The sequence below is a fragment of the Amycolatopsis sp. NPDC004747 genome (assembly GCF_053601335.1).
Genome location: NZ_JBSGBQ010000018.1, coordinates 1 through 55,082, shown reverse-complemented (window position 1 = coordinate 55,082; position 55,082 = coordinate 1). Strand labels below are relative to the sequence as shown.

61 protein-coding genes (1 of these 61 running past the window's edge) are annotated in these 55,082 nt (G+C 71.8%); 28 read left to right on the top strand and 33 right to left on the bottom strand.

The genetic code is table 11. From position 1 onward, the window contains the following. The 14 genes from ACWEGE_RS27670 to ffh form a co-directional block, all read right to left on the bottom strand. Positions 1–216, bottom strand: partial view of a YifB family Mg chelatase-like AAA ATPase gene (locus ACWEGE_RS27670; protein ID WP_449663365.1) — the beginning only. 1,296 nt of this gene lie to the left of the window's left edge; 216 of the gene's 1,512 nt are visible here — the first part of the coding sequence; its start codon is at positions 214–216; its stop codon lies off the left edge, out of view. Beyond that, on the bottom strand, positions 216–593 hold the full coding sequence (locus ACWEGE_RS27665; protein ID WP_449663364.1) for a YraN family protein: 378 nt from the start codon (positions 591–593) through the stop codon (positions 216–218). The genes ACWEGE_RS27670 and ACWEGE_RS27665 overlap by 1 nt, the downstream gene beginning before the upstream one ends. A gap of 247 nt (positions 594–840) precedes the next feature. Beyond that, complete coding sequence (locus ACWEGE_RS27660; protein WP_003096226.1) at positions 841–1,164, bottom strand: DUF2469 domain-containing protein; 324 nt, start codon at positions 1,162–1,164, stop codon at positions 841–843. Beyond that, positions 1,161–2,003 (bottom strand): ribonuclease HII, encoded by an 843-nt coding sequence (locus ACWEGE_RS27655; RefSeq protein ID WP_449663503.1) that lies wholly within the window; start codon positions 2,001–2,003, stop codon positions 1,161–1,163. The genes ACWEGE_RS27660 and ACWEGE_RS27655 overlap by 4 nt, the downstream gene beginning before the upstream one ends. Before the next feature lie 90 nt (positions 2,004–2,093). Continuing rightward, entirely contained in the window at positions 2,094–3,032 is a 939-nt protein-coding gene (gene lepB, locus ACWEGE_RS27650; RefSeq protein ID WP_449663363.1) for a signal peptidase I, read from the bottom strand. 31 nt (positions 3,033–3,063) lie between these two features. Then, positions 3,064–3,432, bottom strand: coding sequence for a 50S ribosomal protein L19 (gene rplS, locus ACWEGE_RS27645; protein WP_003103119.1), 369 nt, complete (start codon positions 3,430–3,432; stop codon positions 3,064–3,066). 132 nt (positions 3,433–3,564) lie between these two features. Then, positions 3,565–4,344, bottom strand: a complete 780-nt coding sequence (gene trmD / locus ACWEGE_RS27640) for a tRNA (guanosine(37)-N1)-methyltransferase TrmD (protein WP_449663362.1) — start codon at positions 4,342–4,344, stop codon at positions 3,565–3,567. Continuing rightward, positions 4,344–4,856 carry a ribosome maturation factor RimM gene (gene rimM, locus ACWEGE_RS27635; RefSeq protein ID WP_449663361.1) on the bottom strand — a complete coding sequence of 171 codons (513 nt, stop codon included), beginning with the start codon at positions 4,854–4,856 and terminating at the stop codon, positions 4,344–4,346. The genes trmD and rimM overlap by 1 nt, the downstream gene beginning before the upstream one ends. A gap of 23 nt (positions 4,857–4,879) precedes the next feature. Beyond that, the gene (locus tag ACWEGE_RS27630) at positions 4,880–5,119 is read right to left on the bottom strand and encodes an RNA-binding protein (RefSeq protein ID WP_003103110.1); all 240 of its coding nucleotides are present in this window, start codon (positions 5,117–5,119) and stop codon (positions 4,880–4,882) included. Beyond that, on the bottom strand, positions 5,116–5,559 hold the full coding sequence (rpsP, locus tag ACWEGE_RS27625; RefSeq protein WP_086838910.1) for a 30S ribosomal protein S16: 444 nt from the start codon (positions 5,557–5,559) through the stop codon (positions 5,116–5,118). The genes ACWEGE_RS27630 and rpsP overlap by 4 nt, the downstream gene beginning before the upstream one ends. A gap of 159 nt (positions 5,560–5,718) precedes the next feature. Further along, complete coding sequence (locus tag ACWEGE_RS27620) at positions 5,719–6,522, bottom strand: CPBP family intramembrane glutamic endopeptidase (protein ID WP_449663360.1); 804 nt, start codon at positions 6,520–6,522, stop codon at positions 5,719–5,721. A gap of 101 nt (positions 6,523–6,623) precedes the next feature. After that, positions 6,624–7,349 carry a CPBP family intramembrane glutamic endopeptidase gene (locus tag ACWEGE_RS27615; protein WP_449663359.1) on the bottom strand — a complete coding sequence of 242 codons (726 nt, stop codon included), beginning with the start codon at positions 7,347–7,349 and terminating at the stop codon, positions 6,624–6,626. Positions 7,350–7,395: 46 nt separating this feature from the next. Continuing rightward, a complete protein-coding gene (locus tag ACWEGE_RS27610; protein WP_449663358.1) occupies positions 7,396–8,472 on the bottom strand; it encodes an amidohydrolase family protein in 1,077 nt (358 codons plus the stop codon). After that, positions 8,469–10,004: a signal recognition particle protein gene (gene ffh / locus ACWEGE_RS27605; protein ID WP_449663357.1), complete on the bottom strand. Its 1,536-nt coding sequence runs from the start codon at positions 10,002–10,004 to the stop codon at positions 8,469–8,471. The genes ACWEGE_RS27610 and ffh overlap by 4 nt, the downstream gene beginning before the upstream one ends. A gap of 195 nt (positions 10,005–10,199) precedes the next feature. Here ffh and ACWEGE_RS27600 point away from each other — a divergent pair, with 195 nt between their 5' ends. Both ACWEGE_RS27600 and ACWEGE_RS27595 read left to right on the top strand, forming a co-directional pair. Beyond that, positions 10,200–11,978: an ABC transporter ATP-binding protein gene (locus ACWEGE_RS27600; protein ID WP_449663356.1), complete on the top strand. Its 1,779-nt coding sequence runs from the start codon at positions 10,200–10,202 to the stop codon at positions 11,976–11,978. Between the two features lie 9 nt (positions 11,979–11,987). Continuing rightward, positions 11,988–12,467, top strand: a complete 480-nt coding sequence (locus tag ACWEGE_RS27595; protein ID WP_449663355.1) for a MarR family winged helix-turn-helix transcriptional regulator — start codon at positions 11,988–11,990, stop codon at positions 12,465–12,467. Positions 12,468–12,747: 280 nt separating this feature from the next. Here ACWEGE_RS27595 and ku read toward each other — a convergent pair whose 3' ends face one another. Together ku and ACWEGE_RS27585 are read right to left on the bottom strand one after the other, a co-directional pair. Continuing rightward, a complete protein-coding gene (gene ku / locus ACWEGE_RS27590) occupies positions 12,748–13,620 on the bottom strand; it encodes a non-homologous end joining protein Ku (RefSeq protein WP_449663354.1) in 873 nt (290 codons plus the stop codon). Positions 13,621–13,673: 53 nt separating this feature from the next. After that, positions 13,674–14,036: a hypothetical protein gene (locus ACWEGE_RS27585; RefSeq protein WP_013223841.1), complete on the bottom strand. Its 363-nt coding sequence runs from the start codon at positions 14,034–14,036 to the stop codon at positions 13,674–13,676. Positions 14,037–14,157: 121 nt separating this feature from the next. Here ACWEGE_RS27585 and ACWEGE_RS27580 point away from each other — a divergent pair, with 121 nt between their 5' ends. The 6 genes from ACWEGE_RS27580 to ACWEGE_RS27555 all read left to right on the top strand — a co-directional run bounded on the left by ACWEGE_RS27580 (position 14,158) and on the right by ACWEGE_RS27555 (position 20,355). Further along, the gene (locus ACWEGE_RS27580; RefSeq protein WP_449663353.1) at positions 14,158–14,745 is read left to right on the top strand and encodes a TetR/AcrR family transcriptional regulator; all 588 of its coding nucleotides are present in this window, start codon (positions 14,158–14,160) and stop codon (positions 14,743–14,745) included. Between the two features lie 23 nt (positions 14,746–14,768). Then, positions 14,769–15,521, top strand: a complete 753-nt coding sequence (locus ACWEGE_RS27575) for a glucose 1-dehydrogenase (RefSeq protein WP_449663352.1) — start codon at positions 14,769–14,771, stop codon at positions 15,519–15,521. A gap of 876 nt (positions 15,522–16,397) precedes the next feature. Next, complete coding sequence (locus ACWEGE_RS27570) at positions 16,398–17,702, top strand: diguanylate cyclase (protein ID WP_449663351.1); 1,305 nt, start codon at positions 16,398–16,400, stop codon at positions 17,700–17,702. A 67-nt stretch (positions 17,703–17,769) separates the two neighbouring features. Continuing rightward, positions 17,770–18,372 (top strand): TetR family transcriptional regulator, encoded by a 603-nt coding sequence (locus ACWEGE_RS27565; RefSeq protein WP_449663350.1) that lies wholly within the window; start codon positions 17,770–17,772, stop codon positions 18,370–18,372. Further along, entirely contained in the window at positions 18,369–19,031 is a 663-nt protein-coding gene (locus tag ACWEGE_RS27560; RefSeq protein ID WP_449663349.1) for a VC0807 family protein, read from the top strand. The genes ACWEGE_RS27565 and ACWEGE_RS27560 overlap by 4 nt, the downstream gene beginning before the upstream one ends. Continuing rightward, positions 19,024–20,355 (top strand): FAD-dependent oxidoreductase, encoded by a 1,332-nt coding sequence (locus ACWEGE_RS27555; protein WP_449663348.1) that lies wholly within the window; start codon positions 19,024–19,026, stop codon positions 20,353–20,355. Before ACWEGE_RS27560 ends, ACWEGE_RS27555 begins: the two co-directional genes overlap by 8 nt. Before the next feature lie 102 nt (positions 20,356–20,457). Here ACWEGE_RS27555 and ACWEGE_RS27550 read toward each other — a convergent pair whose 3' ends face one another. From ACWEGE_RS27550 to ACWEGE_RS27540, 3 genes are read right to left on the bottom strand one after another with little or no spacing between them, the layout of a single operon-like run. Next, positions 20,458–22,773 carry a [protein-PII] uridylyltransferase gene (locus ACWEGE_RS27550; protein WP_449663347.1) on the bottom strand — a complete coding sequence of 772 codons (2,316 nt, stop codon included), beginning with the start codon at positions 22,771–22,773 and terminating at the stop codon, positions 20,458–20,460. 10 nt (positions 22,774–22,783) lie between these two features. Continuing rightward, a complete protein-coding gene (locus ACWEGE_RS27545; RefSeq protein WP_013223833.1) occupies positions 22,784–23,122 on the bottom strand; it encodes a P-II family nitrogen regulator in 339 nt (112 codons plus the stop codon). Next, a complete protein-coding gene (locus ACWEGE_RS27540; protein ID WP_449663346.1) occupies positions 23,119–24,504 on the bottom strand; it encodes an ammonium transporter in 1,386 nt (461 codons plus the stop codon). Before ACWEGE_RS27540 ends, ACWEGE_RS27545 begins: the two co-directional genes overlap by 4 nt. Positions 24,505–24,678: 174 nt before the next feature. Between ACWEGE_RS27540 and ACWEGE_RS27535 the strand changes: the two genes are divergently transcribed. Together ACWEGE_RS27535 and ACWEGE_RS27530 are read left to right on the top strand one after the other, a co-directional pair. After that, entirely contained in the window at positions 24,679–25,527 is an 849-nt protein-coding gene (locus ACWEGE_RS27535; protein ID WP_449663345.1) for a putative RNA methyltransferase, read from the top strand. An 18-nt stretch (positions 25,528–25,545) separates the two neighbouring features. After that, a complete protein-coding gene (locus tag ACWEGE_RS27530; RefSeq protein ID WP_449663344.1) occupies positions 25,546–26,172 on the top strand; it encodes a (2Fe-2S)-binding protein in 627 nt (208 codons plus the stop codon). On the opposite strand, the gene ACWEGE_RS27525 is transcribed toward ACWEGE_RS27530, so the two are convergent. Both ACWEGE_RS27525 and ACWEGE_RS27520 read right to left on the bottom strand, forming a co-directional pair. Further along, complete coding sequence (locus ACWEGE_RS27525) at positions 26,169–27,023, bottom strand: sigma-70 family RNA polymerase sigma factor (RefSeq protein ID WP_449663343.1); 855 nt, start codon at positions 27,021–27,023, stop codon at positions 26,169–26,171. The genes ACWEGE_RS27530 and ACWEGE_RS27525 overlap by 4 nt on opposite strands. Positions 27,024–27,102: 79 nt before the next feature. Continuing rightward, complete coding sequence (locus ACWEGE_RS27520; protein ID WP_449663502.1) at positions 27,103–28,011, bottom strand: LysR family transcriptional regulator; 909 nt, start codon at positions 28,009–28,011, stop codon at positions 27,103–27,105. Positions 28,012–28,082: 71 nt separating this feature from the next. Here ACWEGE_RS27520 and ACWEGE_RS27515 point away from each other — a divergent pair, with 71 nt between their 5' ends. Further along, complete coding sequence (locus tag ACWEGE_RS27515) at positions 28,083–28,904, top strand: SDR family NAD(P)-dependent oxidoreductase (protein ID WP_449663342.1); 822 nt, start codon at positions 28,083–28,085, stop codon at positions 28,902–28,904. 4 nt (positions 28,905–28,908) lie between these two features. Here the strand turns inward: ACWEGE_RS27515 and ACWEGE_RS27510 are convergent, their stop codons facing one another. Beyond that, complete coding sequence (locus ACWEGE_RS27510; protein WP_449663341.1) at positions 28,909–29,346, bottom strand: VOC family protein; 438 nt, start codon at positions 29,344–29,346, stop codon at positions 28,909–28,911. Positions 29,347–29,421: 75 nt separating this feature from the next. On the opposite strand from ACWEGE_RS27510, the gene ACWEGE_RS27505 reads away from it, so the two are divergent. From ACWEGE_RS27505 to ACWEGE_RS27490, 4 genes are all read left to right on the top strand, one after another. Continuing rightward, a complete protein-coding gene (locus ACWEGE_RS27505; RefSeq protein ID WP_449663340.1) occupies positions 29,422–30,708 on the top strand; it encodes an O-acetylhomoserine aminocarboxypropyltransferase/cysteine synthase family protein in 1,287 nt (428 codons plus the stop codon). After that, complete coding sequence (locus ACWEGE_RS27500; RefSeq protein ID WP_449663339.1) at positions 30,705–31,181, top strand: CoA-binding protein; 477 nt, start codon at positions 30,705–30,707, stop codon at positions 31,179–31,181. Before ACWEGE_RS27505 ends, ACWEGE_RS27500 begins: the two co-directional genes overlap by 4 nt. 40 nt (positions 31,182–31,221) lie before the next feature. Further along, positions 31,222–31,971: an MBL fold metallo-hydrolase gene (locus tag ACWEGE_RS27495; protein WP_449663338.1), complete on the top strand. Its 750-nt coding sequence runs from the start codon at positions 31,222–31,224 to the stop codon at positions 31,969–31,971. Between the two features lie 142 nt (positions 31,972–32,113). Continuing rightward, positions 32,114–32,287 carry a hypothetical protein gene (locus ACWEGE_RS27490; RefSeq protein WP_449663337.1) on the top strand — a complete coding sequence of 58 codons (174 nt, stop codon included), beginning with the start codon at positions 32,114–32,116 and terminating at the stop codon, positions 32,285–32,287. Here the strand turns inward: ACWEGE_RS27490 and alc are convergent. Both alc and allB read right to left on the bottom strand, forming a co-directional pair. Continuing rightward, entirely contained in the window at positions 32,284–33,297 is a 1,014-nt protein-coding gene (gene alc, locus ACWEGE_RS27485) for an allantoicase (RefSeq protein WP_449663336.1), read from the bottom strand. The genes ACWEGE_RS27490 and alc overlap by 4 nt on opposite strands. Before the next feature lies 1 nt (position 33,298). Next, positions 33,299–34,627, bottom strand: a complete 1,329-nt coding sequence (allB, locus tag ACWEGE_RS27480) for an allantoinase AllB (protein ID WP_449663335.1) — start codon at positions 34,625–34,627, stop codon at positions 33,299–33,301. 128 nt (positions 34,628–34,755) lie between these two features. Between allB and ACWEGE_RS27475 the strand changes: the two genes are divergently transcribed. From ACWEGE_RS27475 to ACWEGE_RS27450, 6 genes are all read left to right on the top strand, one after another. Continuing rightward, positions 34,756–35,232, top strand: a complete 477-nt coding sequence (locus ACWEGE_RS27475) for a helix-turn-helix domain-containing protein (RefSeq protein ID WP_449663333.1) — start codon at positions 34,756–34,758, stop codon at positions 35,230–35,232. Between the two features lie 55 nt (positions 35,233–35,287). Next, the gene (gene uraD / locus ACWEGE_RS27470) at positions 35,288–35,737 is read left to right on the top strand and encodes a 2-oxo-4-hydroxy-4-carboxy-5-ureidoimidazoline decarboxylase (protein ID WP_449663332.1); all 450 of its coding nucleotides are present in this window, start codon (positions 35,288–35,290) and stop codon (positions 35,735–35,737) included. Then, entirely contained in the window at positions 35,734–36,051 is a 318-nt protein-coding gene (gene uraH / locus ACWEGE_RS27465; RefSeq protein ID WP_449663331.1) for a hydroxyisourate hydrolase, read from the top strand. The genes uraD and uraH overlap by 4 nt, the downstream gene beginning before the upstream one ends. 2 nt (positions 36,052–36,053) lie before the next feature. Then, positions 36,054–36,935 carry a factor-independent urate hydroxylase gene (gene pucL, locus ACWEGE_RS27460; RefSeq protein ID WP_449663330.1) on the top strand — a complete coding sequence of 294 codons (882 nt, stop codon included), beginning with the start codon at positions 36,054–36,056 and terminating at the stop codon, positions 36,933–36,935. A 27-nt stretch (positions 36,936–36,962) separates the two neighbouring features. Further along, positions 36,963–37,553, top strand: coding sequence for a TetR/AcrR family transcriptional regulator (locus tag ACWEGE_RS27455; protein ID WP_449663329.1), 591 nt, complete (start codon positions 36,963–36,965; stop codon positions 37,551–37,553). Between the two features lie 109 nt (positions 37,554–37,662). After that, positions 37,663–39,237, top strand: coding sequence for a glycoside hydrolase family 27 protein (locus ACWEGE_RS27450; protein WP_449663328.1), 1,575 nt, complete (start codon positions 37,663–37,665; stop codon positions 39,235–39,237). On the opposite strand, the gene pucD is transcribed toward ACWEGE_RS27450, so the two are convergent. Genes pucD through ACWEGE_RS27430 form a run of 4 tightly spaced genes read right to left on the bottom strand, consistent with a single transcriptional unit; the run spans position 39,230 to position 44,155 of the window. After that, entirely contained in the window at positions 39,230–41,491 is a 2,262-nt protein-coding gene (pucD, locus tag ACWEGE_RS27445; RefSeq protein ID WP_449663327.1) for a xanthine dehydrogenase subunit D, read from the bottom strand. The genes ACWEGE_RS27450 and pucD overlap by 8 nt on opposite strands. After that, a complete protein-coding gene (locus ACWEGE_RS27440) occupies positions 41,488–42,828 on the bottom strand; it encodes an 8-oxoguanine deaminase (RefSeq protein WP_449663326.1) in 1,341 nt (446 codons plus the stop codon). The genes pucD and ACWEGE_RS27440 overlap by 4 nt, the downstream gene beginning before the upstream one ends. After that, complete coding sequence (locus tag ACWEGE_RS27435) at positions 42,825–43,292, bottom strand: (2Fe-2S)-binding protein (protein WP_449663325.1); 468 nt, start codon at positions 43,290–43,292, stop codon at positions 42,825–42,827. Before ACWEGE_RS27435 ends, ACWEGE_RS27440 begins: the two co-directional genes overlap by 4 nt. Next, complete coding sequence (locus tag ACWEGE_RS27430; RefSeq protein WP_449663324.1) at positions 43,283–44,155, bottom strand: FAD binding domain-containing protein; 873 nt, start codon at positions 44,153–44,155, stop codon at positions 43,283–43,285. Before ACWEGE_RS27430 ends, ACWEGE_RS27435 begins: the two co-directional genes overlap by 10 nt. A 124-nt stretch (positions 44,156–44,279) precedes the next feature. Between ACWEGE_RS27430 and ACWEGE_RS27425 the strand changes: the two genes are divergently transcribed. Together ACWEGE_RS27425 and ACWEGE_RS27420 are read left to right on the top strand one after the other, a co-directional pair. Further along, positions 44,280–45,599 carry a PucR family transcriptional regulator gene (locus tag ACWEGE_RS27425; protein ID WP_449663323.1) on the top strand — a complete coding sequence of 440 codons (1,320 nt, stop codon included), beginning with the start codon at positions 44,280–44,282 and terminating at the stop codon, positions 45,597–45,599. A 95-nt stretch (positions 45,600–45,694) separates the two neighbouring features. Beyond that, positions 45,695–46,183 carry a MarR family winged helix-turn-helix transcriptional regulator gene (locus ACWEGE_RS27420; RefSeq protein ID WP_449663322.1) on the top strand — a complete coding sequence of 163 codons (489 nt, stop codon included), beginning with the start codon at positions 45,695–45,697 and terminating at the stop codon, positions 46,181–46,183. Here ACWEGE_RS27420 and dctA read toward each other — a convergent pair. Next, positions 46,180–47,460 carry a C4-dicarboxylate transporter DctA gene (gene dctA, locus ACWEGE_RS27415; protein WP_449663321.1) on the bottom strand — a complete coding sequence of 427 codons (1,281 nt, stop codon included), beginning with the start codon at positions 47,458–47,460 and terminating at the stop codon, positions 46,180–46,182. The two genes, ACWEGE_RS27420 and dctA, sit on opposite strands and share 4 nt — an antisense overlap. 92 nt (positions 47,461–47,552) lie before the next feature. Between dctA and ACWEGE_RS27410 the strand changes: the two genes are divergently transcribed. After that, positions 47,553–48,701 (top strand): DUF2786 domain-containing protein, encoded by a 1,149-nt coding sequence (locus ACWEGE_RS27410; RefSeq protein ID WP_449663320.1) that lies wholly within the window; start codon positions 47,553–47,555, stop codon positions 48,699–48,701. Here the strand turns inward: ACWEGE_RS27410 and ACWEGE_RS27405 are convergent, their stop codons facing one another. Next, entirely contained in the window at positions 48,702–48,938 is a 237-nt protein-coding gene (locus ACWEGE_RS27405) for a hypothetical protein (RefSeq protein ID WP_449663319.1), read from the bottom strand. 347 nt (positions 48,939–49,285) lie between these two features. On the opposite strand from ACWEGE_RS27405, the gene ACWEGE_RS27400 reads away from it, so the two are divergent. Further along, entirely contained in the window at positions 49,286–49,627 is a 342-nt protein-coding gene (locus ACWEGE_RS27400; protein WP_449663318.1) for a hypothetical protein, read from the top strand. Between the two features lie 61 nt (positions 49,628–49,688). Here ACWEGE_RS27400 and ACWEGE_RS27395 read toward each other — a convergent pair whose 3' ends face one another. Both ACWEGE_RS27395 and aceB read right to left on the bottom strand, forming a co-directional pair. After that, a complete protein-coding gene (locus tag ACWEGE_RS27395; protein ID WP_449663317.1) occupies positions 49,689–50,876 on the bottom strand; it encodes a DUF6986 family protein in 1,188 nt (395 codons plus the stop codon). Further along, positions 50,876–52,453, bottom strand: a complete 1,578-nt coding sequence (aceB, locus tag ACWEGE_RS27390) for a malate synthase A (RefSeq protein ID WP_449663316.1) — start codon at positions 52,451–52,453, stop codon at positions 50,876–50,878. The genes ACWEGE_RS27395 and aceB overlap by 1 nt, the downstream gene beginning before the upstream one ends. Before the next feature lie 112 nt (positions 52,454–52,565). Here aceB and ACWEGE_RS27385 point away from each other — a divergent pair, with 112 nt between their 5' ends. Further along, a complete protein-coding gene (locus tag ACWEGE_RS27385; RefSeq protein WP_449663315.1) occupies positions 52,566–53,342 on the top strand; it encodes an IclR family transcriptional regulator in 777 nt (258 codons plus the stop codon). Between the two features lie 73 nt (positions 53,343–53,415). After that, a complete protein-coding gene (locus ACWEGE_RS27380; RefSeq protein ID WP_449663314.1) occupies positions 53,416–53,757 on the top strand; it encodes a hypothetical protein in 342 nt (113 codons plus the stop codon). A gap of 1 nt (position 53,758) precedes the next feature. Here ACWEGE_RS27380 and ACWEGE_RS27375 read toward each other — a convergent pair whose 3' ends face one another. Continuing rightward, on the bottom strand, positions 53,759–54,259 hold the full coding sequence (locus ACWEGE_RS27375; RefSeq protein WP_449663313.1) for a GNAT family N-acetyltransferase: 501 nt from the start codon (positions 54,257–54,259) through the stop codon (positions 53,759–53,761). 135 nt (positions 54,260–54,394) lie between these two features. Here ACWEGE_RS27375 and ACWEGE_RS27370 point away from each other — a divergent pair, with 135 nt between their 5' ends. Continuing rightward, positions 54,395–54,886 (top strand): hypothetical protein, encoded by a 492-nt coding sequence (locus ACWEGE_RS27370; RefSeq protein ID WP_449663312.1) that lies wholly within the window; start codon positions 54,395–54,397, stop codon positions 54,884–54,886. Positions 54,887–55,082: the final 196 nt, after the last annotated feature.

The window sequence follows — 55,082 nt, the reverse complement described above, 5'->3', positions numbered from 1 at the left end:
CGCCGGGGACAGGCCGAGGGTGACCTTGCCTTCGGGCCAGGGCTGCCCGGAATTGCGGACGGCGGACCGGACGCGGTCTTTCGCCTCGCGCAGCCCGGCGTCGGGCAGGCCGACGAGGGTGATCCGGCTCAGGCCGCCACCGAGGTCGGCCTCGATCTCGATCACCCGGCCGTTGATGCCGAGGAGACCGGCCGACCAAGCCTTCGCGATGGGCATCAGAACGCCGCCTCGATGTGCTGGAGCCGCGGACGGGTGCCCGGCTCGGCGAGGATCGTGACGACGTCGTAGCGGACCGGGCACCAGCCCAGGCGGAACTCGCGGAGCCAGCGCTGGGCGGCCCGGCGGATCCGGCCTGCTTTCTCCTCGGTGACCGTCTCCGTCGGAAGGCCGAATTCGGTGCCGGAGCGGGTTTTCACCTCGCAGACGATGACGCGCGTGCGGTCGGTGAAGACGAGGTCCAGCTCGCCTTCGCGGCAGCGCCAGTTGCGGGCCAGCAGGACGAGGCCGCGATCCCGGAGGTAGCCGAGGGCGATGTCTTCGCCCCAGGCGCCCAGGTCGCGGCGGTGTCTTGCGAGCTCGTCGGTGCCCGTCATCGGTTGTTCGCCCCCTCGTCGGTGCGCAGCCGTCACCGGGGCGGTCCCGGTGATCACGGTGCGTGTGCTTTCGCACGATGCCAGCGGGCGGACGGGGTTCACCAGCCCCGGATCGCGGAGCTGTGGACAACCGGGGTGTTGTGGACAACCGGCCCCGCAGCAAGGCGGACGAACTCGGAGATACCTGCGAAAAGACCGCGCCGGCTCACCCAGCGGGGTGAGCCGGCGCGGTCGGCGACGAGCGGAACTAGCCCGAGAACGGGCCGTCTTCCGGAAGGCGGAGGTCCGGCTTGTCCAGTTCCTCCACGTTGACGTCCTTGAACGTGATGACCCGGACGTGCTTGACGAACCGGGCCGGGCGGTACATGTCCCAGACCCACGCGTCGGACATGCGGACCTCGAAGTACACCTCGCCGCCGCCGTCGCGGACCTGGACGTCCACCGCGTTGGCCAGGTAGAACCGACGCTCGGTCTCCACCACGTACGAGAACTGGCCGACTATGTCGCGGTACTCGCGGTACAGCGAGAGCTCCATCTCGGTCTCGTACTTCTCGAGATCCTCTGCGCTCATGAAATCCGCGCCCCTCCTCGGGATCGTGCTGCCGCTCCGCCGGCGGAGCGTTCATTGTGACCCACACCCGCCGCCGGGGCATGCAGCGGCAGGCTGAGTTGCGGCTCCAGTGCCTCGTCGAGGACCGCGGCGAGACCGGCCGCGCCGGGCGTCTCCATGGCCTTCTCCAGCGCCGCGTACGTCAGCAGGACCGGCCGCGCCGGGCGCAGGCCGTGCTTGACGGCCACGGTGGCCACGTTGGTGTACGACCAGCGGTGGACGTCGCTGGGGCCGTGCTCGCGCAGCGCCGCCAGGTGGTCGGACGTGCTGTACCCCTTGTGCACGTCGAACCCGTAGTGCGGGAAGTCGTCGTGGTAGCCCGCCATGATGCGGTCTCGCGTCACCTTCGCCAGCACCGACGCGGCCGCGATGCAGGCCACCGAACGGTCGCCCTTGATGACCGCCGCGTTCGGGGCGGTCAGTCCCGGGACGCGAAACCCGTCGGTGAGGACGTAACCCGGCTGCACGCGGAGAGCCGCCGCCGCGCGGCGCATGCCCTCCAGGTTCATCACCCGGATGCCGTAGAGGTCGACCTCTTCGGTCGGGATGACGATCACCGAGTAGTCGACGGCCCGGGCGAGCACCAGGTCGTAGACCCGGTCCCGCGCCTTGGCCGTCATCATCTTCGAATCCGTCAGCTCGGTCAGCTTCGCCGCGTCGCCCTGCTTGAGCACGCAGGCCGCGACCACCAGTGGCCCCGCGCACGCGCCGGCACCGGCTTCGTCCACGCCGGCGACCGGGCCGAGACCACGGCGGTCGAGCGCGCCCTGCAGACCCCAGAAGAGGTCGCCGCGCACCACGGCTCGCGGTGGCCGGATCGGCTCGGCCGCCGTCAGGGGAACGGGAAGTGTCAAGGCTGGATCACCCGTCTGCCGACACGGATCGGGTGGCTAGGGCTTCCGCCCGGCCGCCCGGCGCAGTCCGGACTTGAGCTTGCGCCCGACGAACAACGCCGGCCACGCCGCCGCGATCCCGGCGCCGAGCGGGAGCCCGCTCTGCCAGGCCGGCGCGCCGAGCGCCACCGGCTGGGCCGAGGCCTGCGGGTTGTGGTCGCTGATCCCGCCCCACCGGCTCGGCGGCAGGACGATGATCCGCGCTTTGCCGATGATGTTGTCCACCGGGACCGCGCCGTTCACGCCGCCGCCACCCTGGAACCGGGAGTCGTCGGAGTTGTTCCGGTTGTCGCCCTGCACCCAGACCATCCCGGCTGGGACCTTGACCGGCTCGAAGGTCTTCTGCTGCTGGTTCGACGGGTCGTCCCAGTAGATGTACGGCTCGTCGAGCGCCTTGCCGTCCACGATCATGCGGCCCTGGGGATCGCAGCACTGGACGGTCTGGCCACCGACCGCGATCACGCGCTTGACGAAGTCGCGCTCGTCCGGCGGGGCGAACCCGACCAGCGAGCCGAGCCCGCGCAGGCCCTGGACGATGATGTTGCTCGACTCCTGCGGCGCGATCTCGTTGTTGATCCACGCGGGCGGGCCCTTGAAGACGATCACGTCACCTGGGCCGGGCTCCGTGAAGTCGTAGGTGACCCGGTCGACGAGGATCCGGTCTCCGGTGCACCCGGGACACCCGTGCAGGGTGGCCTCCATGGAGCCCGAAGGGATCATGAAGACCTTCGCGAGGAATGTCTGGATCAGGATCGTGAGCACCAGGGCGATCACGAGCAGGATCGGCAGTTCCTTCCAGAACGACCGTTTCTTGGCGGGCTTGGCTCGCCGCCGACGGGATCCCCCGCGCTCCTCGGAGCGGGACAGCCTGGGCTTGTCCTCTTCGGAGCGATCGGGGTCATCCTCGGGAGCGTTCTGGGACACGGGTTCGGCCACGTCGTCAGGCTACCGGTAACCGAGTGGTGACTCAGTTAGCCGACGCCGTCTCGCGGTTCTCGCGGCGCTCCTTGATCTTGGCCTTCTTGCCGCGCAGGTCACGCAGGTAGTACAGCTTCGCGCGCCGCACGTCACCGCGCTTGTGGACCTCGACCTCGGCGATGTTCGGCGAGTGCACCGGGAAGGTGCGCTCCACGCCGACACCGAAGGAGATCTTGCGAACGGTGAAGGTCTCCCGGATGCCACCGCCCTGACGGCGGATGACCACGCCCTGGAAGACCTGGTTGCGCTCGCGGTTGCCCTCGATGACGCGGACACTCACCTTGAGCGTGTCGCCCGGGCGGAAGTCCGGGATGTCGGAACGCAGCGACTGCTTGTCCAGCGCGTCCAGGGTGTTCATCGGTGGTCCGTCCTCGTCTTCGTATGGCTTGCGTACAGATCCCGGGCGCGCAACGGTGCCGCTGCGGGCGACCCGGGGGGCTGATGGCGGGCTCGTGGACGAGGAGGTCCACTCACGCCAACCTGTCAAGTATTACAGACCGGGATCGGGCCGGGAGAACCGGCCCTCGGCCTGCTCGGGGTCCAAGCCCTCCAGGACCCCGCGATCGTGCTTGTCGAGACTACCTTCCGGCAGCGCCGCCAGGAGATCCGGGCGGCGGCGGGCGGTGCGCTCGAGGGCCTGGTCACGCCGCCAGCGGTCGATCAGCGCGTGGTTGCCCGACCGCAGCACGTCCGGCACGGCCAGGTCCCGCCACACCTCCGGGCGCGTGTAGCTGGGCCCTTCGAGCAGGCCGTCGGAGAAGGAGTCCTCGGCGGCCGAGCGGGCGTTGCCGAGCACCCCGGGCAGCAGCCGGACGACGGCCTCGACGATGACCAGCACCGCCGCCTCGCCGCCGACCAGGACGTAGTCGCCGATCGACACCTCGTCGACCGGCATCCGCCGGGCCGCGTCGTCGACGACCCGCTGGTCGATGCCCTCGTAGCGGCCGCAGGCGAACACCAGGTGCTTCTCCGCCGCGTACGCGTGCGCCAGCTCCTGCGTGAACGGCCGCCCGGCCGGCGTCGGCACGACGAGCCGCGTCTCGGACGTGCAGACGTCGTCCAGCGCCGGCCCCCAGATCTGCGGCTTCATCACCATGCCCGGGCCACCGCCGTACGGCGCGTCGTCGACCGCGCGGTGCACGTCGTGCGTCCAGTCGCGCAGGTCGTGCACGCCGACCTCGATGAGGCCGCGGTCGATCGCCCGGCCCAGCAGCGCGGCGCGCAGCGGGTCGAGGTACTCGGGGAAGATCGTGACGACGTCGATCCGCATCAGGCGTCCAGGAGCCCTTCCGGCGGGTCGAGCACGACCCGGCCGCCCGCGACGTCCACGGTGGGGACGATCGCGCGGACGAACGGCACCAGCACGTCACGCCCGTCCACGTCCAGCTCCAGCAGCTCGCCGGCGGGTGAGTGGACGATCTCGACGACCTTGCCCACGACCGTGCCGTCGGCCAGCTCGGCCCGCAGGCCGGCCAGCTCGTGGTCGTAGAACTCGTCGGGGTCCGAAGTCGGCGGCAGCGTGTCCGTGTCGGCGAGCAGGAGCGCACCCCGCAGCGTCTCGGCGACGTCGCGGGTCAGCACCTCCTCGAAACGCACCAGCAGCCGCCCGCTGTGTTCGCGGGCGGCTGCGATGGTGAGTTCCCTTTTGCTGCCGTCACGCAGCTTCGTCGTGACGGCCGCACCGACCTTGAACCGCTCTTCCGGCGAGTCCGTGCGCACGTCCACGGCGAGTTCCCCGCGGATGCCGTGCGCCTTCGCGATGCGGCCGACTACGACGTCCATCCTGACCGTTTCCGAAAAGGCGCTCAGCGGTCGGTGTCGACGACGTCCACGCGGACGCCGCGGCCACCGATGCCGCCCATGACGGTGCGCAGGGCGGTCGCCGTGCGACCACCCCGGCCGATCACCTTGCCGAGGTCGTCGGGGTGCACGTGCACCTCGAGCGTGCGGCCACGGCGCGTGGTCAGCAGCTCGACCCGGACCTCGTCCGGGTTGTCGACGATCCCGCGCACCAGGTGCTCGAGGGAGTCCGCGAGGAAACTCACTCGGACTTCTCGCCCTCAGCGGCCTCCGCCTTCTCGGCCTCGGCCTTCTTCGGGGTGGACTTCTTCTTCGGCGTGGTGGCCTCGGTGGAGGGCTCCTCGCCGGCCGCGGCCAGCGCCGCGTTGAACAGGTCCTGCTTGGACGGCTTCGGCTCGGCCACCTTCAGGGTGCCCTCGGCACCCGGCAGGCCCTTGAACTTCTGCCAGTCACCGGTGATCTCCAGCAGGCGCTGGACCGGCTCGGTCGGCTGCGCGCCGACACCCAGCCAGTACTGGGCGCGCTCGGAGACGACCTCGATCAGGCTCGGCTCTTCCTTCGGGTGGTACTTGCCGATCGTCTCGATGGCCTTGCCGTCCCGGCGGGTGCGCGCGTCGGCGACGATGATGCGGTAGTACGGCGCACGGATCTTGCCGAGGCGCTGCAGCTTGATCTTGACGGCCACGGGTGTGGGTTCTCCTCGAATCTCTCTGGTGCTGGGCTGGGCGCACGCGGGCCGAGTGGGGACACGGACGCGGGCACCCGAAGGTCAGGAGCTTTCGCACGGTGAGAGGGTCCGGCGGAAGCAGGCAGTGACCTATTCTGCCAGACGGCACCCGCGCACCTAGAAAGAGGCCACCCCGAGCGCCCCGAGCAGGATGGTCAGCGCCGGCAGGAAGTTGTTCACCTGGTGCGCCACGATACTGCCCGGCAGGCGGCCGGTGACCAGCCGCACCAGACCGATCGGCACCGCGATGACCAGCAGCAACGTCGTCCGCAGTGGCTCGAGGTGGCTGGCCGCGAACACCGCCGTCGACAGCAGGAACGCCGCGATCCGGCCCCAGCGCTCGCTGCGCCACTGCAGCTGCTCGGCCGCGCCCCAGAGCAGGCCGCGGTAGATGACCTCCTCGCAGATCGGGCCCAGCAGCCAGAGGTAGACGAACATCACCAGGGCCGCCGGAACCGACATCCGCCGGTCCTCGACCAGCGCGCTGATCGCCGACGTCGCGTTCGCGTCGCCGACCAGGTGCGTCCACAGGTAGGCGGCGATCGTGGTGAAGACGAGCCCGACGCAGCCGTACCGCAGCCCGGTCTTCACGTCGGCCCAGCGCCACTCGAGCCGCAGGTCGGCCACCGGCCCGTTGCCGCGGACGAAGGTGATCAGCACCGCGACGCCGGCCGCGATCATCGTCGGCAGCATGGTGCCGAGCAGCACGACGCGCATCGGCAGCGGTCCGGGTCCGGTGTCGCCGACGAGGACCGACACGAAGGCCGCGGAGGCCAGCAGCACGGCCTCGACCAGCAAGAAGGCCCCGAAGCCCCACCGGTGCCGCGGCGCGGGCGGCAGGAAGGCGGTCGCGGCGGGCTCCTCGGGCTCGGGCAACGGCGTGGCGTCGGCAGCCGGGTCCCGGGGCTGGGAAGTGGTCACGCCTTGCCCTCCGCGTCGCTCGGCTCCAGATGCCGAGCCTAGCCGCCGGGATGTGATCGCACAGTATCCGTCCAGCTACTGTCCATCGAACTTCGCAACGTTCAGTGCGCGACGAACAGGAGCACCGCGGGCGGGAGGTTGTTCGCCGCGTGCGCGATCACCCCGGCGCTGACCCGGCCGGACAGGTGCCGGGCCAGCCCCATCGCGATGCCCTGGCCGAACAGCGCGATGGTGCGGGTCGGCTCGCCGTGCAGCTGGGCGAACACGAGCGAGGTGAGCACGAGCACCACCCACGGCGGGACCCGGTGCACCGACAGCGCGTTCCACAGCGTGCCGCGGACCAGCAGTTCCTCGGTGATCGGCGCGCCGGCGATGACGATCAAGGCCGCGAGCACCAGCCACACCGTGTCGCCGTCGAAGGTGTCGGCGAGGTCGGTCAGCGGGCTGTCCGAGCCGTCGTCGGCGCCGTAGACCGCGATCAGCATCAGGTTGAGCAGGTAGCCGACGACCAGCGCGAGCACCCCGCAGGCGAGGCCGATCCGGACGTCGCGCCAGGTCGGCTTGAGGCCGAAGTCGGCCCGCAGCCCCCGCCCCCACCGCCACGAGCCGGCCGCCGGGCCGAGGCCGAGCAGCAGGTTGGGCACGAACGCCAGGATCAGGAGCGGCCCGATGTCGTGCAGCTCCAGGGGGTCGAACTCGCCGACGTTGCGGTTGACCGCCGCGGCGATGATCAGGTTGGTCAGGTAGTAGCCGGCGATGCCGGCGAAGAACGCCACGAAACACCAGTGCGCTCCCAGCACGCGCCGTGCGCCGTCGTCGTCCGTCACGCGCCCCACGCTAAAGTGCCGACCCCGCAAGGAAATCGGCGGGGGTCTAGGCGTGGACGACGCCGCCGAGCACGATGTGCGAAGGATGCCGGAGGACGCCCAGGTCCTCGCGCGGATCGGCCGGGTAGACGAGCAGGTCGGCGGGCGCGCCGTCGGCGATGCCGGGGTGGCCGAGCCAGTCCCGGGCGGCCCAGGACGCGCTCGCGAGGGCCTGCTCGCGGGTCATGCCGGCGCGGTGGAGCGCCTCGATCTCGTCGACGAGCCTGCCGTGCTCGACCATGCCCCCGGCGTCGCTGCCCGCGAAGACGCGCACACCGGCTTCGATGGCCGAAGCGACCATCTCGCCGACGCCGGCGTGCAGCGCGCGCATGTGCGCGGCGTACGCCGGGTACTTGCCCGCCTTGTCGGCGATGCCCGGGAAGTTCTCGATGTTGATCAGCGTCGGGACCAGGGCGACGTCGTGGCGCGCGAGCTCGGCCAGCTGGTCGGCGCTCAGCCCGGTGCCGTGCTCCAGGCAGTCGATGCCGGACGCGATCAGCCCCGGCAACGCCGCTTCGCCGAACACGTGCGCGGTGACGCGGGCGCCGTTCTCGTGCGCGACCTTGACCGCTTCGGCCAGGACGTCGTCCGGCCACAGCGGTGCGAGGTCGCCCGCTCCGCGGTCGATCCAGTCGCCGACGAGCTTGACCCAGCCGTCGCCGTCCCGCGCCTGCCCGGCCACCGCTTCCGGCAGCAGCGACGGGTCCTCCAGCTCGATGCCGAGGCCGGGGATGTACCGCTTGGCCAGCGCGAGGTGCCGTCCGGCGCGGATGATCGTCGGCAGGTCGGCCCGCGCCTGCAGCGGCCGGACGTCGATCGGGAGCCCGCAGTCGCGGATGAGCAGCGTGCCCGCGTTCCGGTCGGTGATCGCCTGCTCGGCGGCCTCTTCGAGGGACACGGGGCCGCCGACGCCGATGCCGGGGTGGCAGTGCGCGTCGACCAGGCCGGGCACGAGGAAGACGTCCCGGCCGAGCGTCTCGGCGTCCGGCACCGGCTCGAACGAGATCCGGCCGCCGGTGATCCACAGCTCCCCCGGCTCGCCGCCGGGCAGGATCACCCCGGCGGCGTGGAGCGCGGTGCTCAATTGTCCTTGGGGTTCTTCGGGAGCTTGAACTTCGACGGGTCGAAGCCCGGGACGTCGTTCATGCCGCCGAGCTGGGAAAGATCGGGCATCCCGCCCGGCATCCCACCGCCCGGCGGCAGCATCGGCATGCCGCCGGGGAAGCCGCCGCGGACCTTGGGGGGCGTGGGGCCGCGGCCCTTCTTCCCCTTCTTGCCCTTGCGGGACTTCGAGCCGCCCCCGCCGCCGAAGCCGAACCGGCCGGCCATCTGGGCCATCATCTTGCGGGCCTCGAAGAACCGGTTGACCAGGTCGTTGACCTCGCGGACGGTGACGCCGGAGCCGTTGGCGATGCGCAGCCGCCGCGACCCGTTGATCATCTTCGGGTCTTCGCGCTCGGCCGGGGTCATGCCGCGGATGATCGCCTGCAGCTTGTCCAGGTGCTTGTCGTCGACCTGGGCCAGCTGGTCCTTCATCTGGCCGGCACCCGGGAGCATGCCGAGCAGGTTGCCGATCGGGCCCATCTTGCGGACCGCGAGCATCTGCTCGAGGAAGTCCTCCAGGGTGAGCTGGCCGCTGGAGAGCTTCGCCGCGGCCTTCTCGGCCTGGTCCTGGTCGAAGGCCTGCTCGGCCTGCTCGATCAGGGTGAGCACGTCACCCATGCCGAGGATCCGCGACGCCATCCGGTCCGGGTGGAAGGTGTCGAAGTCCTCGAGCTTCTCGCCGTTGGAGGCGAAGAGGATCGGCTGGCCGGTGACCTCGCGGACGCTCAGCGCGGCACCACCGCGGGCGTCACCGTCGAGCTTCGTGAGCACGACGCCGGTGAAGCCGACGCCGTCGCGGAACGCCTCCGCCGTGGTCACGGCGTCCTGGCCGATCATCGCGTCGACGACGAACAGGACCTCGTCCGGCTCGACGGCGTCGCGGATGTCGGCGGCCTGCTTCATCAGCTCTTCGTCGACGCCCAGGCGGCCCGCGGTGTCGACCACGACGACGTCGTGCTGGGCGTGCTTGGCTTCGGCGATGGCCCGGCGGGCGACGTCCACCGGGTCGCCGACGCCGTTGCCGGGCTCGGGCGCGAAGGTGACGACGCCGGCGCGCTCGCCGACGACCTGCAGCTGCGTGACGGCGTTCGGGCGCTGGAGGTCGCAGGCGACCAGCATCGGCGCGTGGCCCTGCTTCTTCAGCCACATCGCGAGCTTGCCGGCGAGCGTGGTCTTACCGGCACCTTGCAGACCGGCCAGCATGATCACGGTCGGCGGGGTCTTGGCCAGGTTGAGCCGGCGCGTCTCGCCGCCGAGGATCCCGACGAGCTCCTCGTTGACGATCTTGATGACCTGCTGCGCGGGGTTGAGCGCCTGGGAGACCTCGGCACCCTTCGCCCGCTCCTTGATCCTCGCGATGAAGGTCTTGACCACGCCGAGGGCGACGTCGGCCTCCAGCAGCGCGATGCGGATCTCGCGCGCGGTGGCGTCGATGTCGGCGTCGGACAGCTTGCCCTTGCGCGTGAGCGTCTGCAGGGCGGCGGTGAGCCGATCGGAGAGGGTGTCGAACACGGGTGTGCACGCTCCAGCTGGGTCGATGGTGGCGCGCCGGACTCGGCCGGCTCTGTCGAGGGTAGTCGCTCCGGCTCGTTCCCTCTGCGGGTGTGCACGCAGTAGTACGCGTAGGTTAAGTACCGTTCGACGCACTTCCGGGTGATTGCAAGAAAATCGGTGGCGGTCGGGGCGAAATTTAGTAAACATGGGTGCATGACCTCAGTCCCCGTCCTGCGCGAACCGGCAGGCGACACCGACGAACCGGTGCCGCTGCGTCGGATCGCCGGCTTGTTCCGCCCGCACCGAGGGCCGCTCGGCGCGCTGTTCGCGCTGATCGTCGTGCAGGCGGGCCTCGGCGTCGTCTCGCCGTTCCTGCTGCGCGAGATTCTCGACACCGCCCTGCCCCACCGCGACACGCTGCTGATCAGCCTGCTGGCGGCCGGGATGATCGTCTGCGCGGTCGGCAGCGGCTCGCTCGGCGTCGCCACCACCGGGCTGTCCAACACCATCGGGCAGCGGGTGATGAACGAGCTGCGCGTCTCGGTCTACGGCCACCTGCAGCGGATGTCGCTCGGCTTCTTCACGCGGACGAAAAGCGGCGAAGTGCTCTCGCGGGTGTTCAACGACATCGGCGGGGTGGACAACGTGATCACCACGACCGCCGGGTCGATGGTGCAGAACGCGACCACGACGATCGCCATCGCGGTGGCCCTGGTGCTGCTCGACTGGCAGCTCGCGGCGCTCTCGCTGGTCGTCGTGCCGCTGTTCCTGCTGTTTACGCTGCGGCTGGGCAAGAAGCGGCGGCACCTGGCCCGCGGCCGCACCCGCCGGATGGCGCGGCTGACGACGATGGTCGAGGAGTCCCTGTCGGTCACCGGGGTGCTGCTCGCGAAGACGATGGGCAACGAGCGGGCGATGCGCGAGCGCTTCGGGGCGGAATCGCGGGAGATCGCGTCGCTGGAGCGGGCGGCCGCGCTGGCCGGTCGCTGGCAGACGGCGTCGCGGGCGATGAGCCTCACCGTGATCCCGGCGCTGGTCTACTGGATCGCCGGGCTGGCGCTGGCGGGCGGTGCGTCGCCGATCTCCCTCGGCACCGTCGTGGCGTTCACCAGCATGCTGAACCGGCTGGTCGCGCCGGCGAGCGCGATGCAGAGCATCGGGCAGAACGTGGCGACGTCGAAGGCGCTGTTCGGCCGCATCTTCGAGGTCATGGACCTGCCGGTGGAGATCGCGGACAAGCCCGGCGCGCGTGAGCTGGAGGTGCGCCGCGGCGACGTCTCGATGCGGGGCGTCTCCTTCCGCTACACCGAAGACGGCCCGCCGACGCTGCAGGACATCGATCTCGACGTGCCGGCCGGGACCACGACGGCACTGGTCGGCTCGACCGGCTCGGGCAAGACGACGCTCGCCTACCTCGTCGCGCGGTTGTACGAGGTGAGCAGTGGTTCGGTGACGATCGACGGCACCGACGTCCGGGAGGTCACGCTGGCGTCGCTCGCGGCGGGCGTCGGGCTGGTCTCGCAGGAGACCTACCTCTTCCACGACACCGTGCGCGAAAACCTCCGCTTCGCCAAGCCGGATGCGACGGACGACGAGATCGAGCGGGCGGCGAAGGCCGCGCACATCCACGACACCCTGGCCGCGCTGCCGGAGGGGTACGACACGGTCGTCGGCCAGCGGGGCTACCGGTTCTCCGGCGGCGAGAAGCAGCGGATGGCGATCGCCCGGATCCTGTTGCGCAACCCGCCGGTGCTCATCCTCGACGAGGCGACCAGCGCGCTGGACACCCGCACCGAACGCTCCGTGCAGGCCGAGCTCGACCGGCTCGCCGCGGGCCGCACGACGCTGACGATCGCGCACCGGCTGTCCACTGTGGAGCACGCGGACCAGATCGTGGTGCTGGACGAGGGCCGGATCACCGAAAGGGGGACGCACGAAGAACTGCTGGCGCGCGGCGGGCGTTATGCCCGGCTGGTGGCGGGAACCACCTAATGTGGGGGCATGCAGACCGAACCGGCCCGGACCCTGGACGAGATCGCCGCGCGGATCACCGCGGACGCCGAGCTCGCCGACCTGGCCCGGCGGCTGCGCGAAGGGGTCGGCCGGCTGAACTGGCGGATGCGTGCCGAGGCCAACCAGGCCACGCTGGGGCCGGCCCTGCTCGCGGTGCTGAGCCGGCTCTACCGGGCGGGCACGCAGACACCGACCGAGCTGGCCGAGGCGGAACGGCTGCAGCCGCAGTCGCTCACCCGGATCCTGGCGGCGCTGACCATCCGGGGCCTGATCGAACGGGAGCCGGATCCCGAAGACGGGCGCCGCTCGCGGATCAGCATCAACGCCGACGGCCTCGCCGCGCTGCGCGAGTACAGCGCCGAGCGCGAACGCTGGCTGGCCGGCGCGCTCGAATCGACGTTGTCGCCCACCGAGCAGCAGCTGCTCCGGCTGGCCGCCGACCTGCTGATCCGGGTCGCCGACGCCTGAAGGCTGCCGTGGAGACCCCTCGATCCCTCCACGGCAGCCTTCGGACACCCCCTTGGCGTCCCGCGCCGCCTCCCCGCGGTGCGGGACGGGTTCCGGAAACGGGCCGCTCCTCCTTCGGCCCGCCCCGGAACCCTGGCGTCTGGACGGCTCACCTCCCCAGGGGCCGTCCGGACTTCCCCCCTCGTCAGCGGTCCGGTACCCGCTGACAGGAGGAAGTCTGCCGCGCCGGAGGGTGGCGGGTTGAGTGTGAGAACCCTCAATTACCCGTGGGTAGTAATACTCAAGACGTCTTCGTGCGGCTTCGCGTCGCCGCGCGCTTCGCCGTCGTACGCGCCTTCGCGGCCCTCGCAGCAGCCGCTTTGGCCTTCGTGACGGCTGCGTTGCGGGCGTCCTCCGCTTCGGCGGCGCTCTCCTGCAACGCCGCCAGGAGGCGGGTCACTCCCTCGGTCTGCTCGGCGGCCGTCGGCTGGACGACCTCGGCGCCGTCGATCTTCGCCTGGACCAACGCCTGGAAGGCCTCGCGGTAACGGTCGGGGTAGCGGCCGGGGTCGAACTCGCCGGTCAGCTCCTCGACCAGGTTCACCGCGCGCCGCAGCTCGCCGGGGCGGAGGTCGACGTCGGCGTGCCGGAACGGGAAGTCGGGGGTGCGCACCTCGTCCGGCCAGCGCATCGTCTCCAGCACGATCACTTGGTCGCGCACGCGCAGTGCGCCCAGCGTCTCGCGGCGGCGCAGCGCGACGGTGACCAGCGCGAGCCGGCCCGACTGCTGGAGGGCCTCGCTGAACAGCACGTACGGCTTCGTGCCCGCCGGTTCGGGTTCGAGGTAGTAGCTCTTCGCGAACCAGAGCGGGTCGACGTCGGCCAGCGGCGTGAAGCCGCGGATGGCGATCGTGCGGCCGGGCATCGGGAGCGAGGCCAGCTCGTGGTCGGTCAGCAGGACGACGTCGCCACCCGGGACGGGGTAGCCGTGGACCATCTCGCCGGGCGGCACCTCGGCGCCGTCGACCTCGCACACGCGCTTCACCCGGACGCGGCCGCCGTCGGTCTCGTGCACCTGGTGCAGCGGGCTCTCCCGCTCTTCGGTGGCGCTGTACGCCTTCACCGGGATGGCGTAACTGCCGAACCCGATCGTGCCCGTCCACACTGCGCGCATCCGTGCCACCTCCGCAGCTCCCAGGCTAGACAGCGGCCACGGCGGATCGACAGCTACAAACGGGTGTCAGGCGAGACCGATTCGCTCACACATTCGAACGACGGCGTGACCTCGTCGAGCGCCTCCGCCGAGCAGCGGGAGGCGATCGCGGCCGCGCGGAGCACCTCGGTGACCACCTCGACGTCCAGCGGCGGAGCCGCGGCGAGCGCGGCCGAACCGCCTTCGACGCGGGCGGCGAGGCCGGCCAGCGCGTGCGAGATGGCTTCCTGGCCGGCGACCAGCTGGGCGACGACGTCGGTGAGCTCGGCCGTCGTGGCACCCGGGCCGCCGCAGCGCAGGCCGGCGGCGAGTTCTTCGGCGCAGGAGCGCAGGTGGGTGGCGACGACGGTCGGCGGCAGCGTCAGCCGATCCTGCATCGCTCACCCCCTCGGGCCGGTCGAAGCAGCCATAGTGCCACCGCACGCGGCGTCACCGGACGCGACACACCGCCGCCCGCATATTTGACCGAGCGTTCTCGATACGGCTAGGGTCTCGATCATGTCCCGAGTCAAGGAGTTCGACGTCGGCGAAGCCTGCGACGGCGCCCTCACGCTCTTCCGGCGGCAGGGGTACGAGGCGACGTCCGTCAGCGACCTCGTCACGCACCTCGGCGTCGCCAAGGCCAGCCTGTACGCCACCTTCGGCACGAAGCACGACCTGTACGTCACGGCGTTGAAGCGGTACGCGGAACGCACCGACGCGCGGGTGATGGCGCAGCTGTCGGAGCCGGGTTCCGGGGTGGCCGCGGTGCGCCGGCTGTTCGAGAGCTACACCGCAGAAATCCTCGGCGACGCCACGAGAATGGGCTGCTTCGTCGTCAACGCGGCGATCGAGCTGCTCCCCCACGACGCGGACGTCGCGCGCGTGGTGGAGCGCAGCTGGGACACGCTCGAGGTCGCGCTCACCATGGCGCTGGAACGCGCCAAGGCCCAGGACGAACTCCCGGCAGGCAGCGACCCGGCAACGCTGGCGCGTTTCCTGCTCACCGTGCTGCAGGGCCTGCGGGTCCTGGGCAAGGGCACCGATGCGGTGCGCCGGGTGAACGCGGCCGTCTCGCAGGCGCTCCGACTCCTCATTCAAGAATGACCGGACCAGAAAGAAGGCACACGATGGGGGCACGTTTCGCGGGCAAGGTCGTCCTGGTGACCGGTGGCGGCTCGGGCATCGGACGGGCGACGGCGCGGGCGTTCGCGGGCGAAGGCGCGACCGTGATCGTCGCCGGGCGCGACGAGCGGCGGCTGGCGTCCGCGGTGGCGGAGATCGGCGGCGGCGCGAGTGCGGTGACCGTCGACGTGACCGACTCCGCGGACGTGGCGCGGATGGTGGAGATGGTCGTCGCGCGGCACGGCGGGCTGGATGTCGCCTTCAACAACGCGGGCATCCTCGGGTCGCCGGCGGCGGCCGCGGACCTCGACGAGGACGGCTTCGGCGCGGTGCTGGCCACGAACGTCACCGGGACGTGGCTGTGCCTGAAGCACGAGGTCGCGCACATGCGGGCGCACGGCGGCGGCGCGATCGTCAACATGGCGTCGAACATCGGCGCGCACGGCAGGCTGCCGAACATGGCGGCCTACGCGGCGTCGAAGGCCGCAGTGAGCGCGCTGACCAGGACGGCGGCGCGCGACCACATCGCCGACGGGGTGCGCATCAACGCCGTCAGCCCGGGCGCGACCGACACGGACATGTCCCGGCGCCCCGGCGAGACGGACGCCGACCGGGCGGCGCGGCTGAAGGACGCGATTCCGCTGGGCCGGGTGGGTGCCACCGCCGAGGTGGCCGCCGCGGTGCTGTGGCTGGCTTCGGACGAAGCCGCCTTCACCGTGGGGCACGACCTGGTGGTCGACGGCGGCGCGACCGCCTGAGCGGCCCCACCCGGGCCCGCGGACGCGGGGTTGGCCGGATCCTCCTCCGGCGGGATTTCACGACTCACGGTTGCGCATGGTGACGTTTCCTCTCTCGGGAACGGACGGGATCCACGGCGGGGGTCACGACTCGCGGTTGCGCACGGCATTTCTCCTTCCGGCGCGTGATCGGGCAGGTGGGCGGCAGCTCAGGACTCGCGGTTGCGCACGGCGGCTCTCCTTCCGCGCATGGCTGGCAGGTGGGCGATAGGTTCAGGACTCGCGATTTCGCACAGCGCTTCTCCTTCCGGCACGCGGTCGGACAGGCGGACATCGGGCTCAGGACTCGCGGTTACGCACGGCACATCTCCTTCCAGCACGCGGTCAGGCAGGCGGACGGCAGTTCAGGACTCGCGGTTGCGCACGGCACTTCTCCTTCCGGCACGCGGTCGGACAGGCGGACATCGGGCTCAGGACTCGCGGTTACGCACAGCAGCTCTCCTTCCGGGCACAGGCGAACGGGGGTCACATCAACGTCAGGACTCGCGATTGCGCACGACAGCTCCTCTCGGCTCGTGGTGGCGGACAAAACCGGACAAACCCGGGGTCACGACTCGCGGTTGCGCACGACGGCTCTCCTCTCGCGGACAAGCGGACAAGCAGGCAGGCGGGCAGGGCGGACAAGGCCCCACATCGGCTCAGGACTCGCGATTGCGCATGACGGCCTCCCTCCGGCGGTTCGCGCGGGCTTCGGGAAGGCTCAGGACTCGCGGTTGCGCATGGCGGCGGCCTCCCTTCACTGCTCCGAACGTGTGGCAATCATCGATCGCGGCCGCCCGGTGTGGTGGGGTGGATGCGGATCGTCGGATCACCCAGGGGAGTTGCACCGCCTTGAGTATGGACGGCGCCCGTCCGGCCGAACCCCGCGCGGGCCGGATCCGTGGGGCGCTGAACCCTGCTCACTGGACCCTCTGGCAGCAGCGCGGATCGCTGATCTTCTACTGCTTCCTCGTCGAATCGGCCGCGCTGATCGCCACCGTCTGGACCGCCGTCGAGGTGCCCACGCGCGGGTGGGATCTGGCCGTCTTCGGCGTCCTCGCGTGCCTCGGTGTCCTCCAGGCCGAACTGGGGCGGAAGATCGAACGCGTCCGACGTCTGGTGTCCGACACCCCGCACATCAACCTGACGTCGGTCTGGACGTTCGCCGGGGTGCTGCTCCTGCCGCCCGCGCTCGTCGCCGCCTTGATCGGTGTCCTCTACCTGCACCTCGCGACGCGCAGCCTCGCGCGGATCAAGCGCGTCCCGCCGTTCCGGACCACGCTGAACGCCACACTGGTCGTCATCACCTGCTACTCCGCCGAACTCGTCCTGAGCCGCCTCGGCGTCCCGGACATGTACGGGGCGCTCACCTCCGGCTGGCGCGGCGTCACGGCCATCACGCTGGCCGCGGTGACCTACTTCCTGGTCGCGGCGATCACCATCGTCCCGGCGCTGACGATCACCAAACGCACGGTGAAAGCGTTCTTCGGCGGCCTCGGCGACAACCTCCTCGAGGTCGCGACGCTCTGCCTGGGCCTCCTCACGGCCTTGACGCTGGCGACCCTGCCCGCGCTCGCCGTCGCGATCGTGCCGCCGCTGCTGGTGCTGCACCGGGCGGTGCTGATCAAGCAGCTGGAGATCGCCGCGACGACCGACGAGAAGACCGGCCTGTTCAACACGACCGGGTGGCACCTGCTCGCTTCGCGCGAACTGGCCCGCGCCCAGCGCAGCACGCGCAGCACCTTCGGCGTGCTGATGATCGACCTGGACTACTTCAAGCTGATCAACGACGAGCACGGCCACCTCGCGGGTGACACCGTGCTGCGCGCGGTCGCGGCGACGATCAAGAGCGCCGTGCGCGACTACGACTCGGTCGGCCGGTTCGGCGGCGAGGAGTTCGTCGTCCTGCTGCCGGACATCGGGCCGGCGGCGGTGCTCGCGGTGGCCGAGCGCATCCGCTCGGCGATCGAGTCGCTGCGGGTCGAGTACGAGGACGGCACCCACGTCCGGGCGATCGGCGGGCTGTCCGCCTCCATCGGCGTCGCCACCTACCCGGACGGCGGCACGGCCGTCGACCGGCTGCTGCAGGCCGCCGACAAGGCCCTGTACCGGGCCAAGGACGCGGGCCGCAACCAGGTCGTCGAAGGCACCGCCTCCGCCTGACGCACCCCCTTTCCACGCGCTGACCAGGCAACTTGTCAGATTTGCTCGACTGAGCTAAATTTTGCTCATGCGAGCAAGAACGTTCACGGAGTCCGGCAGGCGCGCCCAGATCGTGCGGGCCGCGATCGCCGTGATCGCCGAAGCCGGCTACCTCAAGGCGTCGTTCAGCCGGATCGCGAAGCACGCCGGCCTCTCGAGCACCGGCATGATCAGCTACCACTTCGCGGGCAAGGAAGACCTGCTCAAGGCGTGCATCACCGAGATCGAAGAGGTGACCGGGGCGTTCATGCAGCCCCGCATCGACGCCGCCGTGGGGCACGTCGCCCAGCTGCGGGCCTTCGTCGAGGCGAACGTCGAGCTCGTCGGCGAGCACGCCACCGAGCTGCGGGCGCTGATCGACCTCGTCAAGAACGCCGGCACGCGCAGCACCGCCGTCGACGGGCGGCTCGCCCTGTTCGAAGAGCACTTCCGCAGCGGGCAGGCGGCCGGCGCGTTCGGCTCCTTCGACGTCCGGACCGCGGCGCTCTCCTTCACCTCCGGGCTCGACGCCGTCGTCGCGACCGCCGCGGCGAACGTGCCCGAACCGGCCGAACTCGCGCGCATCGGCCGCGAGCTCGCCGACCTGTACGTGCGGGCCACCGCACCCGAATCCACTGGGGACACCGAATGATGATCGAGCAGAAGACCGAACCGGACGCCGGCCTGCGCCGGGTCGTGCGCGCCAACGTGCGCAACGTCGTGTTCGAAGTGATCGTGCCGATGGCACTGTTCTACGGCCTGCGCGCCGCCGGGGTGAGCCAGTGGTGGGCGCTGATGGCGGGCGTCCTGGTGGCCGCGCCGTACGTGCTGTGGACCATCGCGCGCACCCGCAAGGTCGACCTCGTCGCCCTGGTCACGCTGAGCGTCCTGGTGCTTTCGGTGGTGCTCGGCCTGCTGTCGGACGACCCGCGCACGCTGGTGATCCGCGAAGGCTGGACGGCGGCGCTGGGCGGCCTGTTCGGCGCCTGGATGCTGGTGACGGTCTTCGTCGGCCGCCCGGCGCAGCTGACGCTCGGCCGCACGATCGCCGAGATCAAGCGCGGCGCCGAAGGGGCGGACGCGTGGGCGGCGCGCTGGGACACCGACGCCCGGTTCCGGCGGGGCCTGCGGATCAACACCGCCGCGTGGGGGGCGGTGCTGCTGGGCAGCGCGGTGGTGCACATCGTGCTCGTCTACACGCTGCCGATCGACCTCATCGCGCTGGTCACGAACGTGGCCTGGTTCGGCGCGCTGGCCGTGCTGATCGCCTGGCACGTCTGGTACCTCCGCAAGGAGAACCTCGATGCCTGACGTCCTGGTCGCCGGCGCGGGCCCGGCCGGCCTGCTCACCGCGTTCGAGCTGGAACGCGCCGGCGTCGACGTCCTGGTCCTCGAGCGCGACGCCGAGCCCACCGCGCAGTCGAAGGCGCTCGGCCTGCAGCCCCGGTCGGTCGAGGTGCTGGCCGACCGCGGCCTGCTCGCCGCGATCGAGCCGCACGTCCAGGCGAAGCTGCCCGCCGGGCACTTCTCCGGCGTCCCGATCGACTACCGCGACCTGCCGACGTGCTTCCCGTACCAGCTCGGCGTGGAACAGGCCCACGTCACGGCGGCGATCGAGGCGCGGCTGCGCACGCCGGTGCTGCGGAACGCGGCCGTCACCGCGGTGAGCCAGGACGACGAGGGCGTCACGGTCACCGCGGGCGGCCGCGAGCACCGGGCCGGCTGGCTGGTCGCCGCCGACGGCGGGCACAGCACCGTCCGGACGCTGCTGGGCGCGGCGTTCCCCGGCCGCCCGGCGCGGATCTCCCTGGTCGTCGCGGACCTCACCCTGTCGGCCAAGCCCGCCGGCCTGGCCGAGGACTGGCAGCTGCCTTCCTCTGGGTCGGGGTACCTGCTGCCGCTGTCCGGCGGCCGCTACCGCACGATCGTCTTCGGCGAGGAGCAGCAACGGCTCGGCCGCGACGCCCCGGTCACCGCCGGCGAGGTGCAGCGCGCGCTGACCGCCGCGCACGGACCGGAGATCCGGGTGGGCGACGTGCTGTGGGCGTCCCGCTTCGGCGACGCCTCCCGGCAGCTGGAGCGCTACCGCCACGGCCGGGTGCTGTTCGCCGGCGACGCCGCGCACGTCCACCTCCCGGTCGGCGGCCAGGGGCTCAACCTGGGCCTGCAGGACGCGGTGAACCTGGGCTGGAAGCTGGCGGCGACGGTCCGCGGCACGGCACCGGCCGGGCTGCTCGACAGCTACCACGACGAGCGCCACCCGGTCGCGGCGCGCGTCCTGGTCAGCACGAGGGCCCAGGCGGTCCTCGGCGTCCCCGATCCGGACGCGGTGGCCGTCCGGGCGGTCGTCATGGAACTGCTGGCCGTCCCCGAGGCCCGCCGCGCGGTCGCCGCGGAGCTGTCCGGCATCGGGGTGGCGTACCCCGGGATCGCCGGCCGCGCGACCGACGTCCCGGCGAGTGCGGACGGCCGCGCGGTCCTGGTCGGCGCGGCGGTGCCGGCCGGGTGGGCCGGACGGGTCGAGGGCCGCGAGGGGGCGGCACCTCGGCTCGTCCGGCCCGACGGGTACGTCGCGTGGGACGGCGGCCCGGGCCTGGACGAGGCACTCCGCCGCTGGGTCGGAGCGCCCGCCTAGCACCTTGGCTCCGGCCCGCCGCCGGTGACCAGCGCCCCAAGGTGGCCTTGGTTGCGTCTCACGCACCCAAGGCGGCCTTGGGGCGCTTGAGCCGCAGCTGGGTCAGGAAGCCGCGGCCAGGACGGCCTGTTCGACCTCTCGGCGCCACCCGGGCTCGATGCGGCCGCTGCGGGGCGTCACCGCGAACGAGTCCACCACCGCGCCGCCCAGTGTCGAGGCCTTCGCCCAGCGGACCTCGGCGTCACAGCGGCGCAGCGCGCCCGCCACCCGGAACAGCAGGCCGATCCGGTCGGCCGCGCGCAGCTCGAGGACCACCGTGTCCGGGCCCGTCGTCTCGTCGTCGAACCAGAGCACCTTCGGCGCGACCGGGGCTTCCGCCGGGAGCCCGTAGTCGCGTTCCTTGGCCGCCAGGCGCTGGGTGAGCGGCAACGTGCCCGCCACCGCACGGGCGAACTGCTCCCGCAGCAGCGTTGCGTCCGGCAGCGAACCGAACTTCGGCGACGCCGTGAACACCCCCGCGCGGCCGCCGTCGTGGCCGCGCAGGATCGCCGAGTGGACCTCCAGGGAGTTCAGCGCCAGGACGCCCGCCGCCGGGGCCAGCAGTTCGGCCCGGGCCGGGACGGCCAGCAGGACCGTGACCACCTTGCCGTGCGAACTGATCCGGATCTCGCCCGTGCCCGAGGCCACGGCCGCCGCGACGAGCTCGCGCTGTTCGCCGTCCATCGGTTCGGGGGCGATGAACCCCTTGCCGTGCAGCACTTCTTCGCAGCCCGACACGAGCTCCGCCAGCAGGCGCGCCTTCCAGTCGGTCCAGACCCCCGGTCCGGTGGCCAGCGAGTCGGCCTGGGTCAGCGCGTGCAGCAGCTCGACCAGGACGAGGTCGCTGTCCAGGGTCTTCACCACCCGGGCCACCGTGGCGGGCTCGCTGATGTCGCGCCGGGTCGCCGTGTGCGGCAGCAGGAGGTGGTGGCGGACCATCGCCGACACCGTCGCCACGTCGGCCGGGCTCAGGCCCAGCCGGGTCGCGACCTGGGCCGAGATCTTGGCGCCCAGCTCGGAATGGTCGGCGTCGCGGCCCTTGCCGATGTCGTGCAGCAGCGCGCCGATCAGCAGCAGGTCCGGGCGCGGAACCGTGGTGGTCAGCTTGGCCGCCTCGACGCAGGTGCGCACCAGGTGCCGGTCGACCGTCCACTGGTGCACCGGCGAGCGCGGCGGCAGGTCGCGGACCGCACCCCACTCCGGGAACAGCCGGGACCACAGGCCGGTCCGGTCGAGCGACTCGACCGCGTCGACCAGGCCCTCCCCCGCGCCGAGCAGCTCGACCAGCGCGTTGAGCGCCTCGGCGGGCCACGGCGCCCGCAGCTCCGGCGCCGATTCCGCCAGCGCCTTGAGCGTGCCGAGCGCGATCGGCTTGCCCGTGCGCGCCGACGCGGCGGCGACCCGCAGCAGCAGCGCCGGGTCCTTCGCCGGGACGGCGTCGCGGGCCAGCGCCACCTCGTTGCCGTGCAGCACCACGTTTTCGGCCAGCGGCGTCCGGGACGGCCGCCGCCCGAACCGCGTCTTCGGTGGGTCCACAGTGGACCGGAGGGCCACGTCGAGCGCGTACGCGATCGTGCGGCCCGCTCCGGACAGCTTGCGGGCCAACGTGAACCGGTCGCCGAACCCGAGCTCGGCGGCGACCAGCTCGGCCTCCGGCGCCGACAGGATGTCCCGTTCGCGCCGGATCTCGCGCCGCAGCTCGGTGCGGACGTCGAGGAGAAGCCCCTTCGCCTCCAGGAGTTCCTCGCCCGGGCGCGCGGTGAGCTGCGCCGCGGCGAGGGCTTCCAGGACGGCGAAGTCCCGCAGCCCGCCCCGGCCGTGCTTGAGGTCCGGTTCGGCGGACTGCGCGATTTCGCCACTGCGGGCCCAGCGCTGCCGGACCGACGCCGTCAGGTCCGGGATCTGCTTGCGCGCCGTGCGGCGCCACTGGTCCCGCGCCGCGGCCACCAGCCGCCCGCTCAGCTCGGCGTCCCCGGCGAGGTGCCGGGCGTCGAGCAGGCCCATGGCCACGCGCGGGTCTTCCGAAGCGACCTTCAGCGCTTCACCCGGCGTGCGGACCGAGTGGTCGAGCCCGACTTTCGCGTCCCACAAGGGATACCAGAGCGCGTCCGCGATCTCGCCGACACCGCTGTTGCCGTTGTGCACCAGCAGCAGGTCGAGATCGGAGAACGGCACCAGCTCCCGTCGGCCGAGCCCGCCCACGGCGACCAGCGCGACACCCGGTTCCGCGGTGTCGACGCCGGCCGCCGAGGCTCCCCTGCCCAGCCAGAACTCGTAGAGGTCGACCAGGGCCGCCCGCAGTGCGGACGCCCCCAGCCTCCCGTGCCTGCCCTCGAGCAAACGCTCGGTGGCCTTGACCAGTTCGCCCCCGTCGGCCATCCCAGACGCCTTATAGGGCGTCCGTGCCGCGCTCGCCGGTCCGTACCCGGATGACGGTCTCCACCGGCGTCACCCACACCTTGCCGTCACCGATCTTGCCGGTGTGCGCGGCCGTGGTGATGGCCTCGAGGACCTTCTCCACGTTGGTGTCGTCGGTGACGACCTCGACCTTCAGCTTGGCCACGAAGTCCACCGAGTACTCCGCGCCGCGGTAGACCTCGGTGTGGCCCTTCTGGCGGCCGTAGCCCTGGACCTCGCTGACCGTCATGCCCAGCACGCCCAGCTGCTCCAGCGCGGAGCGGACGTCGTCGAGCGTGAACGGCTTGACAATCGCCGTGATGAGCTTCATGCCTTGCTCTCCTCGAGTTTCGCAGCCGGGGTGGACTTGACCGGGATGGTGTTCGGCGAGCCGAGGCCGCCGCCCGTCCCGGTGAAGTCGTAGGCGCTCTCCGCGTGCTGGGCTTCGTCGATGCCGCTGACCTCGTCCTCGGTGCTGACGCGGAAGCCGCCGGCCTTCTTGATCGCGAAGCCGATGATGAAGGAAAGCACGAAGGAGTACGCGAGCACCGCACCGGCGGCCGCGGCCTGCCGGCCCAGCTGGGTGAACCCACCGCCGTAGAACAGGCCGTCCGCGCCGAGCGAGTTGACGCTCGTGGTGCCGAAGAAGCCGATCAGCAGGGTGCCGACGATACCGCCGACCAGGTGGACGCCCACGACGTCGAGCGAGTCGTCGAAGCCGAACTTGAACTTGAGCGAGATGGCGAGCGCGCAGAGCGCACCGGCGATGAGACCGATCGCGATGGCCCCGAGCGGGCTCACGAAACCACACGCCGGGGTGATGGCGACCAGACCGGCGACCGCGCCGGAAGCCGCGCCGAGGGTGGTCGGCTTGCCGAACTTGATCTGCTCGATCAGCAGCCAGCCGAGGACGGCGGCGGCGGTGGCGACGGTGGTGTTGGTGAACGCGACGGCGGCGAGGTCGTTGGCGGCCAGCGCCGAACCGGCGTTGAAGCCGTACCAGCCGAACCACAGCAGCGAAGCGCCGAGGAGCACGAACGGCACGTTGTGCGGGCGGCCGGTGTCCTTCGGCCAGCCCTTGCGCTTGCCGAGCACGATCGCCAGCGCGAGACCCGCGGCACCGGCGTTGATGTGGACCGCGGTACCACCGGCGAAGTCGAGTGCCTTGAGGTTGTTGGCGATCCAGCCGCCGACCGCGTTCTCGCCGACGAAGCCGTTGAAGGAGAACACCCAGTGCGCGACCGGGAAGTACACGACCGTCACCCAGATGACGACGAACAGCGTCCAGCCCCAGAACTTCGCTCGGTCGGCGATGGCGCCGGAGATCAGCGCGGGCGTGATGATCGCGAACATCAGCTGGAACATCACGAACGCGAGCACGGGCAGCGCGTCCGAACCGGGCCAGGCCACCGCCGGGCTCGTGTCGGTGGCGGCGACCGCGAAGCCGGCGAGCTTGCCGAAGGTGTTTTCGAGGCCGGCGAAGTGGAAGTTACCGACGAAGCCGCCGAAGGCGTCGTCGCCGAAGGACATCGAGAAGCCGTACAGGGCCCACAGCACCCCCACCACGGCCAACGCGATGAAGTTCATCATCAGCATGTTCAGGACGCTCTTCGCGCGGACCATGCCGCCATAGAAGAACGCCAGTCCTGGGGTCATGAGCATGACCAGCGCGGCGCTGGCCAATACCCACGCGGTGTCTCCTGCGTTCAGCACAATCGTCCTCCCGTGCCCTGGGTTCGTGCGTTGGCAGTTTTGGCGCGCGGTGTTTCACGGGACGGCGCGCGAGGTTTCACCCGGGTGAACTGTCCGCGCCCGGTTGTTACAGCCAGGTTTCCCAGGACCCCTCCTGGAGTGTCCGGTTGCGAAACGTCATGGTCGAATATCCCCATGCCACCGGTCGACCACGAGAATGACCCACTGCCACCCCGGGTCCTCGAAGCACTGCGGTGTTCGGTGTGCGGCGACCCGATCGGACTAACCGGACGCACGGTGCGTTGCGGAAACCGCCACTCATTTGATCTAGCTCGCCAGGGTTACGTGAACCTGTTGCACGCGCGAATTCCGGCCGGCACAGCGGACACCGCGCCGATGGTCGCGGCGCGCGCGGACTTCCTCGCGTCGGGCGCCTACGAGCCCCTCGCCGACGAGCTCGCCCGCGTTTGCGCGGCGAGCGGCGGGCTGGTGATCGACGCGGGCGCGGGCACCGGCTACTACCTCGCGCGGGTGCTCGAGGCGTCGGACGCCTTCGGCCTCGCGCTCGACGTCTCGGCGGTGGCCCTGCGGCGGGCGGCCCGTGCGCACCCGCGGCTGGGCGCGGCGGTGTGGAACCTGTGGGAGCCCTGGCCGGTGGGCGACGGCGTGGCGTCGGTCGTGCTGAACGTCTTCGCGCCGCGCAACGGGCCGGAGTTCCACCGCGTGCTGCGGCCCGGCGGCCTGCTGGTCGTCGCGGCGCCCGCCCCGGAGCACCTCCGCGAGCTGGGCGACCTCGTCCTGGCCGTCGACGAGCGCAAGGACGAGCGCCTGGACGCCACGCTCGGCGAGTACTTCACGCGCGCCGGCCGCACGGAGGTCCGGCGCGCGGTCGAGCTGACGCCGCGGCAGGTGCGCCAGGCCGTCGAAATGGGCCCCGCCGGGTTCCACCTGGACCGCGACGGGCGCCGGGAGCGCCTGGCCGCGCTGCACGAGCCGCAGGTGGTGACGATCTCGTTCACCGTCTCGACGTACCGGCGGCGCTGAGTCTGGAAGGGTGAAGGGGTGAAGCCCGACTGGACCGCGTCCGCGACCCGGCTCGCGGACGCGGAGTGGGTGCGGGCCCGCATCGGCGGCGCCGCGAAGCTGTACGGCTGCGCGCGGCCCGAGGTGCTCGGCACGATCTGGTGGTACTCGCTGTCGTCGGTGCTGGTCGGGCCGGCGGTCGACGGCCTGGTCGCGGGGACGCTGGTGGATCCGTCCCTGGACGCCGTGGAGCTCGACCTCGTCGCCGACGGCCGGTTCCTGGGCGCGCGGTCCACCCGGGCCCTCGACGGAGGCCTCCCGGCACTGGGCGTCGCGCTGAGGGCCGCTCTCGGCACCGCGATCACCACCATCGCCGCGGTCAGCGGGGCCCGGGAGCGGGCGCTCGGGGCCATCGCCACCGACTCGATCGGCAACCGGCTGCTGTGGACACCCGATCCGGAGCGCGCGATGACGCTCGCCGAGCCGTTGGTCGCCGCGATCGGCCTGGGCCTGCCGAAGCCGCGTTTCGTGCGCGTCGGCCGCACCCCGGCCGTCCGGCGTGCTTCGTGCTGCCTGATCTACGAAGTCGGCAACCCCAAGTGCGTGAGCTGCCCGCGCCAGACGCCGTCAGAGCGCGAAGCCCGCCTTCGGGCCGCGCTGGGCTAGAGAACCGCCAGCTCCAGCTCCCGCAGCCGCTCCGGGTCGGCGATGACCTCGATGCCCGTGATGCGGTCGCCCTCGACCCGGAACGCCAGGACCACCGCCAACCGGCCCTCGCGCACCATGAGCAGACCGGGGGCGCCGTCGACCAGGGCGAGTTCGCTCGCGCGAGCCCGCTCCGACGCCAGGATCGCGCCGCGGCGGACGCTCTCGACGCCGCGCAGCTCGATCGGGGCGGGGCTCGGGCCGACGAACCGGTCGGCGTGCAGCACGACGTCCGGGTCGAGCAGGGACAGGAGCGCTTCGAAGTCGCCGCCGCGCGACGCCGCCAGGAAGGCTTCGACGACCTTGCGCCGCCGCGGCAGGTCCGCGTCCGCGGTGGTCCCGCCCTGCACCCGGCGACGGGCGCGGCTGGCGAGCTGCCGGGTCGCGGCCGGGGTCTTGCCGATCACCGGCGCGATCTCGTCGAAGGGCACCGCGAACATGTCGTGCAGCACGAACGCGACGCGCTCGGCCGGGCCCAGCGCGTCGAGCACCACCAGCAGCGCCAGCCCGACGGTGTCGGCCAGTTCGGCTTCCTGTCCGGGGTCGCGGCGCTCGTCGTCCGGCTCGGGCTGCCCGTCGAGGGGCTCCTCGCGGTGGTTGCGGCGGGTGCGCAGCAGGGACAGGCACACCCGGGCGACCACGGTGGTCAGCCACGCGGGGAGGTTGTCGATCCCGCCGGCGCCGGTGCGGTGCAACCGCAGCCACGCCTCCTGGACGGCGTCGTCGGCTTCGGCGGCCGAGCCCAGCATGCGGTAGGCGACCGCCCGCAGCCGCGGCCGCTCCAGCTCGAACCGCTCGGTCAGCGCGTCCACCGTGTTCCCTCTCCTTCGCCGTCCCAGGGAGTAGACCCCGTCCCGGCGGGCGATGTGACCGGATTGCGCGTGATCTCGGTCATCCCGCGGCGACCCGGCGCAGGACGTCGGCCAGCAGGGCCGCGGGCTCGGGCACCCGTCCGGGCAGCCGCGCCAGCACCACCCGCCGCCGCTCCGACGGGCCGCCGCGGACCTCCAGCACCCGCACCCCCGGCGGCACGGCCTCGGCCAGCGAAGCCGGCACCGTCGTGAGCCCGCAGCCCGCGGCGACCAGGCTCAGCTTCGCCAGCCAGTCACGGGCGGTGTGGGCGATGTCGGGCCGCTCGTCGAGGCCGGGCCACACGCCCATCAGGGTGTCCTCCCCCGCCGACGGCCCGGCGATCCAGCGCTGCCCGCGCAGGTCCGCGACGTCGACCGGGCCCGCGCCGGCCAGCGGGTGTCCCGCGGGCACCGCGAGGCGAAGGGTGCGCTCGGCGAGCGTCTCGAGGCGCAGCGCCGGCGTCTCGGCGTCCGGCGGGCGGAACGGCGGGACCGAGCCGAGCACGGCCAGGTCGAGCGTGCCCGCGCGCAGCGCCCGGACGAGCACCGGTGTCGTGCCTTCCCGGGTGACCACCGTGACGGCGGGATGCGTCCGCCGCAGTTCGGCGACGGCGCGCGGCACCAGCACCGCGCCCGCGCTGGGGAACCAGCCCAACCGGACCGTGCCGGCGTCGGCGGGCAGGCCGGCCAGCTCGCGCCCGGCGGCGTCGATCTCGTCGAGCACCGCGATCGCCCGGCGCAGCACGACGGTCCCGGCCGGGGTGAGCCGGACGCCACCGGGCCGTCGCTCCAGCACGGGCGTGCGGGCCACCCGTTCGAGCGACGCGATCTGCCGCGACACCGCGGACTGCGTGTAGCCGAGCGCCGCCGCGGCCGCCGTGAGGGTGCCCCGTTCGGCGACCTCGCGGAACACGCGCAGGGCGACCAGGGAGACGTCACCGAAGTCCATGACGTTCACGCATACCAGGGTTGCGGCTTTCTCGCTTTTCGCATGCCTCGATCGCCCCTAGCGTGGCCGGTATGACACGTATCGCCGTGGTGACCGGGGCCAACCAGGGCCTCGGCTTCGCCCTCGTCCGCGGGCTCGCCGCCCGGCTCGCTCCCGAAGACCTCGTCCTGCTCACCGGCCGCGACGCCGGCCGGGTGGCGGCCGCCGCCGCCCGCGTCACCGCCGAGCCGGCGACGCGCAGCCGGGTCGAGGGGCGCGTCCTCGACGTCTCCGATCCCGATGCGGTGGCCCGCTTCGCCGAGCCGGCCGACATCGTGATCTCGAACGCCATCGGCCCGCTCGACCCGGGCCGTCCGCAGGCCGAGCAGGCCGACGTCTTCCTCGACGTCGCCAACGGCGGTACGCACGCGGTGCTGCGGTCGTTCGGTCCGGTCCTGCGCCCGGGCGGCCGGCTGCTGGTCGTGGCCAGTTCGCTGGGCACCCTGGGCCACCTGCCCGAGCCGCTGCGGGCGCGCTTCGACGGCGTCTCGCTGGACGACGTCGAGAAGGCGGTCGAGGACTGGCGTTCGGCGATCCACGACGGCACGGCCGCGGCGCGGGGCTGGCCGGAGTGGATCAACGTGCCGTCGAAGGTGGCGCAGGTCGCGGCGGTCCGGGCGGTGGCGGCCGAGCGCCGGGACACCGATCTGGCGAACGGCACCCTGGTGGCGGCGGTCTGCCCGGGGCTGGTGGACACGCGGGCGTCCCGGCCGTGGTTCAGCGACTTCAGCCAGGCCCAGACGCCGGACGAGGCCGCGCGGGCCGTCCTGGACCTGGTGTTCGCCGACGTCGACCCGGCGACCTACGGCGAGCTCGTCAGGTTCGGGCGGGTGCTGCCCTGGACCGGCGGCTGACCGATCAGAGCACGCAGAACTCGTTGCCCTCGGGGTCGGCCAGCACGAAGTGGTCGGGACGGCCGTCCAGCCGGTGCTCGCGCAGGACCGTCGCACCCGCGGCGGTCAGCCGGGCGATCGCCTCCACGACCCGCTCCCAGCGCGTCTCCCACGACACCTCGCGGCCGCCGCCGGCCTGGACGTCCAGGTGGACGCGGTTCTTCGCCACCTTGCCTTCGGGGACCTTGAGGAAGCTCAGGCTCGGCAGGACGCCCTCCGGATCGGTCAGGTACGCGCCGTCGTCCCACTCCTCCTCGGGGACGCCGTTCTGCGCGAACCACGCCTCCCAGCTCGCGAACCCCGCCGGGGGCGGGCGTTCGATGTAGCCGAGGGCCACCGCCCAGAACCTCGCCAGCGCTCGGGGGTCCGCGCAGTCGATCGTCACGCTCCAGCGCACCGTCACGGGGTGGAGCGTAACCGCGCCCACGGCCTGGGAGGGCGTGTCATCCGGGGGATGCTGCGGTTACCGTGAACCACGATGAGTGAACGCAGCTGGGGCTTCCGCACCCGCGCCCTGCACGCGGGCGGCACGCCCGACCCGGCCACCGGCGCGCGGGCCGTGCCGATCTACCAGACCACGAGCTTCGTCTTCGAGGACGCCGCCGATGCCGCGAACCTCTTCGCGCTGCAGAAGTACGGGAACATCTACAGCCGGATCGGGAACCCGACCGTGGCCGCCTTCGAGGAGCGGATCGCCAGTCTCGAAGGCGCGATCGGCGGGGTCGCCACCGCGAGCGGGCAGGCCGCGGAGTTCCTCACCTTCAGCGCGCTCACCGAGGCCGGCGACCACATCGTGTCCGCGAGCGGCCTCTACGGCGGGACCGTCACCCAGCTCACCGGCACGCTCCGGCGCTTCGGCGTCGAGACCACCTTCGTCAGCGGCGGGATCGACGACTACGCCGCCGCGATCACCGAGCGGACGCGGCTGCTCTACACCGAGGTGATCGGCAACCCCGGCGGCGGCATCGCCGACCTCGCCGCGCTGGCGGACCTCGCCCACGCCCACGACATCCCGCTGGTCGTCGACGCGACGCTGGCCACGCCGTACCTGTGCCGTCCGATCGAGCACGGCGCCGACATCGTGCTGCACTCGGCCACGAAGTTCCTCGGCGGGCACGGGACCACGCTCGGCGGGATCGTCGTCGAGTCCGGGAAGTTCGACTGGGGCAACGGGAAGTTCCCGCGGATGACCGAGACCGTCGACAGCTACGGCGGCCTGCGGTACTGGGAGAACTTCGGCGAGTACGCGTTCTGCACGCGGCTGCGCGCCGAGCAGCTGCGGGACATCGGCGCGGCCCTCTCGCCGCACTCGGCTTTCCTGCTGCTGCAAGGGGTCGAGACGCTCCCCCAGCGGATGGACGCGCACGTGGCGAACGCCCGCGCGGTCGCCGAGTACCTCGAAGCCGACCCGCGCGTGGCCTGGGTGTCCTACGCCGGCTTGCCGTCGCACCCGCACCACGACCTGGCGCGGAAGTACCTGCCGGCGGGCCCGGGCGCGGTGTTCTCCTTCGGCATCGACGGCGGCCGGGCGGCCGGCGAGAAGTTCGTCGAATCGGTGGAGCTGCTGTCACACCTGGCCAACGTCGGCGACGCGCGGACCCTCGTCATCCACCCGGCGTCGACCACGCACGCGCAGCTGTCGGAGGCGCAGCTCGCGGCCGCCGGGGTCGGGCCCGACCTGATCCGGCTGTCGGTCGGCCTGGAAGACGTCGAGGACATCCTTTGGGACCTCGACCAGGCACTGGGCAAGGCGGTGGCCGGATGACCCACGACGTCGGCGCCGTCGAGCGGCGCGCGATCCTGACCCGGACGAAGTCGGTGACGCTGGTCGGCGCGTCGGCCAACCCGGCCCGGCCGAGCTACTTCGTCGCGACCTACCTGCTCTCGTCGACGCGGTACGAGGTCAACTTCGTCAACCCGCGCCTGGACACGCTGTTCGGCAAGCCGGTGTACGCGTCGCTGAAGGACGTCCCGGGTGAGCCGGACCTGGTCAGCGTGTTCCGCAGGCACGACGACCTGCCGCAGGTCGCCGAGGAGGTCGTCGACGCCGGCGCCCGGACGCTGTGGCTGCAGCTCGGCTTGTGGCACGAGCCGGTGGCAGACCGGGCGCGGGCAGCCGGGCTGGACGTGGTGATGAACCGCTGTGTGAAGATCGAGCACGCGCGGTTCGCCGGCGGGCTGCACCTGGCCGGGTTCAACACGGGCGTGATCAGCTCGCGGCGGCCGTCGGCGCCCTGAGCCGGGAAGAGAACGGCCGTTCCCGATGTTGGCCACGGGTATGACCTTGGGGATCACGCTTTCCGGCGGCCCGACCGCCCTGCTGGAACTGGGCGGCGTCCGGCTGCTCACCGACCCGACCTTCGACGCGCCCGGCGAGCACCCGAGCGGTCCGCGCGTGCTGGTCAAGACCGAGGATTCGGTGCTGACCGAAGAGGCGATCGGGGTGGTGGACGCCGTCCTGCTGTCACACGACCAGCACCCGGACAACCTGGACGACCGCGGTCGCGCGTACCTGGCGACGGTGCCGTTGACGCTGATCACGCCGAGCGGGGCTTCGCGGCTCGGCGGGACGGCCCGTGGCCTGGAGCCGTGGGAGTCGACGCAGGTGGGCCCGCTGACGGTGACGGCGGTACCGGCACTGCACGGACCGGAAGGGGCTTCGGCGGTCACCGGGGACGTGACGGGGTTCGTGCTGACCGGCGACGGGCTGCCGACGGTGTACGTGAGCGGGGACAACGCGTCGGTGGACCTGGTGCGGGAGATCGCGGGGCGGTTCCCGGTGGACATCGCGGTGCTGTTCGCCGGAGCGGCCCGTACGGTCCTGTTCGACGGCGCTCCCCTCACACTGACCAGCGTCGACGCGGCCGAGGCCGCCAAGGTGCTCGGCGCGGCCAAGGTGGTGCCGCTGCACTTCCGGGGCTGGGGGCACTTCAGCGAGGGGCCGGACGCGCTGCGGGAGGCGTTCGAGGCCGCGGGACTGGGTGACCGGCTGGTGCTGCTCGAGCCCGGCGAACGCGCGGAGGTCTGAGCCGGCTCGTGAGTGGTAAGGCGGGTTAGAACCCGCCTTACCACTCACGACCCCCGGGCGGCTGCGTGGGTGCGGGCGGATGCCGGTGGCCGGGGTGGGGAGCCCGCGGTGGGCCGGCTCGGCGCCGTGAGAGGCTGGCGGCATGGCCAAGCCGACCCCGCTGCAGTTCCGGAACATCCTCGTCGCCGCCCTCGCGGCGGCGGGCTTCGTCTGGAGTGTCGTCGTCGGCATGCAGTGGTGGGTCAGCGCGATCGTCGGCTGCGCGTGCGTCCTGTCGCTCGCCTCCGCCTACCTCAACCGGCCCGGCGCGAACTAGCGCGTCTTGTCGAACCGGGCCTTCAGGTTCGTCCGGCCCGCCTCCGTGAGCCGCCCGAACAGGCGCAGGCGAGCCAGGCCGCCGTCGGGGTAGATGTCGAGCCGGGCCTCCGTCACCTCGGGGCCGTCCGGCAGCGCGAAGCGGTGTCGCGTGTCCGGCTGCAACCGCGTCTTCGGCAGCAGCGGCACCCACTCGCCGTACGTCTCCCGGCCGCTGACCGACGCCCAGCCCGGCGCGTTGCCCTTCAGGTTGCTGGTGTCCAGCTCGACGAACCGGACGATCCCGGCGCCGGCCAGCCGCAGTGTCACCCAGTCGTTGCCGTCGTCGCGGCGGCGGGCCGTCTCCCAGCCCTCCGCCTGGTGGGCGGCCAGGCCCGGCGACAGGATGTTGTTCGGCGAGGAGTAGAAGCGGTTGCTGCAGCCGGTGACGATCGCGCCGTTCTCCAGCGCCGCCAGGTCGAGCGCGTCCAGGTCCAGCAGCGCCGGGTCCGGGACCGGCGCACCGTGCACGCGCAGGCGCGCCACTCCCCCGTCCGGGTGCTGCGTCAGCCGGACGTGCGTGTAGCGCCGGGAACCGTTGACCGCGTAGAAGTTCTCCGTGTGCCCCGAAGCCGGGGCGCGGTCGACCAGGACGTCCCAGTCGGCCGTCTGCAGCTCCGCCGCGCTCGGGTAGCCCGCGACCGACGTCGCTTCGACCGAGACGAACGGCGGGTAGTTGCCCTTGAAGAACGCCGTGTCGACGACGACGCCGGTGACCGTGCCGGCCAGGCCGAGCCGCAGGATGGCCTGATCATCGCCCGGTTCGCGGTGACGGCGGGTCTCCCAGCCGTCGTAGACCTGGCCCTTCGGCCCGAACGTCTCCGCGCGGTGCGCCGGCACCCACGGGTTGACCAGGTTCTCCTTCTCGGCGAACAGCTCGTCGGTCGCCCACATCACCGTCCCGCCGAAGCGGCGGGAGGCGAGGTCGGGCAGTTCTGTCCACTCCGGACGGTCGGTCACGCGGCCCTCCATTTCAGCAGTCCCCCCGGGTCAGCAGCTCGCCGTGCGGCGAGTCGCCGGTGATTTCGGTGCCCCGCAGCCAGGTCGAGCGCACGACGCCGGCGAGCGGCCGCCGGTCGTAGGCGCTGACCGGGTTGCGGTGCTTCAGCTTCGCGACGTCGACCACGAACGCCTCCTCCGGCGCGAACACGCAGAAGTCGGCGTCGTAGCCCACCGCGAGGTGCCCCTTGCGGCGCATCCCGGCCTGCGCGGCCGGGCGCTCGGCCATCCAGCGCACGACGTCGGCGAGGGCGAACCCGCGCTGCCTCGCCTGCGTCCAGATCGCCGGGAGTCCCAGCTGCAGGCTCGAAATGCCGCCCCACGCCTGGCCGAAATCGCCGCTGTCGAAGCGTTTCAGCTCCGGCGTGCACGGCGAGTGGTCGCTGACGATCGTGTCGATGACGCCGTCCGCGAGGCCCTGCCAGAGCAGCTCGCGGTTGGCCGCCTCGCGGATCGGCGGGCAGCACTTGAACTGCGTCGCGCCGTCGCGGATCTCTTCGGCGACGAAGCTGAGGTAGTGCGGGCAGGTCTCCGCCGACAGCCGGACGCCCTCGCGGCGCGCCGCGGCGATCAGCGGCAGCGCGTCCGAAGAGGACAGATGCAGGATGTGCGCCCGCGCCGAATGACGACGGGCCGCGTCGATCACCTGCGAGATCGCGAGGTTCTCCGCCTGCCGCGGCCGCGAGTGGAGAAAGTCGACATAGCGACCGCCGTGCGGTTCCGGCGCCGAATCGATCTCGTGGGCGTCCTCGGCGTGGACGATCATCAGCGCGTCGAAGGAACTCAGCTCGCGCAACGCTTCGTCCAGCCCGGCCGGGTCGAGCGGCGGGAACTCGTCGACGCCGGAGTGCAGCAGGAAGCACTTGAAGCCGAACACGCCGGCGTCGTGCAGGCCGCGCAGATCTCCGGCGTTGCCCGGGATCGCGCCGCCCCAGAAACCGACGTCGACGTGCACCCGGCCGGTGGCCGCCTTGCGCTTGACCTCCAGCGCGGCGACGTCGACGGTCGGCGGCAGGCTGTTCAGCGGCATGTCCACGATCGTGGTCACCCCGCCCGCCGCGGCCGCGCGGGTCGCCGTCTCGAAGCCCTCCCACTCGGCGCGGCCGGGGTCGTTGACGTGGACGTGCGTGTCGACCAGCCCCGGCAGCAGCACGACGTCGTCGCCGAGGTCGAGGACGCAGTCGCCGGTCAGCGCCGCGCCGCCGGGCTCGACCGCGACGATCCGGCCGCCGTCGACGCCGATGGTTGCCGGGACTTCGCCCTCGGCCGTCACGGCCCGGGCGGCACGCACCACAAGATCCATCCGAAGCCCTTCGTCGGGAGGAATGACACCGCCGATTTCACAGACCGGAAAGACGGTTTCGCACAACGACAGTAACCACGGCGCGCGCCGCTCGTCAACGACGGACGCGGCGCGTTACGGTCATCCTCGTGCGGCTTGAAGCGGAGTTCACCAGCGAACCGTTCCACGGCGAAGGTTCACCACCCGAGCACGCCGTCGCCGCCCGCGACGCCGCCACGGAAGCCGGGCTGGACACCGATTTCGGCCCGCTCGGGACCCTCGCGCGCGGCGAGGCGAAGGAACTGCTCGAAGCCCTGCCGTCGATCGCGAAAGCGGCCCTGGAGGGCGGCGCCACGCGGGTCACGCTGCAGCTGCGCCGGGCCGACGACCCGGGCAGCGCCCCCGTCGTCGAACTGAACGACGCCTTGGCGCGGCTGATCGCCGACGTCGAGCGCGAACTGGGCGCCAAGCTGGGCGAACTCGACCGCGCGGGCAAGCAGCGCGCGGTGCGGCTGCTGCGCGAACGCGGCGCCTTCGGGCTGCGGAAGTCCGTCTCGTCGGTGGCCGACGCGCTCGGCGTCACGCGGTTCACCGTCTACAACTACCTCAACCGGGAAGCCGACTGACCAGCGCTTTCAACAAAATGTTGACGGAACTCCGGCGTCGACGTACGGTCAGCCCGTGCTGCTCACCGAGTTCAACACCACCGACGTCCGCCCGCTGCTGACGGACTGCCTCGCCGTGCCCCGGTGGGTCGACACCGTGCTGGCCGGGCGGCCGTACGCCGATCTCGACGCGCTGAAAGCCGCCGCCGACCTGCCGCTGAGCAGCGACGAGATCCGGCAGGCGATGGCCGCGCACCCGCGGATCGGCGAGAAACCGGCGGACGGCTGGGCGCGGTCGGAACAGTCCGGTGTGGACAATCCGGACGCCTTCGCCGCCGCGAACGCCGAGTACGAAGCCAAGTTCGGACACGTCTACCTGGTCTGCGCGAGCGGGCGCAGCGGCGAAGAGCTGCTGAAGATCCTGCGGGAGCGGCTGGGCAACGACCCCGCGACCGAGCTGGCCATCGCCGGGCGGGAACTGGTGAAGATCGCCGCGCTGCGACTGGCCAAGGCGGTGACGGCGTGAGCCTCGTGACCACCCACGTCCTCGACACGGCAGCCGGACGGCCCGCGGCCGGGATCGCCGTCCGCTTCGAGACCGCCGACGGGACGCCGATCGCCGACGGCCGCACCGACGACGACGGCCGGATCCGCGACCTCGGCCCGGATTCCCTGGCACCGGGTGTCTACCGCCTGGTCTTCGACACCGGCGCCCACCTGGGCCCGGACGCCTTCTTCCCGGAGGTCGCCCTGGCTTTCCGGATCACCGACGGAAGCGCGCACCACCACGTGCCGCTCCTGCTCAGCCCGTTCGCCTATTCGACCTACCGAGGGAGCTGACCGTGACCATCACCCTGGGCCCCAACCAGTACGGCAAGGCGGAGGTCCGCCTGGTCACGGTGCGCCGCGACGGCCCGGTGCACCACCTCAAGGACCTCACGGTTTCGACGTCCCTGCGCGGCGAGCTGGCCGCGACGCACCTGACCGGCGACAACGCCGGCGTGCTGGCGACCGACACGCAGAAGAACACCGTGTACGCCTTCGCGAAGGAGGCGCCGGTCGGTGAGATCGAGGACTTCGGCCTGCGCCTGGCCCGGCACTTCGTGGGCACCCAGGAGAACATCACCGGCGCGCGCGTCAAGCTCGACGAGCACGGCTGGGACCGGATCGCGGTCGGCGGCGAGCCGCACGACCACGCGTTCAGCCGGTCCGGGGACGAGCGCCGGACGACGGCGGTGACGGTCCAGGACGACCGCGCGTGGGTGGTGTCCGGCATCGACGGCCTGACGCTGCTGAAGTCGACGGGCTCGGAGTTCCACGGCTTCCCGCGCGAGGAGTACACGACCCTCGCCGAGACGACCGACCGCATCCTGGCCACCGCCGTCACGGCCCGCTGGCGCTACCAGGGCGAGGGCATCGACTGGGCGGCTTCCCACGGCGAGATCCGGCGGCTGCTGCTGGAGACCTTCGCGACGAAGCACAGCCTTTCGCTGCAGCAGACGCTGTACGCGATGGGCGAAGCGGTGTTGAAGGCGCGCGAGGAGGTCGCCGAGGTGCGGTTGTCGCTGCCGAACAAGCACCACTTCCTGGTGGACCTGAGCCCGTTCGGGCTGAAGAACGACAACGAGGTGTTCTACGCGGCGGACCGGCCGTACGGGCTGATCGAGGGCACGATCCTGCGCGACGACGCCGAGGCCCCGGGGCCGGCCTGGGACATCCACTGAGTTGATAGAACGCTCTATCATCGAGGGGTGGCAGGGACCAAGGAACGCATCATGGCCGCCGGCGCCGAGCTCTTCCGGCGCAACGGCTACGCCGGTACCGGCCTGAAGCAGATCGTCGCCGAGGCCAACGCGCCCTTCGGGTCCCTCTACCACTTCTTCCCCGGCGGCAAGGAACAGCTCGGCGAAGAGGTCATCCGCACCTCCGGGCTCGCCTACATCGCCCTCTTCGACCTCTTCATCGCCCCGGCCGCGGACGTCGTCAGCGGCATCGAAGCCTTCTTCGCCGCCGGGGTCGCGACCCTCGAAGCCACCGGCTACGTCGAAGGCTGCCCGATCGCGACCGTCGCCCTCGAGGTCGCCTCGACCAACGAGCCGCTGCGGCAGGCCACCGCCGACGTCTTCACCGCCTGGATCGACGCCGGCACCGAAAAGTTCGCGAAGTTCGGGCTGCCGCGGGAAGCCGCCCGGACGCTCACCATCACCGCCGTCAACAACCTCGAAGGCGCCTTCGTCCTCTGCCGCTCGCTGCGCGACACCGAAGCCATGGCCGTCGCCGGGGCCGCGACCGTCGACGTCGCCCGGCGGCTCCTGCGGGAGAACCCTCAACGACAGCCGTAATGCTGGGCAAAAGTTACCAACATGGCGCTTGACCACGTGGTATGGCACCGCTGATCCTGATGGCTGGTCTAGTCCTCCTGCCTCACAACGTCGTCCGGTTGGAGTCGCCATGCGCCGTGCCCTCGCTGCCGCCGCCGTCACCGCCGTAGCCGCCGCCTCGATCGCGAGCCCGGCCACCGCCCTCGAAAACGGGTTGGCCCGAACCCCGCCGATGGGCTGGAACACCTGGAACACCTTCGAGTGCAACATCAACGAGACCCTCGTCAAGGAGACCACCGACCTGATGGTCGGTTCCGGGATGCGGGACCGCGGCTACACCTACGTCAACCTCGACGACTGCTGGATGACCCGGTCCCGCGACGGCGACGGCAACCTCGTCGCCGACCCCGCGAAGTTCCCCAGTGGCCTCAAGGCGCTCGGCGACTACATCCACGCCCGCGGCATGAAGTTCGGCATCTACGAAAGCGCCGGCACGATGACGTGCCAGAGCTACCCCGGCAGCCTCGGCCACGAACAGGCCGACGCGAACCTCTTCGCGAGCTGGGGCGTCGACTACCTCAAGTACGACAACTGCTTCAACAACGGCAGCAACAGCCAGGAGGACTACATCCGGCGCTACTCCGCGATGCGCGACGCGCTGAAGGCCACCGGCCGGGAGATCGTCTACAGCATCTGCGAATGGGGTGACTTCGGCCCCGCGACCTGGGCCCCCGACGTCGGGAACCTGTGGCGCACCACCGGTGACATCACGAACAACTGGGGCACCGTCGACGCGATCTACCGCCAGAACGTCGGGCTCGCCTCCGCCGCGAGGCCCGGCGCCTGGAACGACCCGGACATGCTCGAGGTCGGCAACGGCATGGGCTTCAAAGAGGACCGCGCGCACTTCACGCTCTGGGCGGCGATGGCCGCGCCGCTCATCGCGGGCGCCGACCTGCGCTCCGCGAGCGTCGCCACCTACTCGGTCTACCTCAACCCGGACGTCATCGCCGTCGACCAGGACCCGCTCGGCAAGCAGGCCCGGCGGATCGCGACCGGGAACGGGCTGGACGTGCTCGCGAAACCCCTCCGGGGCGGCGACGTGGCCGTGGTGCTGCTGAACGAAAACAGCACCGCGGCGACCATCTCGACGACCGCCGCCGCGGCCGGGCTGCCCACCGCGTCGACCTACCGGCTGACCAACCTGTGGTCGAAGGAGGTCACCACGACCACCGGGGCGATCAGCGCGAACGTCCTGCCGCACAGCACGGTCGCCTACCGCGTGAAAGCCGGTGCGCGCGGCACCAGCACCGACGCCACGCAGCCGGTCCAGGGCGCGTCCTCGGCGCGGTGCATCGACGTCAGCGGCGGTTCGACGACACCCGGCACCCGGGTCGACATCTGGGACTGCGGCGGCGGTCCCGTCCAGGCCTGGACGTTCACCAGCGCCGGTGAGCTCAAGGCCGGCGGGCTCTGCCTGGACGCCTTCGGCGGCAACAGCGTGCCGGGGACCGCGCTCGCGGTCTGGACCTGCCACGGCGGCGGGAACCAGAAGTTCCGGCTGGAGGCCGACGGCTCGATCACCCAGGCCGGGCTGTGCGTCGACGTCACCGGCGGGGACAAGCCCGCCGGCAACGTCAACGGCACACCGCTCGAACTCTGGGGCTGCAACGACGGCGCCAACCAGAACTGGCAGCTCAGGTAGCGGTCAGGTGCTCCGGCCGCACCGGGACGCGGGTGAGCGCGAGCCCGGTGGCGGCCCGGATCGCGGCCACGATGGCCGGCGTCGACGAGATCGTCGGCGGCTCGCCCACCCCGCGCAGGCCGTAGGGCGCGTGCGGGTCCGGGCGTTCCAGGACGTCGATGGTCATCGGCGGCATGTCCAGCACCGTCGGGATGAGGTAGTCGGTGAAGGAGGGGTTGCGGATCTTCCCGCCGGAGGTCTGGATCTCCTCCATCACCGCGAGCCCGAGCCCCTGCGCCGAGCCGCCCTGGATCTGGCCCAGCACGGCCTGCGGGTTCAACGCCTTGCCGACGTCCTGGGCGCAGTCGAGGGCGACCACCTTGACCAGGCCCAGCTCGGTGTCGACGTCGACGACCGCCCGGTGCGCGGCGAAGGCGTACTGGACGTGCGCGGTGCCCTGCCCGGTCTCCGGGTCCAGCGCCTGCGTCGGCCGGTGCCGCCATTCCACCGTTTCGTCGTAGACGTCGTCGCCGAGGACGTCCACCAGGTCCGCGAGCACCTGGCCGTCGGCCGCGACGAGCTTGCCGCCGACCACCCGCACCCGCTGGTCGAACCGGGACAGCAGCCGCGCCCGCACCGCCACGCAGGCGGCCTGCACCGCACCGCCGGTGACGTAGGTCTGGCGCGACGCCGACGTCGAGCCGCCGTTGCCGATCGAGGTGTCCATCGGCAGGATCGTCACCTGGTCGACGCCCAGCTCGGTGCGGACGATCTGCTGCATGACCGTCACCAGGCCCTGGCCGACCTCACAGGCCGCGGTGTGCACGGTCGCGGCGGGCTCGCCGCCGACCAGCTGCAGGCGCACCCGGGCCGTCGAGTAGTCGTCGAAGCCTTCGGAGAAGCAGACGTTCTTGATCCCGACGGCGTACCCGACGCCGCGGACGACGCCTTCGCCGTGCGTGGTGTTGGACACCCCGCCCGGCATGTGCCGCAGGTCGAACGGCCGCTCCGGCGGCAGCGGCAGCTCGCGGACGCGGGTCAGCAGCTCCGCGACCGGCGCTTCGGCGTCGACGACCTGGCCGGTCGGCATCAGGTCGCCCTCGCGCATCGCGTTGCGGACGCGGACCTCGACCGGGTCGAGACCGCAGGCGTCCGCCAGTTTGTCCATCTGCGATTCGTAGCCGAACGCCGCCTGCACCGCCCCGAAGCCGCGCATCGCGCCGCACGGCGGGTTGTTCGTGTAGGTGCCCCAGCAGTCGACCGCCACACTGTCCACTTTGTACGGACCGACGCCGAGCGTGGCCGCGTTCGCGACCACCGCGCCCGTCGAGGACGCGTACGCACCGCCGTCGAGGTACAGCCGCGTCTTCACGTACACGAGACGGCCGTCGCGAGTGGCGCCGTGCTCGTAGTACATCTTCGCCGGATGGCGGTGGACGTGCCCGTAGAAGGACTCTTCGCGGTTGTAGACCATCTTCACCGGTTTGCCGGTGTGCAGGGCCAGCAGGCACGCGTGCACCTGCATCGACAGGTCCTCCCGGCCGCCGAACGCCCCGCCGACGCCGCCGAGCGTCAGCCGCACCTTCTCCACCGGCAGCCCCAGCGCGGCGACGATCTGCTGCTGGTCGACGTGCAGCCACTGCGTCGCGACGTACAGGTCGACGCCGCCTTCGGTGTCCGGCACGGCGAGCCCGGACTCCGGGCCGAGGAAGGCCTGGTCCTGCATGCCGACCTCGTAGACGCCGGAGACGACGACGTCGGCGGCGAGGTCCTGCGGGCCGCGGCGGATCTTCACGTGCCGGACGACGTTGCCACCCTCGTGCAGCGAAGGCCCTTCGCCCGCGACGGCCGCTTCGGAGTCCGTCACGGGAGCCAGCTCTTCGTAGGTGACCTTGATCCGCTTCATCGCGCGGCGCGCGGTCTCCGGGTGGTCGGCGGCGACCAGCGCCACCGGCTCGCCCTGGTACCGCACGACATCGGACGCGAGCACCGGCTGGTCGGCGTGCTCGAGGCCGTAGCGGTTGACGCAGGGGACGTCCTCGTGGGTCAGCACCGCGTACACCCCGGGCACCGCGAGGGCTTCGGCGACGTCGATCGAGGTGATCCGCGCGTACGGGTGCGGGCTGCGCAGCGTCACGCCCCACACCATGTCCTCGTGCCACAGGTCCGAGGAGTAGGCGAACTCGCCGCGGACCTTCACCGTGCCGTCGGGTCGCTGCGGCGAAGTGCCGACGCCGTTCGCGGTCGTCGTCGTGACGGAGGTGGTGCTGGTCATCTGGCCTCCCGCAACCGGGCGCTCGCGGCGGCCAGCTCGCGGGCGATGGCGGACTCGTCGGCTTCGCGCAGGGTCCCGTCCTCGACGACGGCCTTGCCGCCGACGAACAGACGGCGCAGCGGCGGCGTGGTGCCGAGCACCAGCGCCGCGACCGGGTCGGTGATGCCGGCGTAGTTGAGCCCGGTCAGGTCCCAGACGGCCAGGTCGGCGAGCTTCCCCGGCTCGATCGACCCGAGGTCGGCCACCCGGCCGAGGCAGCGGGCCCCGCCCATCGTGCCCATCCACAGCGCTTCCCGCGTGGTCAGGCCGCGCGGCCCGCCGCGCTGGCGGGCCTGCAGGAGCGACTGGTGGAGTTCCTCGCCGAGGCCCCCGGACTCGTTGGACGCGGCCCCGTCGGCGCCCAGGCCGACCGGCACCCCGGCGTCGAGCAGGTCGCGGACCGGCGCGATGCCGGCGCCGATGCGGCCGTTGGACGTCGGGCAGTGCGCCGAGCCGGTGCCGGTCGCGCCGAACCGGCGGATCGCCTCGGGTGCGAGGTGGATGGTGTGCGCCAGCCAGACGTCGTCGGCGAGCCAGCCGAGCTTGTCGGCGTACTCGGCGGGCGTGCAGCCGACCTCGGCGAGGCACTGCTTCTCCTCGTCGACGGTCTCGGCGAGGTGGGTGTGCAGGCGGACGCCCTTGCGCCGCGCCAGCTCGGCCGCGCCGGACATCAGCCGCTCGGTGACCGAGAACGGCGAGCACGGGCCCGCCGCGATCTGCAGGTGGGCGCCGGCGGAGTCGTCGTGGAAGCGATCGATCGCCGCCTCGGTGCCGGCCAGCGCGTCCTCGGTCGGCTCGACCAGGTTGTCCGGCGGCAGGCCGCCGTCGGACTCGCCGCGGTCCATCGACCCGCGCACGACGTGCAGCCGGACGCCGATCCGCTGGCGCGCCGCGGCCAGCGCCGCGACCTGGTCGCCGCCGTCGCGCGGGAAGACGTAGTGGTGGTCGGCGACGGTGGTGCAGCCGGTGAGCGCCAGCCGGGCCATCCCGGCGGTGCCCGCGGCGTGCGTGATCTCGTCGTCGAGGCGGCCCCAGACCGGGTAGAGCGCGACCAGCCACTCGAACAGCGTGTGGTCGGCGGCCATCCCGCGGGTCGCCCACTGGTAGAGATGGTGGTGGGTGTTGATCAGGCCCGGGGTGACCAGGCAGCCTTCGGCCTCGACGCGATCGTCGAACTCGCCGGTGTACACGCCTTCGCCGACCTCGGCGATCCGGTCGTTCTCGACGACGACGTGGCCGCTCGCGTACTCCTCGCCGGTGACGGTGGCGATGGCCGCGTTCGCGATGAGCGTCCTCACGCGACGCCTCCCTTCGCCGCCCCGCGCACCGCGTCGAGGATCTTCTCGTAGCCGGTGCAGCGGCAGAGGTTGCCGGCCAGCGCCTCGCGGATCTCCTCGTCGGACGGGTCGGGGACGCGGTTCAGCAGGTCGTGCGCGGCGACGACCAGGCCGGGGGTGCAGAAGCCGCACTGGACCGCCCCCGCGTCCACAAAGGACTGCTGGACCGGGTCGAGGGTGTCGCCGTCGGCCAGCCCCTCGACCGTGCGGACCACCCGGCCCTCGGCCTGGCCGGCCGCGACCAGGCAGGCGCACACCGGGACGTCGTCGAGGTAGACCGTGCAGGAGCCGCATTCGCCCTGCTCGCAGGCGTTCTTCGAGCCCGGGAGGCCGAGCCGCTCGCGCAGCACGTAGAGCAGGCTTTCGCCTTCCCAGACGTCGTCCGCCTGCCGCGGCTCGCCGTTGATCGTGACGTTCAGGCGCATGCGCGCTCCCCCTGTCGGTGTTCGTCCCAGGCCCAGGTCAACGTACGCCGCGCAAGTACCCCCAAAGCGTGCTTCCGATACGCGGCGCTGCCCCGGACGTCGTCGATCGGCGACGCCGCCGCGGCGACCAGCTCGCCGAAGCGGCGTTTCAGCGAATCCGGCAGCGGCTCGGGTGAGGTCCAGGGCAGCTCGGCGGCCAGGAAGTCCTCGGCCTCCCGGGCGCGGCGCGGGGTCGGGGCGGCGGACCCGATCGCGGCGCCGACCTGGCCGTTCCGCAGCGACAACGCGAAGGAGCAGACCGCGATGACCATGGCGTTGCGGGTGCCGACCTTGGCGAACTGCTGCGGCCCGGCGTGCGCGGGCAGGTGGACGGCGGTGATCAGCTCGTCCGGCTCGAGGGCGTGGCGTTTCACGCCGACGTAGAACTCCTCCGCGCGGAGGAGGCGGGTCCCCCGCACGGAGGCCACCTCGACCCGCGCGTCCAGGGCGAGCAGCACCGGGTGGGTGTCGCCGGCGGGCGAGGCGGCGCCGAGGTTGCCGCCGACCGTGCCGCGGTTGCGGATCTGCGGCGACCCGACCGTGCGCGACGCCATGGCCAGCGCGGGGACGGAATCACCCAGTTCGGTGATGACCCGGGAGTACGGGACGCCGGCGCCGAGCCGGACCGTGCCGTCCGAGTGGGCCACAGTGGACCACTCCGCCAGCTCACCGACCCGGGTGAGGTCCAGCAGGGCCTCGGGACGCCGGTGGTCGAAGTTCAGCTCGACCATGACGTCCGTACCGCCGGCGATCGGTACGGCGCCAGGGCGCTCGGCCTTGAACGCCAGTGCTTCGGCCAGCGTCGTCGGACGCAGGAACTCCACCGTTGTTGCTCCTTCGTGAGGGCGATAGACCAGTAGACGACGGATCACGGCCGGGCGGCAACGGCACCACGCATGAAACGCACAGCAGCGGAGGCGGGCCCGTTTGTGCTTTCCTACAAGCCTCATGACGACCGTGAAAACTCTGCTGGGCCTGCCCGGGCTGCGGCTGCGCCCGCGGGCCGGCGACGACCTGCTCGACCGGCCGGTGACGCGCATCTACGTCACGGAGCTGTCCGACCCCGGACGGTACCTGTCGGCCGGTGAGCTGGTGCTTTCCGGCCTGCTCTGGTGGCACGAGCCGGGCGACGCCGAGCCGTTCGTGGCCGCGCTGGCCCGCGCGGGCGCGGCGGCGCTGGCCGCGTCCGGCGCCGACTCGGGCGGTATCCCGGACGACGTCGTCGAGGCCTGCGTCCGGCACCGGATCCCGCTGCTGGAGGTGCCCCCCGACCTGTCGTTCTCGGTGATCACCGAGCAGGTCGTGCTGGCGCTGGCGGCCGCGTCCGACAGCGCCCGCAAACGCTTGCAGGCGGCCGCGGAGGCCCCGGTCGAGACGCTGGTGGAGCGCGCCGCGGCGGAACTCGGGCTGCCCTGCTGGGTGTTGTCGGGCCTGGGCCGGATCGTCGCCGGGACGGCCCCGCTGCCGATGCCTGCCGACGACGTCGTCCACCGGTACGCGGCGCGGGAGCCGGGGCCGCTGACGGTGGTCCCGGTCGAGGGGCGGCACGCGGTGCCGTGGCTGATCGCCGTGGGCGGGTCGTTGAGCACCGCGCAGGCCGAGCTGGCCGAAGAGGTGGCGGGGCTGGTCGGGGTCACCCGGGCGCGGGCCGCCCGGCCCGCCGTGCCGGTGCCCGAGGACGCCTGCGTCGTCGCGTTGCGGACCGAGGGCAGCGACGAGGGCCGGGACGTACTGGGCGAGCTGCTGCCGGACGCGCTGCTGCTGCACTCCGCCGGGGAAACGTCCTACGCGGCCGCGGCCCGGCCGTCCGTGGCCGGTCTGTCCACTGTGGAGCCACTGCTGCGGGCCGAGCGGATCCTGTGCGGGGTCAGCGAGCCGGGCCCGCGCGAAGAGGCCGTGGAGAGCGCGCGGTACGCGGTGGAGGTGGCGGCGCGCCGGCCCGGCCGGGTGGCGGTGGTCCGGGCCAACGAGGTCGGCGCGCACGAACTGCTGCTGGCCGGCGCACCGGACGGGCTGCGGTCGGCCCTGCGCCGCCGGGTGCTCGGGCCGCTGCTGGCCTACGACGCCGAGCAGCACACGGACCTGGTGCACACGGTCCGCGTGTTCCTCGAGTGCTCGGGCTCGCCGACCCGGGCGGCGAAGGCCCTGCACGTCCACGTCAACACCCTGCGCTACCGGATCGGGCGAGCCGGTGAACTGCTCGGGGCCGACCTGACGGAGTTCACCGACCAGCTCGACGTCTACCTGGCGCTGCGCGCCGGCGATTAGCGCCCGCTCGCCCGCTCGGCGCAGGGTGAACGCCTCGCACCCCAACGGGTGCCGTCTCGCATTGCGTGACAGTGCGCAAAGGGGAGGATGAGGGCGTGCACCCCGAAATCGGTTCGGCCCGGCAGGCGGCGGACGACGCCCGCGTGCTGGCCTTCGGGCAGCTGCAGGGCGCGGCGCACCGGCTCGGGTACCTGCTCGGGCGGGCGCTGGAACGCGAATGCGGGATCACGCAGCTGATGTACGAGGTCCTGCTGATCGTGGGCCGCACCGGGGAAGACGGGCTGACCATGCGCTCGATCGCCCAGGAGCAGGTGCTCACCACCGGCGGGGCGACCCGGCTGGTCGACCGGATGGTGGCGATCGGGCTGGTGACCCGCACGGCTTCCCCGAGCGACCGGCGGGTCCAGCTCGTCCGGCTGACCTCGTTCGGCGAGGAGACGACCGTGCGGGCCAGCCGCCTGCACGTGGAGAACATCGAGCAGTTCTTCTTCCGGCCGCTGCCCGAGGACCACCGGGAGCGGTTCGCCGAAGACCTGCGGACGTTGAACCACTTCGCCCGGGACGCGCTCCCCCGGCTGCGTTAGGCGGCGACCGGCGTCGCGCCTTCCAGCGTCTCGCGGAGCTTGTCGCGGTCCAGCTGGCCTTCGGACTTCGCCACCACGAACGTCGCCACGCAGTTGCCGAGCAGGTTGACGAACACCCGCATCGAGTCCATCAGGCGGTCCGCGCCTAGCAGCAGGGCCACGCCCGCCACCGGGAACGCGCCGATCGCCGCGGCCGTGGCCGAGAGGGCCAGGAAGCTCGAGCCCGGCACGCCCGCCATGCCCTTCGACGTCAGCATCAGGATCAGCACCGCCAGCAGCTGCTGGCCGAGCGTCATCTCGACCCCGAACGCCTGGGCCAGGAAGACCGTGCAGATCGACAGGTAGATGGTCGCGCCGTCGAGGTTGAACGAATACCCGGTCGGCACCACCAGCCCGGTCGCCGCGCGCGAGCAGCCCGCCTCGGTGAGCTTGACCATGATCCGCGGCAGCACCGACTCCGTGGAGGCCGTGCCCAGCGCGAGCAGGAACTCCTCGCGGGCGTAGCGGAGGAACTTCCAGACCGAGACTCCCGCGTAGAACCGGGAAATCGCGGCGAGGACGAGGCTGAAGAGCACGGCCGCGCCGTAGCAGGCGGCGATCAGCTTGGCGTAGGTGCCCAATGTGGACAGACCGTACTGGCCGATGATGAACGCCATCGCGCCGAACGCGCCCAGCGGCGCGACCCGCATGATCCAGCCCATCACCTTGAAGATGACCTGTTGCACCTGGTCGACGAAGCCGAGCACCAGCGGCGCCCGCTCCCGCCCGACCGCGGCCAGCGCGACCCCGAAGAACACCGCGAACACCAGCACCTGCAGCAGCTGGTTCTGCGCGAACGCGTTGACCACGCTGTCGGGGATGGTGTGCAGCAGGAAGTCCCCGACCGACGGCAGCTGCCCGCCCTTGGTCTGCGCGGTGACGGCTTTCGGGTCGAGCGTCGCCGGGTTGATGTCCAGCCCGGCGCCGGGCCGGAAGACGTTCGCCACGACCAGGCCGAACAGCAGCGCGAAGGTCGTGACGACCTCGAAGTAGACGATGGCCTTGAGTCCGATTCGTCCGACCGCTTTGATGTCCCCGACGGCCGCGATCCCGGTCACCACGACACAGAAGATCAGCGGCGCGATGATCATCTTGATCAGCCGGATGAAGCCGTCGCCGACCGGTTTGAGCTGGGCCCCGAGCCCCGGCCAGAAGTGCCCGACCAGCACGCCCGCGACCACCGCCACGAGCAGCTGCACGAACACGGACGTCCACCAGCGCTTCTTGTTCTCCGCCATGGCCGGACCCTAAGCATCGGATGTTCCAGCGGTGTTAACGCTCGCAGTGACGTACCCGACGCCCGCGTGGATCACTGCGGCAGACTGACCGGGTGGGCAAGCGGAAGCGGGTTCGCGTCGGCCCGCCGCCGACGACGGCCGAAGGGTTCGGCGAGGCACTGCTCGCCGCCGCGCCGGGCGACGCGGACTGGCTGGCGCCGGGCGTCACGCTGCCGCCCGCCCTCGCCTCAGCCGCCGATCTGCTCGCCCGGCAGCTGGCCGGCCGGGCGTGCCGGGGTGGCTGGCTGCCCGAAGACCTCCACCAGGCCGCGCGGCGGCGCCTGGACGAGTTCGCCGGCTCCTACCTGCTCGACGCCTTGGTTGCCCACGCCGGGCAGTTCACCGCCGTGCACCCGGACTGGCAGGCCCAGCTCGACGCGACGGGCGCCGTCCGCTGGTGGTCCGAGGCCGAGCCGCACCTGCCGCAGTGGGCGGCGAAGCACATCCTCACGCCGGCCGAAGCCGTGGCGGCGGTCATCTCCGCCTTGGGCCTGCTGAAGACGCTCCCCCCGGTGACCGTCGTGCTGCCCGCGCCGGGCACCCCGCTGCCGCGCCCGGCACGCCATCCCGTCGACGACAAGAAGCTGGGCCGGGTCCGCGCGCTGCTGGCCAAGGCCGAGTCGAGCACGTTCCCGGAGGAGGCCGAGGCGCTGTCGGCGAAGGCGCAGGAGCTGATGACCCGCCACGCCCTCGACCGAGCGCTGGTGGAGGCGGGCGCCGGTGCGCCGGACCAGCCCGCCGCCCGCCGGATCTGGCTCGACACGCCCTACACCGACGCCAAGTCGCTGCTGGTGCACGTGGTCGCGAAGGCCAACCGCGCCCAGGCGATCTTCGACGCGCGCTGGGACTTCGTGACCGTCGTCGGCGACGAACTGGATTCCGTCGAGCTGCTCACGACCTCGCTGCTGGTCCAGGCGACCCGGGCGATGATCGCCGACCCGGCGGGCCGCTCCCGGGACTTCCGGAAGTCCTTCCTCGTCTCCTACGCCACCCGGATCGGCGAGCGTCTGGAGCAGGCGGCGGAAGCGACGATCGCCGAGGCACCGGACTTGCTGCCGGTGCTGGCTTCGCGCGAGAAGCAGGTGGCGGCGGCGTTCACCGAGCTGTTCCCCGAAGTGGTGAACAAGTCCGTGACCGTCCGCAGCCACGAAGGCTGGGGCGCCGGACGCGCGGCCGCCGACCGCGCCCGCCTCGGCGAGTAGCTACAGGAAGATCTTCACCAGCTGGTCCTGCCCCTCCTGGTCGCGCACCAGGATCTGCTTGCCGGCCTTGAGTTCGGCGTCGACGAACTCGTAGACCAGCAGCGCCCGGTTCACGAGGTCGACCTTCTTGAGGCCGGTGCGCTCCTGCAGCTTCACCAGCGCATCGACCGCTTCGGCGATCAACGCGACGTTGACGCGGTCGACCACGGTGGACCGGTTCTCCTCGCCTGCGGGCATGCTGCCTCCTCTGCTTGCCCCACCATCATGGCAGATTAGACACCGGAAACCCACATTTTTCGCAGCGAAAAAGTGTTGCGATCAAGAGGACCGAGGTCTTACAGTCGAACGGCGAGCAACCCCTGGCGCGGACCCGTTTTCATGCAGACGGGCCGGGTGATCCGGGAAGCAGGACCACGCTTCCTCGCGGCAGGAACCGGCCGGTGGCCGCCCCTCCGTGGGGGTGGGGCAGCCGAACAGCCGGCCGGCAACCGGCCGCGGCGCGAGCCGCGGCCTCGAAAAGTGGTCCCCGGTCCGGCGTGCCGCCGCGGACGCCTGGTCGGGCCCGGAAAGGAACGGGCACGAGCATGGGTGCCGAAATCGAGCGTGCGGATCCGTTCGCACCTCACGAAGTGGAGCCGGACCGGGACGACACCCCGACCCGGTTCGCGCACGTCCGGATCGAGACGTCGGAGGTGAAGGCGGAAATGGCAGTGCCATCGAGCCAGACCCGCCGGCTGCTCACCACGGTCTTGGACGTGCTGGTCGTGCTCGGCGCGGTCCTCGGGCCGACGCTGACGTTTAAGGCGGCTTCGGCGGCTCTTCCGACGTGGGCGACAGCCGGGACGATCGCCGGTCAGCTCGCCTTGCTGACCGTGGTCGGCGTGATCGCGCACCGACCGGAACACCCTGGCCGGTTGCCTTCCTAGAACCGGCCGTGAGCAGCGGCCGGGTGGGCGTTTCCCCCTCGATCGCCCACTCTGCCGCTGCTCAGGCAAGCCGCAGCGCGTACTTCTCCAGCTCCGGCCGCCCGAACGGCAGCTCGCCCTCGTCCAGGGCACCGCAATCCAGGCCACGCAGCAGGTACACGGCCAACGCCTGGGCCGTCGCCGGTTCGTCCAGCACTCCTCCGGCCCGCTTGTCCGCGTACGCGCGCAGCCGCTCCGCCGCCGCCGGGAATCCCGAACGGTAGAAGGCGTACGTCGCCGCGAAGCGGGTCGGCAGCTGATGCGGATGAAGGTCCCAGCCCTGGTAGAAGCCTCGTTCCAGGGATCTGCGCACCAGGCGCCGGTGTTCGGCCCACGCCACGGGGAGCGCGTCGCCGATCGGGAGCTTGTTCGTCGAGCCGTCCGAAAGACGGACGCCGGTGCCCGCCGCCGCGACCTGCATCAGGCCCTTCGCCAGGTCCGCCGCCGGGTGCTCCATGCTCTGGTACGCGGCCGCGATGCCCAGGCCCGCGCTGTAGTCGTAGGTCCCGTAGTGCAGCCCCGAACAGCGGCCCGAAGCGGCCTGCACGATCCGCGCCACCGACAGCGTCCCGTCCAGGTCCACAATGGACTGAGCGGTCTCGATCTGGACCTCGAACCGCAAGGTCCCCGGACCGAGTTCGTACGCGGTTTCCAGGCCGGCCAGGACGTCCGCGGCCACCGCGACCTGCTCGACCGCCGTCACCTTCGGCAGCGTGACGACGAACCCCGCCGGGAGCGGGCCGTTGTCCAGCAGCGCTCCCAGGAACAGGTCGAGGGTCCGGATGCCGCGCCGTCGGGTCGCCGCCTCGAAGCTCTTGAAGCGGATGCCGCAGAACGGTGTCCCGCCGGTCGTCGCGAGGGTCTGGCCGGCCGCGCGCGCCGCGGCGTCCTCGACGTCGTCCGGCACGCGGCCGAAGCCGTCCTCGAAGTCGATCCGGAGGTCCTCGATCGGCTCGGTCAGCAGCTTCGCGCGGACGCGTTCGTACACGTCGGCGTCGACGCCGAGCAGGTCGCCGTGCTCGATGAACACGCGCATCGCCTGCTTGCCCCAGTCGGCCACCAGGCGCGTCTTGTACTGCGAAGCCGGGACGTAGACCGTGTGCACGGGCTGCCGTCCCGGCCGCTCCCCCGGGTACGACGCCGCGACGCGCGCGTCGGCCTCGGCCAGGCGCGCGTCGGCGGCGTCGTAGACGTCTTCGGGCAGGCGCACTACTTGATCTTCTCGTACGCGGGCAGCGTCAGGAAGTCCGGGAACTCGTCCGCCAGCGCGACCTGCTCGAACAGCTCCACCGCGGGCTCCAGCAGCTCCGGCTTGAGCTCGCCGGCCAGCTCGCCGCGGACGTCGGCCAGCACGCCGCGCACCAGCTCGGCCGTCACGGTGTCCCCACTGTCCAAAGTGGTCCCGTTCTTGACCCACTGCCAGATCTGCGAGCGCGAGATCTCGGCGGTGGCGGCGTCCTCCATCAGGTTGTGGATGGCCGCCGCGCCGTTGCCGCCCAGCCAGGAGGCGATGTACCGGACACCGACGTCGACCGCGGCCCGCAGGCCGGCCGCCGTCGCGCCACCTGGCGTCGAGGCGACGTCCAGCAGCTGGTCGGCGGTGACGCTGACCTCGTCCCGGGTGCGGTCCAGCTGGTTCGGCTTGTCGCCGAGCACCTTGTCGAACTCCTCCTTGCAGAGCTCGACCATGCCCGGGTGGGCGACCCAGGAGCCGTCGAAGCCGTCGCCGGCCTCGCGGGACTTGTCCGCGTGCACCTTCTCGAAGGCGCCCTTGTTGGTCTCCGGGTCCTTGCTCGGGATGAACGCGGCCATGCCGCCGATCGCGAAGGCGCCGCGCTTGTGGCAGGTGCGCACCAGCAGCTCGGTGTAGGCGCGCATGAACGGCGCGGTCATGGTGACCGAGTTGCGGTCCGGCAGCACGAACTTCTCGCCCGCGTCGCGGAAGTACTTGATGACGCTGAACAGGTAGTCCCAGCGGCCGGCGTTGAGGCCCGAGGCGTGCTCGCGCAGCTCGTAGAGGATCTCTTCCATCTCGAACGCGGCCGGGATGGTCTCGATCAGCACGGTGGCGCGGACGGTGCCGTGCTCGATGCCGAGCGCCTTCTCGGCGTGGGTGAAGACGTCGTTCCAGAGCCGCGCTTCGAGGTGGCTCTCCATCTTCGGCAGGTAGTAGTACGGGCCCTTGCCGCGCTTGAGCAGTTCGGCGGCGTTGTGGAAGAAGTGCAGGCCGAAGTCGACGAGCGCGCCGACGCCCTCGCGGCCGCCGAAGGTGAGGTGGGCTTCGGGCAGGTGCCAGCCGCGCGGGCGGACCACGATCGTGGCGTGCTGGACGTCGTCCTTGAGGGCGTAGCTCTTGCCGCCGCTTTCCAGGGTGATCGTCTCGCGGATGGCGTCGTAGAGGTTGACCTGGCCGGAGACCACGTTGTGCCAGTGCGGGGTGTTGGCGTCCTCGAGGTCGGCCAGCCACACCTTGGCGCCGGAGTTGAGCGCGTTGATGGTCATCTTCCGGTCGGTCGGCCCGGTGATCTCGACGCGGCGGTCGCGGAGCGCCTCCGGGGCCCCGGCGACCTGCCAGTCGCCGTCGCGGATCTCCTTGGTCTCCGGCAGGAAGTCGAGCCGGCCGGTGGTCCGGGCCTCCTCGCGGCGCTTGCTCCGCGCCTGGAGCAGCTCGTCGCGGCGGCCGGCGAAGGCGTCGTGGAGGCCGGCGAGGAAGGCGAGCGCCTCCGGCGTGAGGATCTCGTCGCCGCGCTCGACCGGGTCGCCCAGCACCTGGACTTCAGAAGACATGGGGAAACACCTCGAGGGTTCGGATCTTTGGATAACGGCCCTACGGTTTTCTACCAGCCGGACTATAGTTTCTGCATAGCGGAAGCTCAACGCCGACGTAAGGAGGGCCACCGTGCCGGCGGAGAAGAACGGTCGCGACGGCGGCGTCCAGTCCCTGCAGCGTGCCTTCGAGCTGCTGGAACACCTCGCGGACACGGGTGGCGAGGCGAGCCTGTCGGAGCTGGCGACGCTGTCCGGGCTGCCGATGCCGACGATCCACCGGCTGATCCGCACGCTGGTCGACCTGGGGTACGTCCGCCAGAACACCAACCGCCGCTACGCGCTGGGCGCCCGCCTGATCAGGTTGGGCGAGAACGCGAGCATGCAGTTCGGCGCCTGGGCGCGGCCGCTGCTGGCGGAGCTGGTCGAGGAGGTCGGCGAGACGGCGAACCTGGCGGTCCTGGAGCGCGACGAGGTCGTGTACGTGGCCCAGGTGCCTTCGAAGCACTCGATGCGCATGTTCACCGAGGTCGGACGGCGGTTGCTGCCGCACGGGACCGGGGTGGGCAAGGCCATGCTGGCGCACCTGCCGGCTTCGGAGGTGCGTTCGCTGCTTTCGCGCACCGGGATGCCCGCGTACACGGAGCACACGTTCACGGACCCGGACGCGCTGGCGGTGGAGCTGTCGCGGATCGCTTCGCAGGGGTACGCGCTGGACGAGGCGGAGCAGGAGCTGGGGGTGCGGTGCGTCGCGGTGGCGGTGCCGGGGGCGCCGGTCCCGGCGGCGGTTTCGGTGTCGGGGCCGTCCGGACGGCTGACCGCCGAGGCGGTGGCGCACATCGCCCCGGCGGTGCAGCGCGTGGCGGACGCCCTCGGGGCTAGCCTGACCCGGGCCGTCGCGCAAGTGTGACAGTGGGTGAAATTAGGTGACACAGAGTAACCCCCATGAGGAGAGCAAACCCGGCGCCGGTAAAGTCGGCGACATGGCAAGCCTCGAAGACCTCGAAGCCCGGGTGACCGCGTTGGAGGAGCAGGTGCAGCAGTCCCGGCACGACGCCGCGGCAGCCCGCATTCTCGCCGGCACGGCAGACCGCGACGTCTCCGAGTTCAAGCAGACCCTGAACGGCCACACCAAGGTGCTCAACGCGGTGCGCGAGACGCAGATCGAGCACGGGCAGCGGCTCGACCGACTCGAAAACAAGCTCGGCAGTGTCGATGATCGGCTCGGCACTCTCGAAGCCAAGGTCGACAGCGGCTTGACCAAGATCAACGTCAGCATGGAGCAGATGAGCCGGCTGCTCCAGCAGGTCATCGACAAGGACTGACTCAGGTCAGCTCCCCTTCCAGCAGGTCCATCAGCAACCCGTCGTGCCAGGTGCCGTCCGGGGCTCGCTCGTAGTTCCGCAGCACGCCGACCGGCCGGAACCCCACCTTCGTGTACACCCGGATCGCCGTCTCGTTGGACGCCGCCGGGTCGATCGTCAGCCGGTGGTGGCCCTCCGCGAACAGGTGGCGGGCCAGTGCGCGGATCGCGTCCGTGCCGATTCCGCGGCCGTGGAAGCCAGGGTGCACCGAAATGTCGATGCCCGCGTGGCGGTACTGCGGGTCGAGCTCCTCGCAGCTCTGGATGAGGCCGACGACTTCGCCGTCGAACTCGATCACGTAGACCGTGTAGCCCTCTTCGACCTCGTACAGGCCTTCGGTTTCGCGATCCGGGTCGCCCCACCAGCGGGCGACCTCCGGAGTGGCCAGTATTTCGCGCATCCGGGCGCGGTCGGCTGGACCGATCGGGCGCAAGTGCACCCGATCGCCGTGAATGGCAGTCAAAATGGGTCCTTCCTCGTAGCGAACGACGGCTTCCGGGCGTCTTCCACGAGGAGGGGCACGCGTGCGTCAACCGGGCATTCCCGGATTCTGCGCCGAGTGCACCGCCGCCGTCATCCGAATATCGCCGGAGGCCGCATGAACACGCACGCGGGCGCCTTGGCCTGGCTCGCGCAGGGCGCCGCTTCGAACCTCCTGGACCGGCTCGTCGACCGCGCGCTCGACGGCTCGCCCGCCTCGCCCGCCTGGCCGGGCCCGGCGAAGACCGCCGCGGGCACCGTCGAGATCACCGTGCGGCACCACGGCGCCGCGAAGGGCCGGACACCGGTGATCCTGACGATGCAGGAAGACGGCGGCCGCACCGGCACGGCGTTCTCGGCGATCCTCGGCCACACGGCCCGCATCGCGGTCCCCAGCGGCCGCTACTTCAGCGCGGCGATGGTGGTCGACCCGGCCCGCCGCACCCTGCAGGGGATCGGCTGGTCCCACCTGACCGTGCCGGCCCACGGGACGTCCCCGTGCCTGATCCCGGTCAACCGCCCGTCGGCGCCGGTGATCCTGCAGCTGGGGCTGCGGAAGGCGGACGGGACACCGCTGTTCCGGCTGGAACCGCCGGTGAAGGTCCGCTAGCCGAGTGTCCGGTTGGCGACCTTCCCGCTCTGCCGCGGCTGAGCGGGGGACACTGCTGCCGCGGCTTGGAAGAAAAGAATGTCCTCGCCGGACGGGCAATGCCGCTAAGTTAGTGGGCGGGGTCGAGGAGCTTTATGCGTGCCAGTTCGGTGTATGTCGTGGTGTGATGGTGTGCTTTCTTGGTTGCGTAGTGGCG

Coding starts and splice junctions, on each gene's coding strand:
- ACWEGE_RS27665 (WP_449663364.1), bottom strand. CDS start 593: ATGACGGGCACCGACGAGCTCGCAAGACACCGCCGCGACCTGGGCGCC.
- ACWEGE_RS27660 (WP_003096226.1), bottom strand. CDS start 1,164: ATGAGCGCAGAGGATCTCGAGAAGTACGAGACCGAGATGGAGCTCTCG.
- rplS (WP_003103119.1), bottom strand. CDS start 3,432: ATGAACACCCTGGACGCGCTGGACAAGCAGTCGCTGCGTTCCGACATC.
- trmD (WP_449663362.1), bottom strand. CDS start 4,344: ATGCGGATCGACGTCGTCACGATCTTCCCCGAGTACCTCGACCCGCTG.
- rimM (WP_449663361.1), bottom strand. CDS start 4,856: ATGGACGTCGTAGTCGGCCGCATCGCGAAGGCGCACGGCATCCGCGGG.
- ACWEGE_RS27600 (WP_449663356.1), top strand. CDS start 10,200: ATGACCTCAGTCCCCGTCCTGCGCGAACCGGCAGGCGACACCGACGAA.
- ACWEGE_RS27595 (WP_449663355.1), top strand. CDS start 11,988: ATGCAGACCGAACCGGCCCGGACCCTGGACGAGATCGCCGCGCGGATC.
- ku (WP_449663354.1), bottom strand. CDS start 13,620: ATGCGCGCAGTGTGGACGGGCACGATCGGGTTCGGCAGTTACGCCATC.
- ACWEGE_RS27585 (WP_013223841.1), bottom strand. CDS start 14,036: ATGCAGGATCGGCTGACGCTGCCGCCGACCGTCGTCGCCACCCACCTG.
- ACWEGE_RS27580 (WP_449663353.1), top strand. CDS start 14,158: ATGTCCCGAGTCAAGGAGTTCGACGTCGGCGAAGCCTGCGACGGCGCC.
- ACWEGE_RS27575 (WP_449663352.1), top strand. CDS start 14,769: ATGGGGGCACGTTTCGCGGGCAAGGTCGTCCTGGTGACCGGTGGCGGC.
- ACWEGE_RS27570 (WP_449663351.1), top strand. CDS start 16,398: ATGGACGGCGCCCGTCCGGCCGAACCCCGCGCGGGCCGGATCCGTGGG.
- ACWEGE_RS27565 (WP_449663350.1), top strand. CDS start 17,770: ATGCGAGCAAGAACGTTCACGGAGTCCGGCAGGCGCGCCCAGATCGTG.
- ACWEGE_RS27560 (WP_449663349.1), top strand. CDS start 18,369: ATGATGATCGAGCAGAAGACCGAACCGGACGCCGGCCTGCGCCGGGTC.
- ACWEGE_RS27555 (WP_449663348.1), top strand. CDS start 19,024: ATGCCTGACGTCCTGGTCGCCGGCGCGGGCCCGGCCGGCCTGCTCACC.
- ACWEGE_RS27550 (WP_449663347.1), bottom strand. CDS start 22,773: ATGGCCGACGGGGGCGAACTGGTCAAGGCCACCGAGCGTTTGCTCGAG.
- ACWEGE_RS27545 (WP_013223833.1), bottom strand. CDS start 23,122: ATGAAGCTCATCACGGCGATTGTCAAGCCGTTCACGCTCGACGACGTC.
- ACWEGE_RS27535 (WP_449663345.1), top strand. CDS start 24,679: ATGCCACCGGTCGACCACGAGAATGACCCACTGCCACCCCGGGTCCTC.
- ACWEGE_RS27520 (WP_449663502.1), bottom strand. CDS start 28,011: ATGGACTTCGGTGACGTCTCCCTGGTCGCCCTGCGCGTGTTCCGCGAG.
- ACWEGE_RS27515 (WP_449663342.1), top strand. CDS start 28,083: ATGACACGTATCGCCGTGGTGACCGGGGCCAACCAGGGCCTCGGCTTC.
- ACWEGE_RS27505 (WP_449663340.1), top strand. CDS start 29,422: ATGAGTGAACGCAGCTGGGGCTTCCGCACCCGCGCCCTGCACGCGGGC.
- ACWEGE_RS27500 (WP_449663339.1), top strand. CDS start 30,705: ATGACCCACGACGTCGGCGCCGTCGAGCGGCGCGCGATCCTGACCCGG.
- ACWEGE_RS27495 (WP_449663338.1), top strand. CDS start 31,222: ATGACCTTGGGGATCACGCTTTCCGGCGGCCCGACCGCCCTGCTGGAA.
- ACWEGE_RS27490 (WP_449663337.1), top strand. CDS start 32,114: ATGGCCAAGCCGACCCCGCTGCAGTTCCGGAACATCCTCGTCGCCGCC.
- alc (WP_449663336.1), bottom strand. CDS start 33,297: ATGGAGGGCCGCGTGACCGACCGTCCGGAGTGGACAGAACTGCCCGAC.
- allB (WP_449663335.1), bottom strand. CDS start 34,627: ATGGATCTTGTGGTGCGTGCCGCCCGGGCCGTGACGGCCGAGGGCGAA.
- ACWEGE_RS27450 (WP_449663328.1), top strand. CDS start 37,663: ATGCGCCGTGCCCTCGCTGCCGCCGCCGTCACCGCCGTAGCCGCCGCC.
- pucD (WP_449663327.1), bottom strand. CDS start 41,491: ATGACCAGCACCACCTCCGTCACGACGACGACCGCGAACGGCGTCGGC.
- ACWEGE_RS27435 (WP_449663325.1), bottom strand. CDS start 43,292: ATGCGCCTGAACGTCACGATCAACGGCGAGCCGCGGCAGGCGGACGAC.
- ACWEGE_RS27425 (WP_449663323.1), top strand. CDS start 44,280: ATGACGACCGTGAAAACTCTGCTGGGCCTGCCCGGGCTGCGGCTGCGC.
- dctA (WP_449663321.1), bottom strand. CDS start 47,460: ATGGCGGAGAACAAGAAGCGCTGGTGGACGTCCGTGTTCGTGCAGCTG.
- ACWEGE_RS27405 (WP_449663319.1), bottom strand. CDS start 48,938: ATGCCCGCAGGCGAGGAGAACCGGTCCACCGTGGTCGACCGCGTCAAC.
- ACWEGE_RS27400 (WP_449663318.1), top strand. CDS start 49,286: ATGGGTGCCGAAATCGAGCGTGCGGATCCGTTCGCACCTCACGAAGTG.
- aceB (WP_449663316.1), bottom strand. CDS start 52,453: ATGTCTTCTGAAGTCCAGGTGCTGGGCGACCCGGTCGAGCGCGGCGAC.
- ACWEGE_RS27380 (WP_449663314.1), top strand. CDS start 53,416: ATGGCAAGCCTCGAAGACCTCGAAGCCCGGGTGACCGCGTTGGAGGAG.
- ACWEGE_RS27370 (WP_449663312.1), top strand. CDS start 54,395: ATGAACACGCACGCGGGCGCCTTGGCCTGGCTCGCGCAGGGCGCCGCT.